This is a genomic window from Halomonas cibimaris (assembly GCF_055379665.1).
Genome location: NZ_AP043828.1, coordinates 1,203,696 through 1,258,329 on the forward strand (window position 1 = coordinate 1,203,696; position 54,634 = coordinate 1,258,329).

The 54,634-nt window shown below is 63.2% G+C and carries 59 protein-coding genes, 4 tRNA genes and 1 pseudogene (2 of these 64 only partly in view); 46 read left to right on the forward strand and 18 right to left on the reverse strand.

Annotation, left to right across the window (positions count from 1 at the left end; all coding sequences use genetic code 11):
- The 4 genes in view from ACZ415_RS05530 to ACZ415_RS05545 are tightly spaced (at most 6 nt apart) and all read right to left on the reverse strand, a layout consistent with a single transcriptional unit that may run on beyond the window.
- Positions 1-51, reverse strand: the 5' end (the start) of a protein-coding gene (locus ACZ415_RS05530) for a heavy metal translocating P-type ATPase (protein WP_344704865.1). 2,124 nt of this gene lie to the left of the window's left edge; 51 of the gene's 2,175 nt are visible here — the first part of the coding sequence; the start codon lies at positions 49-51; its stop codon lies off the left edge, out of view.
- On the reverse strand, positions 52-630 hold the full coding sequence (locus ACZ415_RS05535) for a c-type cytochrome (protein ID WP_344704866.1): 579 nt from the start codon (positions 628-630) through the stop codon (positions 52-54).
- 6 nt (positions 631-636) lie between these two features.
- Positions 637-1,245 carry a cbb3-type cytochrome c oxidase subunit II gene (locus ACZ415_RS05540; protein WP_344704867.1) on the reverse strand — a complete coding sequence of 203 codons (609 nt, stop codon included), beginning with the start codon at positions 1,243-1,245 and terminating at the stop codon, positions 637-639.
- Positions 1,242-2,858, reverse strand: coding sequence for a cbb3-type cytochrome c oxidase subunit I (locus ACZ415_RS05545; RefSeq protein ID WP_344704868.1), 1,617 nt, complete (start codon positions 2,856-2,858; stop codon positions 1,242-1,244). The genes ACZ415_RS05540 and ACZ415_RS05545 overlap by 4 nt, the downstream gene beginning before the upstream one ends.
- A gap of 293 nt (positions 2,859-3,151) precedes the next feature.
- On the opposite strand from ACZ415_RS05545, the gene ACZ415_RS05550 reads away from it, so the two are divergent.
- The 3 genes from ACZ415_RS05550 (at position 3,152) to ACZ415_RS05560 (ending at position 5,713) form a co-directional block, all read left to right on the forward strand.
- Complete coding sequence (locus tag ACZ415_RS05550; RefSeq protein ID WP_344704869.1) at positions 3,152-3,979, forward strand: LysR family transcriptional regulator; 828 nt, start codon at positions 3,152-3,154, stop codon at positions 3,977-3,979.
- Positions 3,980-4,091: 112 nt separating this feature from the next.
- The gene (locus ACZ415_RS05555) at positions 4,092-4,982 is read left to right on the forward strand and encodes a sugar nucleotide-binding protein (protein ID WP_344704870.1); all 891 of its coding nucleotides are present in this window, start codon (positions 4,092-4,094) and stop codon (positions 4,980-4,982) included.
- Positions 4,979-5,713, forward strand: a complete 735-nt coding sequence (locus tag ACZ415_RS05560) for a lysophospholipid acyltransferase family protein (RefSeq protein WP_344704871.1) — start codon at positions 4,979-4,981, stop codon at positions 5,711-5,713. The genes ACZ415_RS05555 and ACZ415_RS05560 overlap by 4 nt, the downstream gene beginning before the upstream one ends.
- A gap of 146 nt (positions 5,714-5,859) precedes the next feature.
- Here the strand turns inward: ACZ415_RS05560 and fabB are convergent, their stop codons facing one another.
- Positions 5,860-7,077 carry a beta-ketoacyl-ACP synthase I gene (gene fabB / locus ACZ415_RS05565; protein ID WP_344704872.1) on the reverse strand — a complete coding sequence of 406 codons (1,218 nt, stop codon included), beginning with the start codon at positions 7,075-7,077 and terminating at the stop codon, positions 5,860-5,862.
- A gap of 12 nt (positions 7,078-7,089) precedes the next feature.
- Positions 7,090-7,605: a 3-hydroxyacyl-[acyl-carrier-protein] dehydratase FabA gene (fabA, locus tag ACZ415_RS05570; protein ID WP_344704873.1), complete on the reverse strand. Its 516-nt coding sequence runs from the start codon at positions 7,603-7,605 to the stop codon at positions 7,090-7,092.
- A 338-nt stretch (positions 7,606-7,943) separates the two neighbouring features.
- Here fabA and ACZ415_RS05575 point away from each other — a divergent pair, with 338 nt between their 5' ends.
- Entirely contained in the window at positions 7,944-9,845 is a 1,902-nt protein-coding gene (locus ACZ415_RS05575; protein WP_344704874.1) for a putative bifunctional diguanylate cyclase/phosphodiesterase, read from the forward strand.
- Here ACZ415_RS05575 and ACZ415_RS05580 read toward each other — a convergent pair.
- From ACZ415_RS05580 to ACZ415_RS05620, 9 genes and pseudogenes are all read right to left on the reverse strand, one after another.
- Positions 9,824-10,342 (reverse strand): annotated as a pseudogene (locus ACZ415_RS05580) (DUF2878 family protein); the annotation flags it as partial. The gene ACZ415_RS05575 and the pseudogene ACZ415_RS05580 sit on opposite strands and share 22 nt — an antisense overlap.
- The gene (locus tag ACZ415_RS05585; protein ID WP_344704875.1) at positions 10,225-11,493 is read right to left on the reverse strand and encodes a cyclopropane-fatty-acyl-phospholipid synthase family protein; all 1,269 of its coding nucleotides are present in this window, start codon (positions 11,491-11,493) and stop codon (positions 10,225-10,227) included. The pseudogene ACZ415_RS05580 and the gene ACZ415_RS05585, both read right to left, overlap by 118 nt.
- Complete coding sequence (locus ACZ415_RS05590; RefSeq protein ID WP_344704876.1) at positions 11,490-12,299, reverse strand: DUF1365 domain-containing protein; 810 nt, start codon at positions 12,297-12,299, stop codon at positions 11,490-11,492. The genes ACZ415_RS05585 and ACZ415_RS05590 overlap by 4 nt, the downstream gene beginning before the upstream one ends.
- Complete coding sequence (locus tag ACZ415_RS05595; RefSeq protein ID WP_344704877.1) at positions 12,296-13,657, reverse strand: NAD(P)/FAD-dependent oxidoreductase; 1,362 nt, start codon at positions 13,655-13,657, stop codon at positions 12,296-12,298. Before ACZ415_RS05595 ends, ACZ415_RS05590 begins: the two co-directional genes overlap by 4 nt.
- A complete protein-coding gene (locus tag ACZ415_RS05600; protein WP_344704878.1) occupies positions 13,654-14,433 on the reverse strand; it encodes an SDR family NAD(P)-dependent oxidoreductase in 780 nt (259 codons plus the stop codon). Before ACZ415_RS05600 ends, ACZ415_RS05595 begins: the two co-directional genes overlap by 4 nt.
- Positions 14,434-14,458: 25 nt before the next feature.
- A complete protein-coding gene (locus ACZ415_RS05605) occupies positions 14,459-14,893 on the reverse strand; it encodes a nuclear transport factor 2 family protein (protein ID WP_344704879.1) in 435 nt (144 codons plus the stop codon).
- Between the two features lie 71 nt (positions 14,894-14,964).
- Positions 14,965-16,377, reverse strand: a complete 1,413-nt coding sequence (phrB, locus tag ACZ415_RS05610; RefSeq protein ID WP_344704880.1) for a deoxyribodipyrimidine photo-lyase — start codon at positions 16,375-16,377, stop codon at positions 14,965-14,967.
- 43 nt (positions 16,378-16,420) lie between these two features.
- On the reverse strand, positions 16,421-17,314 hold the full coding sequence (locus ACZ415_RS05615) for a MerR family transcriptional regulator (RefSeq protein ID WP_344704881.1): 894 nt from the start codon (positions 17,312-17,314) through the stop codon (positions 16,421-16,423).
- Positions 17,315-17,430: 116 nt separating this feature from the next.
- Positions 17,431-18,492: an NAD(P)/FAD-dependent oxidoreductase gene (locus ACZ415_RS05620; RefSeq protein ID WP_344704882.1), complete on the reverse strand. Its 1,062-nt coding sequence runs from the start codon at positions 18,490-18,492 to the stop codon at positions 17,431-17,433.
- A 231-nt stretch (positions 18,493-18,723) separates the two neighbouring features.
- Here ACZ415_RS05620 and ACZ415_RS05625 point away from each other — a divergent pair, with 231 nt between their 5' ends.
- On the forward strand, positions 18,724-19,650 hold the full coding sequence (locus ACZ415_RS05625) for a TIGR01777 family oxidoreductase (RefSeq protein WP_344704883.1): 927 nt from the start codon (positions 18,724-18,726) through the stop codon (positions 19,648-19,650).
- An 8-nt stretch (positions 19,651-19,658) separates the two neighbouring features.
- Here the strand turns inward: ACZ415_RS05625 and rapA are convergent, their stop codons facing one another.
- Both rapA and ACZ415_RS05635 read right to left on the reverse strand, forming a co-directional pair.
- A complete protein-coding gene (gene rapA, locus ACZ415_RS05630) occupies positions 19,659-22,619 on the reverse strand; it encodes an RNA polymerase-associated protein RapA (RefSeq protein ID WP_344704884.1) in 2,961 nt (986 codons plus the stop codon).
- A gap of 116 nt (positions 22,620-22,735) precedes the next feature.
- A complete protein-coding gene (locus ACZ415_RS05635; RefSeq protein WP_344704885.1) occupies positions 22,736-23,347 on the reverse strand; it encodes a TlpA family protein disulfide reductase in 612 nt (203 codons plus the stop codon).
- Between the two features lie 77 nt (positions 23,348-23,424).
- Here ACZ415_RS05635 and ACZ415_RS05640 point away from each other — a divergent pair, with 77 nt between their 5' ends.
- A complete protein-coding gene (locus tag ACZ415_RS05640) occupies positions 23,425-23,655 on the forward strand; it encodes a hypothetical protein (protein ID WP_344704886.1) in 231 nt (76 codons plus the stop codon).
- Positions 23,656-23,717: 62 nt separating this feature from the next.
- Here the strand turns inward: ACZ415_RS05640 and typA are convergent, their stop codons facing one another.
- Positions 23,718-25,547, reverse strand: coding sequence for a translational GTPase TypA (typA, locus tag ACZ415_RS05645; protein WP_344704887.1), 1,830 nt, complete (start codon positions 25,545-25,547; stop codon positions 23,718-23,720).
- Between the two features lie 175 nt (positions 25,548-25,722).
- Between typA and ACZ415_RS05650 the strand changes: the two genes are divergently transcribed.
- The 40 genes from ACZ415_RS05650 to secY all read left to right on the forward strand — a co-directional run.
- Positions 25,723-26,709: a biotin--[acetyl-CoA-carboxylase] ligase gene (locus tag ACZ415_RS05650; RefSeq protein WP_344704888.1), complete on the forward strand. Its 987-nt coding sequence runs from the start codon at positions 25,723-25,725 to the stop codon at positions 26,707-26,709.
- Positions 26,706-27,545 carry a type III pantothenate kinase gene (locus ACZ415_RS05655; RefSeq protein WP_344704889.1) on the forward strand — a complete coding sequence of 280 codons (840 nt, stop codon included), beginning with the start codon at positions 26,706-26,708 and terminating at the stop codon, positions 27,543-27,545. The genes ACZ415_RS05650 and ACZ415_RS05655 overlap by 4 nt, the downstream gene beginning before the upstream one ends.
- Positions 27,546-27,684: 139 nt before the next feature.
- Positions 27,685-27,768, forward strand: a tRNA-Tyr gene (locus ACZ415_RS05660).
- 88 nt (positions 27,769-27,856) lie between these two features.
- Positions 27,857-27,930 (forward strand) — tRNA-Gly (locus ACZ415_RS05665).
- 22 nt (positions 27,931-27,952) lie between these two features.
- Positions 27,953-28,027, forward strand: a tRNA-Thr gene (locus ACZ415_RS05670).
- 158 nt (positions 28,028-28,185) lie between these two features.
- A tRNA-Trp gene (locus tag ACZ415_RS05675) sits at positions 28,186-28,261 on the forward strand.
- Between the two features lie 72 nt (positions 28,262-28,333).
- The gene (gene secE / locus ACZ415_RS05680) at positions 28,334-28,717 is read left to right on the forward strand and encodes a preprotein translocase subunit SecE (RefSeq protein WP_344704890.1); all 384 of its coding nucleotides are present in this window, start codon (positions 28,334-28,336) and stop codon (positions 28,715-28,717) included.
- 8 nt (positions 28,718-28,725) lie between these two features.
- Positions 28,726-29,259 (forward strand): transcription termination/antitermination protein NusG, encoded by a 534-nt coding sequence (nusG, locus tag ACZ415_RS05685; protein WP_344704891.1) that lies wholly within the window; start codon positions 28,726-28,728, stop codon positions 29,257-29,259.
- 176 nt (positions 29,260-29,435) lie between these two features.
- Positions 29,436-29,867 carry a 50S ribosomal protein L11 gene (gene rplK, locus ACZ415_RS05690; protein WP_344704892.1) on the forward strand — a complete coding sequence of 144 codons (432 nt, stop codon included), beginning with the start codon at positions 29,436-29,438 and terminating at the stop codon, positions 29,865-29,867.
- 2 nt (positions 29,868-29,869) lie between these two features.
- On the forward strand, positions 29,870-30,562 hold the full coding sequence (gene rplA, locus ACZ415_RS05695; RefSeq protein WP_344704893.1) for a 50S ribosomal protein L1: 693 nt from the start codon (positions 29,870-29,872) through the stop codon (positions 30,560-30,562).
- Between the two features lie 293 nt (positions 30,563-30,855).
- Positions 30,856-31,356 (forward strand): 50S ribosomal protein L10, encoded by a 501-nt coding sequence (rplJ, locus tag ACZ415_RS05700; protein ID WP_344704894.1) that lies wholly within the window; start codon positions 30,856-30,858, stop codon positions 31,354-31,356.
- A gap of 106 nt (positions 31,357-31,462) precedes the next feature.
- Positions 31,463-31,834, forward strand: a complete 372-nt coding sequence (gene rplL / locus ACZ415_RS05705; protein ID WP_344704895.1) for a 50S ribosomal protein L7/L12 — start codon at positions 31,463-31,465, stop codon at positions 31,832-31,834.
- Between the two features lie 310 nt (positions 31,835-32,144).
- Positions 32,145-36,224 (forward strand): DNA-directed RNA polymerase subunit beta, encoded by a 4,080-nt coding sequence (gene rpoB / locus ACZ415_RS05710; protein WP_344704896.1) that lies wholly within the window; start codon positions 32,145-32,147, stop codon positions 36,222-36,224.
- Between the two features lie 9 nt (positions 36,225-36,233).
- A complete protein-coding gene (gene rpoC / locus ACZ415_RS05715; protein ID WP_344704897.1) occupies positions 36,234-40,448 on the forward strand; it encodes a DNA-directed RNA polymerase subunit beta' in 4,215 nt (1,404 codons plus the stop codon).
- Positions 40,449-40,605: 157 nt separating this feature from the next.
- The gene (gene rpsL, locus ACZ415_RS05720; RefSeq protein WP_344704898.1) at positions 40,606-40,980 is read left to right on the forward strand and encodes a 30S ribosomal protein S12; all 375 of its coding nucleotides are present in this window, start codon (positions 40,606-40,608) and stop codon (positions 40,978-40,980) included.
- A gap of 158 nt (positions 40,981-41,138) precedes the next feature.
- Complete coding sequence (gene rpsG / locus ACZ415_RS05725; RefSeq protein WP_344704899.1) at positions 41,139-41,609, forward strand: 30S ribosomal protein S7; 471 nt, start codon at positions 41,139-41,141, stop codon at positions 41,607-41,609.
- A 131-nt stretch (positions 41,610-41,740) separates the two neighbouring features.
- Positions 41,741-43,864, forward strand: a complete 2,124-nt coding sequence (fusA, locus tag ACZ415_RS05730) for an elongation factor G (protein WP_344704900.1) — start codon at positions 41,741-41,743, stop codon at positions 43,862-43,864.
- A gap of 29 nt (positions 43,865-43,893) precedes the next feature.
- Positions 43,894-45,087, forward strand: coding sequence for an elongation factor Tu (gene tuf, locus ACZ415_RS05735; RefSeq protein ID WP_344704901.1), 1,194 nt, complete (start codon positions 43,894-43,896; stop codon positions 45,085-45,087).
- A 158-nt stretch (positions 45,088-45,245) separates the two neighbouring features.
- Positions 45,246-45,557, forward strand: coding sequence for a 30S ribosomal protein S10 (gene rpsJ / locus ACZ415_RS05740; RefSeq protein ID WP_344704902.1), 312 nt, complete (start codon positions 45,246-45,248; stop codon positions 45,555-45,557).
- A 160-nt stretch (positions 45,558-45,717) separates the two neighbouring features.
- Complete coding sequence (rplC, locus tag ACZ415_RS05745; protein WP_344704903.1) at positions 45,718-46,356, forward strand: 50S ribosomal protein L3; 639 nt, start codon at positions 45,718-45,720, stop codon at positions 46,354-46,356.
- Positions 46,357-46,370: 14 nt separating this feature from the next.
- On the forward strand, positions 46,371-46,976 hold the full coding sequence (gene rplD, locus ACZ415_RS05750) for a 50S ribosomal protein L4 (protein ID WP_344704904.1): 606 nt from the start codon (positions 46,371-46,373) through the stop codon (positions 46,974-46,976).
- A complete protein-coding gene (gene rplW, locus ACZ415_RS05755; protein ID WP_344704905.1) occupies positions 46,973-47,269 on the forward strand; it encodes a 50S ribosomal protein L23 in 297 nt (98 codons plus the stop codon). The genes rplD and rplW overlap by 4 nt, the downstream gene beginning before the upstream one ends.
- Before the next feature lie 17 nt (positions 47,270-47,286).
- Positions 47,287-48,117 (forward strand): 50S ribosomal protein L2, encoded by an 831-nt coding sequence (gene rplB, locus ACZ415_RS05760; protein ID WP_344704906.1) that lies wholly within the window; start codon positions 47,287-47,289, stop codon positions 48,115-48,117.
- 33 nt (positions 48,118-48,150) lie between these two features.
- Positions 48,151-48,426, forward strand: coding sequence for a 30S ribosomal protein S19 (rpsS, locus tag ACZ415_RS05765; protein WP_344704907.1), 276 nt, complete (start codon positions 48,151-48,153; stop codon positions 48,424-48,426).
- Between the two features lie 17 nt (positions 48,427-48,443).
- Positions 48,444-48,776 (forward strand): 50S ribosomal protein L22, encoded by a 333-nt coding sequence (gene rplV / locus ACZ415_RS05770; RefSeq protein ID WP_344704908.1) that lies wholly within the window; start codon positions 48,444-48,446, stop codon positions 48,774-48,776.
- Positions 48,777-48,787: 11 nt separating this feature from the next.
- Complete coding sequence (rpsC, locus tag ACZ415_RS05775; protein WP_344704909.1) at positions 48,788-49,486, forward strand: 30S ribosomal protein S3; 699 nt, start codon at positions 48,788-48,790, stop codon at positions 49,484-49,486.
- A gap of 15 nt (positions 49,487-49,501) precedes the next feature.
- On the forward strand, positions 49,502-49,915 hold the full coding sequence (rplP, locus tag ACZ415_RS05780; protein WP_344704910.1) for a 50S ribosomal protein L16: 414 nt from the start codon (positions 49,502-49,504) through the stop codon (positions 49,913-49,915).
- Positions 49,915-50,106 (forward strand): 50S ribosomal protein L29, encoded by a 192-nt coding sequence (gene rpmC / locus ACZ415_RS05785; RefSeq protein WP_017429482.1) that lies wholly within the window; start codon positions 49,915-49,917, stop codon positions 50,104-50,106. Before rplP ends, rpmC begins: the two co-directional genes overlap by 1 nt.
- Before the next feature lies 1 nt (position 50,107).
- Positions 50,108-50,368 (forward strand): 30S ribosomal protein S17, encoded by a 261-nt coding sequence (rpsQ, locus tag ACZ415_RS05790; RefSeq protein ID WP_344704940.1) that lies wholly within the window; start codon positions 50,108-50,110, stop codon positions 50,366-50,368.
- Between the two features lie 51 nt (positions 50,369-50,419).
- Positions 50,420-50,791, forward strand: coding sequence for a 50S ribosomal protein L14 (gene rplN, locus ACZ415_RS05795; RefSeq protein ID WP_344704911.1), 372 nt, complete (start codon positions 50,420-50,422; stop codon positions 50,789-50,791).
- Between the two features lie 14 nt (positions 50,792-50,805).
- Positions 50,806-51,120, forward strand: a complete 315-nt coding sequence (gene rplX, locus ACZ415_RS05800) for a 50S ribosomal protein L24 (protein WP_344704912.1) — start codon at positions 50,806-50,808, stop codon at positions 51,118-51,120.
- 15 nt (positions 51,121-51,135) lie between these two features.
- Positions 51,136-51,675, forward strand: a complete 540-nt coding sequence (gene rplE / locus ACZ415_RS05805; RefSeq protein ID WP_344704913.1) for a 50S ribosomal protein L5 — start codon at positions 51,136-51,138, stop codon at positions 51,673-51,675.
- A gap of 10 nt (positions 51,676-51,685) precedes the next feature.
- Positions 51,686-51,991, forward strand: a complete 306-nt coding sequence (gene rpsN / locus ACZ415_RS05810) for a 30S ribosomal protein S14 (RefSeq protein ID WP_344704914.1) — start codon at positions 51,686-51,688, stop codon at positions 51,989-51,991.
- Positions 51,992-52,024: 33 nt separating this feature from the next.
- Positions 52,025-52,417 carry a 30S ribosomal protein S8 gene (rpsH, locus tag ACZ415_RS05815; protein WP_344704915.1) on the forward strand — a complete coding sequence of 131 codons (393 nt, stop codon included), beginning with the start codon at positions 52,025-52,027 and terminating at the stop codon, positions 52,415-52,417.
- 9 nt (positions 52,418-52,426) lie between these two features.
- Positions 52,427-52,960: a 50S ribosomal protein L6 gene (gene rplF / locus ACZ415_RS05820; protein ID WP_344704916.1), complete on the forward strand. Its 534-nt coding sequence runs from the start codon at positions 52,427-52,429 to the stop codon at positions 52,958-52,960.
- Positions 52,961-52,969: 9 nt separating this feature from the next.
- Positions 52,970-53,320, forward strand: coding sequence for a 50S ribosomal protein L18 (rplR, locus tag ACZ415_RS05825; RefSeq protein ID WP_344704917.1), 351 nt, complete (start codon positions 52,970-52,972; stop codon positions 53,318-53,320).
- A gap of 11 nt (positions 53,321-53,331) precedes the next feature.
- Positions 53,332-53,832 (forward strand): 30S ribosomal protein S5, encoded by a 501-nt coding sequence (gene rpsE / locus ACZ415_RS05830; RefSeq protein WP_344704918.1) that lies wholly within the window; start codon positions 53,332-53,334, stop codon positions 53,830-53,832.
- Positions 53,833-53,838: 6 nt separating this feature from the next.
- Positions 53,839-54,021, forward strand: coding sequence for a 50S ribosomal protein L30 (gene rpmD, locus ACZ415_RS05835; RefSeq protein WP_344704919.1), 183 nt, complete (start codon positions 53,839-53,841; stop codon positions 54,019-54,021).
- A gap of 3 nt (positions 54,022-54,024) precedes the next feature.
- Positions 54,025-54,459 carry a 50S ribosomal protein L15 gene (gene rplO, locus ACZ415_RS05840; protein WP_344704920.1) on the forward strand — a complete coding sequence of 145 codons (435 nt, stop codon included), beginning with the start codon at positions 54,025-54,027 and terminating at the stop codon, positions 54,457-54,459.
- Positions 54,460-54,634: the beginning of a preprotein translocase subunit SecY gene (secY, locus tag ACZ415_RS05845; protein WP_344704921.1), read on the forward strand. Its footprint extends 1,157 nt past the window's final position; 175 of the gene's 1,332 nt are visible here — the first part of the coding sequence; its start codon is at positions 54,460-54,462; the stop codon falls past the right edge of the window.

The following is a 54,634-nucleotide window of genomic DNA, read 5'->3' on the forward strand; positions in this document are numbered from 1 at the left end:
TACCACCAGCACGTCTTCGCGCAGCGGGGTGCCGCCGGAGGTGCCGGCCATTTACGGCGCCTCGAAGGTATCGCGCAGCTCGTCCGGTGACCAGGCGCCGCGCTCGCCGTACTCCTCGGCGTGGGCGTCGACCTGCTCGGCCTTGATGGCCGCGGCGTCGTTGCCCCAGGCCTGGCGCACGTGGCTGAGCACCGCGGCTATTTCGGCGCTGCTGAGCTGGCCGCCAAACGCCGGCATAACGCCGTTATAGGTGGTGCCCTGAACCTCGATCTCGCCCTGCAGGCCGTCGTGGACGATGGCGACGGGAATATCGGGGTCGCCCAGCAGCCACGCGCTTTCGGCAAGCGGCGGGAAAGAGCCGGGCACGCCCTGGCCGTTGGCCTGGTGGCACGAGGCGCAGCGGGCGCTGAAGATAGCACCGCCGTCGATATCGTCACCGGCTGCGGGGGCTTCTACCACCGAGCGGCTGTCGCCGCCGAGCATGGGTTTGCCGATCTGCCAGGCATAGTAGCCCACGGCCCACACCAGCAGCACGGCGATCCATGCGATGACCGGCCTGGGAACCGGGCGGCGGCCTTCTTCCGGTTCGGGATGTTCGCGGTGCTGGGCATTGTAGTCGTGACGCTTCATGACACCTTACTCCTGGGCTTCTTCGGCGGGTTGCGGCAGAGTCGGCGCCGGGTAGGTATGGTCCAGCGACTTGAGATAGGCCACCAGCGCCAGCGCGTCGTCGGTGGCCACCACCTGGCCGGTTTCCGGGCCAAAGGGCTCGGGAATCGTCAGCACCCGCTCGTCGTCATCGGCGGACGGCACCTTGCGGAACATGAAGCGATACGGCGGCATGATGCTGCCTTCCACCACCGCGCGCGGGTTGTACAGGTGCAGCAGGTGCCAGTCTTCGCTTGGCTGGCGCGCGCCGATGTTGAACAGATCCGGCCCGGTGCGCATGGTGCCCATCAGGTGCGGCTGGTCGTGGGCGTAGTCGCCGGGCACGGCAGGCCGCCCCCAGCCGCGATCCTTGTCGCCCGGGGCAAAGCTTGGGTCGCGCGGCTGCTGGCTGTGGCAGTACACGCAGCCGTTGGCGATGTAGAGCTCGCGGCCGCGCTGCTCCTGGTCGGTATAGGGTTCAAGATCCGGCGGTACCTGCTCGGTGGACATCTGAAGGTAGGGCAGCACCACCAGCGTGAGCATGGCCAGCAGCAAAATCAGTGCCGCGCCGGCCATTATCGCGAGAGCACGTTTCATGGCGAGGCCTCCTGGCGAGTAGAGCGGAACAGCGTAGGCTGATAGCGGCGTTCACCGTGACGGCGCAGCATGGCGATAAAGTGTACGGCAAACACCAGATGGCCAAGCGTCATCAGCGCCCCGCCCAGGGTGCGTGCTTCCAGATACGGAATCGTCATGCGCACAATGTCCATAAACGGCATATCGGCATCCAGCAGCGCCAGGCCTTCCTTCCAGCCGCCGACGGTCAGCGACACCACGTAGATGAAAATGCCCGCGGCGACCAGCCAGAAGTGCACGCTGATCATGCGCTTCCAGGGCCATTCCCAGTCCATCAGGCGCGGCATGATGAAATACACCGCGCCGAACAGAATAAAGCTTAAAAAGGCGTACATGCCCAGGTGCGCGTGGGCCACGGTGTAGTGGGTGAAGTGGGTGATGACGTTGACGCTGCGCAGCGCCTCCATGGAGCCCTGCAGCGAAGCGACGGTATACATCAGCGCGCCGATCCACACAAAGCGCAGGGTGGGCGAGTCCTTCAGCCGGCCGAAGTGGCCCCACATGGTGCCGTGGTGGTTGATCGCCACGGTGATGACCGGCACCGACATCATCACGCTGTGCACGATGGAAAGGGTCACCAGCCAAGTGGGTACCGGCCCGCCGACCAGATGGTGAATGCCCACCTGGCTGTAGAACAGCGCCAAAGACCAGAAACCCAAAAGCGACAGCTGGTAGGAAATGATCGGCCGGCCGAGGATCTTGGGAATCATGTAGTAGGCAATGCCGATGCCGATGGGCGTGACCCAAAGCCCCAGCACGTTATGCGCAAACCACCAGTTGACCGTGGCGCCGGACGCGCCGGGAAAGGCAAACGGCAGGTTGGCGATCAAAAACAGAAACGGAAACCACACCAGCGCCGCCATCAGATACCAGCTGGTGACGTAGAGGTGGTCGACCTTGCGCCTGGCCGCCGTCAGCACCAGCGGAACGGCGCACAGCGCCCCGCCGATCACGAACAAAATATCGATCTGCCAGGGAAATTCCAGCCATTCCTCGCCGTCGGAAAGCCCCAGATTGATGGCGAGCAGCCCCATGACCAGGCCGATGTTCCAGATCACGCTGCCGGTGATCGCGTAGCGCCCGCCCACCAGCGAGGTGCGAAACAGCCGCGGCAGCAAAAACAGCGCCACGCCGATGCCCGCCATGGACGACCAGCCGTAGACCACGGCGTTCAGATGCATGGGCCGCACCCGGCCAAACGTCAGCCACTGCGTGTTGGCGAGAAACTCCGGCATGTGCATCTTGGTCGACGACAAAAGCCCGTAGAGCGAGCCGATAACCAGCCAGAACACCGCCGAGCCGATCCACGCAAGGGCAGCGCTGCGCGACGACTGGTCGGCCTGCCGGCGGATCTGCACGGCTTTTGCGTTCGCCGGCATGTCCCCGTCCAGGGTGTCGGCGATATCCCGGGCGGGGTCCTCGCCGTGGCCGACTTCGCCGGGCGGAAAGATGGTCTCGGCGGCTTTTTTGCCGTGGCTGAACTGGCCGGTAGCGATCGACCAGATCAGCAGCAAAAGGCCCACCGTGGACACCAGAAAGGTAACGATCAGCAAAACAGCAATCGTGGGCGTCATATCAGAGCTCCTGGGGCAGTGCCGGTGTCAGGGGCGTAAGGTGGTGGATAAGGCATGGCGCGGGTTGAGAGCTCCTGTGTGTAGAGTAGCGAAATACAAGCCGACGCGGCTGCGACGAGGCGCCGGGCGCTTTGTCCTCAGGCTAGGCGCTGCAGGCAGCGCTGTCAGGCCTTTAGCGAGCACAGGGCTTTCCAGCATAGTCACCGCCGCCGGCGGCGTATAATGAAAAGTGTCGGGCCGTTGTATCAACTGTGTTGATAGATCGGCAAAAGACACGCAATAGAGAGGCGCGAATGGAAATCACGCTTGCCAGAACTTTTCTGGAAATTCTGCGCCGCGGCAGTTTCAGCGACGCTGCCGCGGCGCTGCACGTCACCCAGACCACGGTAACGGCGCGGATCAACAGGCTGGAGCAGACGCTGGGCTGCCGGCTGCTGCGCCGCGACCGCGGCGGCATTGCCATGACCGGCGACGGCGAGCGCTTTGCCGACCACGCCGCGCAGCTGGTGCAGGTGTGGGAGACGCTGCAGCGCGAACTGCCCCTGCCCCGGGGGATCGACCGGGTGGTAACCCTGGGCGGCGAGGCGAGCCTGTGGCATCCCTTGCTGGCCCGCTGGCTGGAGCAAATGCGCAAGCGCTATCCGCAGCTGGCGGTGCGGATTCAGGTAGGCGAGCGCCGGGCCCTGCAGCAGCAGCTGGCCAGCGGCGGGCTGGACGCTGTGCTGGTGCACCAGGCCGATTACTGGCCGGGCATGCAGATTACGCTGGTGGAGGAAGACCGGCTGGTCATGGTGCAGGCGCCGGGCGCCGGCGACGATGATCCGTACCTGTACGTGGACTGGGGCGAGGTGTTTCGCCGCGAGCACGACGCCGTGCTGCCCTGGCTGGCAAGCCCGGTGGTGATGCTCAATCTCGGGCCGCTGGCGCTGGACTACCTGCTGGCCAACGCCGGCAGCGGCTACTTTCGCCTGAGCGCGGTGCAGGGCTATGTCGACAGCGGCCGGCTTGAGCGCGTCGCGCAGATGCCGGAGTTTGCCTATCCGGTATATCTGGTGCAGCCCCGCGAACGGTTTTTCCCCCACCTGGAGGCCGCGCTGGCGCTGCTGCACGAGCGGGGCTGAGCGGCTCGGGCTGCTTTTGCCGCCGCTGGGTATCCGGTAAAGTAGCAGGCCTTTAGCGGGCCTGCGTGGGCGCCCGCGGCCGATGGCGCGAACGAATAACGGAGAGGCTGTTGTGAAGCTGTTGATTTTGGATGCCGGGCACTGCCTGAGCCTGGCGCTGGCGCGCGAAGCGGGCCGGCGCCTTGATACCCGGCTGGTCATTGAGGCCGCCTCTTGGGTCAGCCCCGAGCGGCTTGACCAGATCGCCCCGGATGCGGTGATCGTGCCGCCGCTTTCAAGCCCGCTTAGCCTGGCACCGGCAGAGGTCACCGCGCACGCCGGCGCCGTGGAAGCCTGCCTGGATGCCTGCCTTTCCCGGGACGTGGCGCTGGTCTGGTGCGTTTCCGATCAGCTCTACGAGGCCGGCTATAACGAACCCATCGACGAACATCTGGTGCCCGAGCCTCGGGATGCCAGCCTGCGCCGGCTGGTGCAGACCGGGGACCGCATCCGCGCGGAATACCACCGCCACCTGATTGTGCGGCTGGGGCCGCTTTTTGCGCTGGAAGGCAGCCACGCCTGGCTGGGCCAGCTCATCGACAGCCTGGTCGCCGGTGACAGCGTGCGCGCCGCTGAAGACGTGATTTTCTGTCCCACCTCGGCGGATGCCGTGGCGCTTGCGCTGATCGGCATGCTGCAGCAGCTGGGCTGCGGCGTTCGTACCTGGGGGGCGTATCATCTGGCGGGGACCGAGCCGGTCAGCGCGTTCGGCTTTACCTCGGTAGTGCGCACCCAGCTGGCCACGCACCTGGAAGGCCGCGGCGAGGCGCTGACGCTGGGCGAAGTCAAGGCGCTCAACCACCATCACGATGCCAAGCTGCATCGGGTGCTTAACTGCCGGCGAGTGCTGGAAGTGTTCGGCGTGCACCAAAAACCCTGGCGGCTGGAGGTGGAGCGCATGCTGGACGCCTGGTGTTTGACCCGGGATGAGCCGGGCGCTGACGGCCAGGGAGGCACCGCGTGATCAACGTACTGCGCAGCGTCGTTTTCTACGTCGGCTATTTTTCCGCGATGCTGGTCTGCGGCGTGCTGCTGCTGCCCGTCGCGCCGTTTCTGCCCCTGGCCGGGCGCTACCGGCTGCTCAACCTTTACAACCATTTTTTGATTCGCTGGTTTCGGCTGGCCTGCGGGGTACGCTACGACATTCGTGGCCGCGAGCACCTGCCACGGGGCGCCTGTGTGATCCAGGCCAACCACCAGTGCGAATGGGAAACCGTGTTTCTTCAGGTGATGATGCCGCCGGTGTGCACGGTGCTTAAACGCGAGCTTTTGAACATTCCCATCTTTGGCTGGGGGCTGCGGCTGCTGCGACCGATCAGCCTGGACCGCTCGCGCCCCTCCCGGGCGCTGAAGCAGGTGCTGACCCAGGGCGTGGCGCGGCTGCAAAGCGGGCTTTCGGTATTGATCTTTCCCGAGGGTACCCGGGTAGATCCCGGCGTGCGCCGGCGCTATAACAAAAGCGGCACGGTAATCGCCTGCCGCGCCGGGGTGCCGGTGCTGCCGGTGGCGCACAACGCCGGCGAGCGCTGGCCCGGGCGCCACTGGGTCAAGCATCCTGGCGTGCTGCGGGTGCGTATCGGCGCGCCTATCGAGACGGCGGGCAAGACGCCGGACGCGGTGCTGGCCGAGGTGGAAGCCTGGATCGAAGGGCAGCTTGAAGAAATTTCCGAGGTGCCGCGCCCGCCAAAACCGTAGAAGCAGCTTGCCATCGTACGGCGATGTAGCCACGCAGCGGGGCGAGCATAAAACGTACCGCGGCGAGCATAAAAAACGGCACCTGCCAAAGCGGGTGCCGTTTTTTTGGGCGCGTGCCTGAGTCGTGAGTGACCCCGGGCGGCCGGCTAGTCGGCCATACGCTGGAACACCAGGCAGGCGTTGGTGCCGCCAAAGCCGAAGCTGTTGGACAGCACCCGCGCCAGGCGCACGCCGTCGCGGCGCTGGGTGACGATGTCAAAGCCGTCGGCCTGTTCGTCGAGATGGTCAACGTTGGCCGAGGCCGCGACGAATTCATGCTCCATCATCAAAAGCGAATAGATCGCCTCCTGCACGCCGGTGGCGCCCAGCGAGTGGCCGGTCAGCGACTTGGTCGAGCTCATCGCCGGGGGCGTATCGCCAAACACCTCGCGCACGGCCTTGAGCTCGGCGACATCGCCCACCGGCGTGGAGGTGCCGTGGGTGTTGATGTAGTCGATGTTGCCGTCCACCGTCGCCATGGCCTGGCGCATGCAGCGGGTGGCCCCCTCACCGGACGGCGCGACCATATCATAGCCGTCAGAAGTGGCGCCGTAGCCTACCAGCTCGCCGTAGATTTTCGCCCCGCGGGCGCGGGCGTGCTCCAGCTCTTCGAGTACGAGCATGCCGCCGCCGCCGGCGATGACAAAGCCGTCCCGGCCCTGATCGTAGGCGCGCGACGCTTTCTCCGGGGTATCGTTGTAGCGGGTGGAGAGCGCGCCCATGGCGTCAAACAGACACGACAGCGTCCAGTGCTCTTCCTCGCCGCCGCCGGCAAACACCACGTCCTGCTTGCCCAGCTGGATCTGCTCCATGGCGTTGCCGATGCAGTGAGCCGAGGTCGCACAGGCCGACGAAATCGAATAGTTGACCCCTTTGATGGCGAAGGGCGTGGCCAGACAGGCCGACACCGTGCTGCCCATGGTGCGGGTGACGCGGTAGGGGCCCACGCGACGCAGCCCTTTCTCGCGCAGCACGTCGGCGGCTTCCACCTGGTTGGCGCTGGAGGCGCCGCCGGAGCCGGCGATCAGCCCGGTGCGTTCGTGGGAGACCTGCTCGGGGGAAAGGCCCGAATCCTCGATGGCCTGGGCCATGGAGACATAGGCGTAGGCCGCCGCGTCGCCCATAAAGCGGCGCAGCTTGCGGTCAATAAGCGCTTCCAGGTCAATATCGACGCTGCCGGCGACGTGGCTGCGAAACCCGAGATCGGCATAGTCCTGCTTGAAACGTATGCCGCTTCGCCCGCTTTTCAGCGCATCCAACACCTGTTGCTGATTGTTGCCTAAGCACGACACGATGCCCAGGCCGGTGACTACCACTCGTCGCATGGGAGCCTCCTGTTAAAAGTTCGCGGTGGAGGTGAATAGGCCAACGCGCAAGTCATTAGCCTGGTATATATCGCGCCCGTCAACGGCCACGGTGCCGTCGGCCATGCCCAGAATCAGGCGCCGCGTGATCACGCGCTTGACGTTGATACGATAGGTGACGCGCTGGGCATCGGGCAGAATCTGGCCGGAAAACTTGACCTCGCCGCAGCCAAGCGCCCGGCCGCGCCCGGGATGACCCAGCCAGCCCAGATAAAAGCCGACCAGCTGCCACATGGCGTCGAGCCCCAGACAGCCGGGCATCACCGGATCACCGGGGAAGTGACAGTCAAAAAACCACAGATCGGGGCTGATATCCAGCTCGGCAATCAGCTCGCCTTTGTCGTATTCGCCGCCGCTCTCGCTGATATGGGTAATGCGGTCGAGCATGAGCATATTGGGTGCCGGCAGCTGGGCGTTGCCCGGGCCAAACAGCTCGCCGCGCGAGCAGGCCAGCAGTTCATCGCGATCAAAAGAGTGTTGCTTGGTCACTGAATCGTTCCGAGTATCGAAATGGTTGTAGGCCGTGTGCGGCTACCCGTGCCGAGGCGAGGCGCCGGGACGCGACCTGCAAGGCCTGCCTAGTCTACTTCCCGAAACCGCCGAATGCACGCGCGCCCGGGGCAGAGACGCGCCGGCAAGGCCAGGCATTTGCCGCCTGAACGGCGGTTGGGGGATTTTTCATGTCAAACAAATGCATTTTTTAGCACAATAGCTGGCATCATGGCGCGGACGGCGGCGGGCGCTTTTTTTACCGTTCGCTGCTTTGCTTTACGCCAGCTTACCGCTCTGCCTTACTTATCTCTCTGCATCAGGAGCGCCAACGTATCATGTGGCCCCTTGTCTCTCTCAACCGTCCGCTGGTCTGGGCGGCGCTGATGGCCCTGCCGGCCTGCATCTGGATACCCGATGCTACGCTGCGCATGGTGGCTACAAGCGCTGTGGCGCTGGGCATGGGCGATGCCTGGCGCCAGGTGCTCAAGCAGCGTGAGCAAGCTCGTCTGGCCCAGGATGCCGTGAGCCTTGCCGGCGAAGCCGTGGTCGTAAGCGATGCCCGCAACCGCGTGCAGGCGGTGAATCCGGCGTTTACCCAGATTACCGGCTACACCGCGGGAGAAGTCGTGGGGCGCAAGCTGGAAATGCTGTCGTCCACGCGCCACGACAAGGCCTTTTATCGCCGGTTTTGGCAGACGCTGCTGACCACCGGGTGCTGGGAGGGCGAAATGTGGAGCCGGCGCAAAAGCGGCGACGAGTGCCCGGAATGGGTCAAGATCCGGGCAATGACCGATCGCCGCGGCGAGGTCAGCCATTTCATCGGTCTGTACACCGATATTTCGGCCCAGAAAGCCCGGGAAAACGACCTGCGCCGCATCGGCTTTGAAGACCCGCTGACCGGGCTGCCCAACCGCCGGCGCCTGCATGATCTGATGGCGTCGCGCATACGCCACCTGCGCGCCGGCGAGAGCCTGGATATGGCGCTGATTGATATCGACGGCTTCAAAAGCATCAACGACAGCTTTGGCGTAGAGCAGGGGGACCGCCTGCTGGGGCGCTTTGCCCATCGCCTGTCCCGTCAGGCGGCCGGCAGCGTTACCGGGCGGCTGGGCGGCGACGAATTTCTGGTGATCCGCACGACCACGTTTGACGATCACAACGCTTGGGTGGCAGGGCTGCGTGAGCACATGGGGCGCCCCTTTGAGGTGCAGCAGCAGTCGCTGCGCCTGGGGCTGACCATCGGCAGCTGTCGCGCCCCGGAAGACGGCAGGGATTCCGGCGTGCTGTTCCAGCGGCTGGAATCGGCGCTCTACAGCGCCAAGCGCCAGGGGCGCAACCACAGCCTGCGCTTTCGCCCGGCGCTGGACCAGCAGGCCAACCCCCGGCTGGCGCTGGTCAGCGATTTGCGCGAAGCGCTGGTAGCCGGTGACCAGCTGGAGCTTCATTACCAAACCCAGCATCACCCGGCCACCGGCGCGCTCACCGGCATGGAGGCGCTGCTGCGCTGGCGCCACCCCCGGGACGGCATGATTTCCCCGGGGGAGTTCATTCCTCTGGCCGAACGCCACGGGCTGATGGCCGAGCTGGGCGCCTGGGTGGTGGAAAACGCCTGTGCCCAGCAGGCCCGCTGGCAGCATACCGCCATGCCGGCCACTACAATATGGATCAACATTTCGGCGCTGCAGCTGTTTCAGGGCGATCTGGAAAGCCAGCTGGCCGGCTGCTTGAAGCGCTACCGGCTTCAGGCCTCGCAGATCGGCCTGGAGCTGACCGAGTCCGTGCTGCTCGACGAGCGCGCCGGCGACATGGTGCCAAGGCTTGAAACCCTGCGCGAGCGGGGCGCGCCGCTGGCCGTCGACGACTTCGGCACCGGCTATTCATCGCTTGGCTATCTCAAGCACCTGCCGGTGGACAAGGTCAAGCTGGACCGCGCGTTTATCCGCGAGCTGCCGGAAAGCCGCGCCGACGCCGCCATCGTCACCGCGGTGCTGGCCATGGCCGAGGGCATGGCGCTTGACGTGGTGGCCGAGGGCGTAGAAACCGAGGCCCAGCGGCAGTTTCTGGTGGATGCCGGCTGCCGGTCGGTGCAGGGTTTTTATTTTGCCCGGCCGCTGCCGGCAGCCGAGCTGGAAGCCCGGTGGGCGGCAAGCCCCCCGAATACAAGCGCCCACGCCAGCGCCTCGGCCGGCAGCAGCCAGGGGGCCAGGGTGACGTCCGCCAGCACGCTGCCGCCGTAGTAGGAAAGCGCCCCGCCCGTAGCGCCCAGCAGCGGCGCAAGCCACGGAAGATGCCACAGCCAGCCCAGCGAATGGTGCACCAGCGTGGCAAAAAGCGGCCATAGCATCCAAAGCCACAGCGGCAAAGGCAGCCAGGCAGGCGTGGGGTCGGCAAAAATAAAGCCGCCGGCAAGCGCAAAGCCGCCGTCCACCGCCAGCCCCAGTGCGGCAAAGCCGGCCAGCAGCCGCCCCTCCCCGGCGCCGGCCACCCGCCACAGATGCCCGCCCACCACCAGCGCCCCTGCGGCCAGCGCCACCTGCGAGCCGCCGAGCACGCAGGCCAGCCAGCCGGCCTCGAACGCCAGCGCGTTGAGCGCCAGCCGGCGCAGCCGTCGCCCGTTCACGATGCGCCGCTGTGGGAAACCGGGCGGGCACCGGGCTTGGCCAGCAGCAGCTGGCAGGTACCGATGGAGCGTTCGAGAAAGCCGCCTTCGCAGTAGCAAAGATAGTAGCGCCACATGCGGATAAAGCGCTCGTCGTAGCCCAGCTCGCGCACCTGCTCCAGGCTGGCGTCAAAGCGGTGGCGCCATTCGCGCAGGGTGCGGGCGTAGTGCCGACCGATTTCCTCCAGCCCCACCACGTTGAGCGTGGTCTTGCGCGCCAGGCTGTCGATCATGGCCCGGTGCGAGGGCAGAAAGCCGCCGGGAAAGATATAGCGTTTGATGAAATCCATCTCGCGCTTGGCCGCGTCAAAGCGCTGATCGCGGATGGTGATGGCCTGCAGCATGGCCTGGCCGTCGAGGGCAAGCAGGCCGTCGATTTTGGCCAGATACGTATCCAGATACTGATGGCCCACAGCCTCGATCATCTCCACCGAAATAATGCGATCATAGGTGCCGGTGAGGTCACGGTAGTCTTTTTTAAGCAGGGTGATGCGCTCGCCCAGGCCCTCTTCCTCGATGCGTCTGGCGGTGTGGTCGTGCTGCTCGGTGGAAATCGTGGTGGTTGTGACCCGGCAGCCGCGGGTTTTGGCGGCGTGGATGGCAAGCCCGCCCCAGCCGGTGCCGATTTCCAGCAGGTGGTGGTCGGGCGCTACGCCAAGCTTGTCGAGCATCAGGTCGAGCTTGTAGGTAGACGCCTCTTCCAGGCTGGCGTCTGCGGTAGGGAAGACCGCGCTTGAATACATCCAGTGGCGGCGATCAAGAAAGGTGGCAAACAGATCGTTGCCGATGTCGTAGTGGGCGGCAATGTTGCGCCGGGCGCCTTCGGCGCTGTTGCGCTGCAGGCGATAGGCGCCGGCCAGCAGCCAGCGGGCAAGGCGCGCGCTGCCGTTTTCCATGCGCGCGTTGACCGCTTCCAGATTGACGGCGAACAGGCGCACCAGCGTTACCAGATCGTCGGTATCCCAGTCGCCGTCCATGTACGCCTCGCCGGCGCCGACGGTGCCGCCCAGCGCCATGCGCTGCCAGGCCCGGGGGTGGCGAATGATGACCGTGGCCTCCAGCGGGCCGCCCTGGCCCAGACAGCGGCGGGTATCGTTTTCCACCAGGGCAATGGTGCCGCCGGTGAAGCGATCGAGCTGGGCGAGCAGGCGTGGCCTGAGCCAGCGCGCGAGGCGATGGCGGGGGGCGGCCTGACGAGAGGCGGGCAGTGAGTTGGCGCTCGTCATGGCGGTGTCTCCCGATGGTTTTTCGAATCGTTAGGGCCTGGATGGTCGTGAATCGCCACGCCCTTGCGCCACAGCTTGAGCGCCTGAAGGTGAATGCCGGCAAGGGTTTTCAGGCTCATGCCCGGCCGGCGGGCCAGGGTGCGCACCAGCGCTCCCCGGGTTGCCGGCGTGCCTTCAAGCGTTAGCGTGGCGTCAAAGTGGCAGCGCTCAGCGCCGCCGTCGCCGTCGGCGGCGTGGTTTTCCATGTGCATCAGCAGCTGCTCGCCCGGCACGTTGAAGCGCCAGCGATAGCGCATGTCCATGGGATTGAACGGTGATACGTGCATGTGCTTGGCAAAGCGTGCCGCGTGGGTATGGCGCGCCGGATCGACCGCGGCGGCGTAGGTAGTGCGCTCGCGCCAGGGCATGTTGGTGACCTCGCCGAGTATCGCCGCCAGGCGATCGTCACGGTCAAAGGCGTAGTAAAACGTGATCGGATTAAATACCGCTCCCAGCACCCGCAGCTGAGTCAGCATGCAGATGCGCCCGTCCGGCGCGCCGCCCAGCTCGTCGGTCAGCCGCTTGCGCACGGCGTCTTTCAGCGGCATGGCCGCCGGGCCGAGATAGTCCTCTCGGCGAAACCGCGCCGGCGCAGGGCGGCGGGCGCTAAAGCCCGGCACGCCGTTAAAAAGCTCCGGCAGCTCGTCCAGATCCAGCCACATCATCCATACCTGATAGCTGAATGCGTGGGTTTTGGGCACAAAGCGGCGGTGGCGCAGGGTGCCGCAATACACGCGTGAGCGCGGTGAGTCGGTGCGCGGGTTCATCCCGTGTCTCCCGGCCCGGCGTCGGGCAGCAGGTGGTGGGCCGGCGTCGCTGTGGGCGGCTCGGGCGGCGGTGCGGGCTCGTCGCAGCCAAGTTTTTGCGCCACGCGCAGCGCGCTCCACACGCCGTCTTCGTGAAAGCCGTTGCGCCAGTAGGCGCCGCAAAAATGGGTACGGCCGTGGTTTTCCGCCGCCCCGCAGATATCCGCGTGGCGCGCCTGAGCGGTTTGGCCGGCCAGGGTGAAGCGCGGGTGGGCGTAGGTGAAGCGCCGTAGAATTTTGGCCGGATCGATGCTCTGGCCGTCGTTGAGCGTCACGCAGAAGGTGGTGTCGGTCTCAAGGCGCTGGAGAATGTTCATGTTATAGGTCACCGAGACGGCGTCGCCGGCGTCGCGGCTGTCCAGCCGGTAGTTCCAGCTCGCCCAGGCGCGGCGGCGGCGGGGCAGAAGCGCGGTATCGGTGTGCAGCACCACCTCGTTGTCCTGATAGGGCATGGCACCGAGCACCTCGCGCTCGGCAGGGGTGGCGTCAGACCCTAGTATCTTCAGCGTCTGGTCGGCATGGCAGGCCAGCACCACGCGGTCAAAGCGCTCGGTGCCCCCGGCGGTGGTCACGTCGACGCCGGTGGCATCCCGAGTGACGGCGGTGACCGGCGCGTTCAGGCGGATGCGCTCGGCGTAGGGCGCGGTCAGCGCGGGGATGTAGGCCCGCGAGCCGCCGGCCACGGTGTACCACTGGGGCCGGTTGGCGATGTTCAACAGCCCGTGGTTGCGAAAAAAGCGTACGAAAAACGCCAGCGGAAAGCCGCGCAGATCGTCAAGGCTGGCCGACCAGATGGCCGCGCCCATGGGCAGCAGGTAGCGACGCTGGAACGCCTCGCCGTAGCCTTGGCGGTCAAGATACTCGCCAAGGGTCAAACCGTGCGTCAGGCGGTTTTTTTCCAGATCCCGGGTGGCCTGGCGGTTAAAGCGCACGATATCGCCCAGCAGCCGGTAGAAGCTCGGCGAGGCGAGGTTACGCCGCTGAGCAAACAGCGAGCCCAGCGTATGGCCGTTGTATTCGAAGTCTCGGGCGGTTTCGTGCACCGAAAAGCTCATTTCGGTGGGCTGGGCCGCCACGCCCAGGGTTTCCAGCAGGCGGATAAAGTGCGGATAGGTCCAGTCGTTGAACACGATAAAGCCGGTGTCCACGGCGTGGCGCTCGCCGGCCGCCTCGACATCGACGGTGGCAGTGTGTCCGCCAAGCCGCGGCCCGGCTTCAAACAGCGTCACTGCATGGCGGGCAGACAAATAAAAGCCCGCGGCCATGCCGCTGACGCCGCTGCCGATCACGGCAATGCGCTGGGTGCCGGGTGCTGTCATGTCTGGCTCTCCCGTACCAGCCGCTTGCCGATGGCAAAACGCAGCGTCAGCGGCAAAATGCCCAGCAGCTTGACGATAAAGGTAAAGCGCCTGGGAAAGTGGATGTCCTTGCGGCCTTTGTAAAGCCCTTTCAGGATGGCGTCTGCCGCCTGCTCAGTGCGGATTTGCATGGGCATGGGAAAGTCGTTTTGTGCGGTGAGCGGGGTTTTGACAAAGCCCGGATGGATAACGCTTACGCCGATTTTCTCCGGCGCCAGGTCAAGGCGCAACGATTCCATGAAATAGCTCAGTGCGGCCTTGGAGGCGCCGTAGGCCTCGGCCCGGGGCAGGGCGAGATAGGCCGAGGCGCTGGAAGTAACGGCAAGCCGGGCCGGGCGGCCTTCCCGGCGCGCGGCGCGCACAAGCGGCAGCGCGGCTTCCACGCAGTACAGCGTGCCGTACAGATTGGCGGTAAGCACGCGCTCGACCAGGGCCATGTCGAAATCGCCGGCGTCGAGGTATTCGCAGGTGCCGGCGTTGAACACGGCCAGATCCAGCCCGCCAAGCTCGGCCTGTATCTGCCGGCCGGCGCTTTGTACGGCGCCGCGGTCGCTGATATCCAGCGGCAGGGCAACGGCGTTTGTATGGCCTTGGCACAGCGCGGCAAGCCGGTCTTCGCGGCGGGCGCTGAGCACCACGCGGTGGCCTTCACGCAACAGCCGCCGGGCCAGCGTCTCGCCGATGCCCGAGGTCGCGCCGGTCAGCCAGATGCGTTGCGGGGTGTTCCAGGTGCGCATGCGTTCTCCTGTTGGCGCTGCTGTGCTAGCGGCTGGCGCGGTGTTTCAGCCAGCGAACGGCGCGGCCCAGCAGCGGTACCTGTTCGTAGAGCATGGCGCCGGCATCGAAATAGTCGCGGTGTCTGGCCACCCGGCCGTCGGCGGCAAACTGCAGCCGGGTGCAGCCGTCAACGCTGATCTCGCGCCCGCGGTTGAGCTTGGGGTGGGCAAACGTCATCGTCCAGCTGACAAAGGCCGTATCGCCGTGGCGGTGTTTGTCGTGGTAGTCAAAACGGCAGCGGCTGACGTTTGCGTACATGCCGGCAAAGTAGGCCTCCAGCGCCTTGGCACCCTCGATGCGGTGCAGCGGATCAATGAACACGACGTCAGGAGTATATACGTCGTACAGCTTGCTTGTACAATTTTTGTCGAGTTTGTCGAAAAAGGCGCAGAACGCCTCCAGCGCCGCGTTCTGGGACATGGCGGTCTCTCTGCTATGGGTAAGTCGCGTTCCGGTTTTGTAAAAGGCCGGCTGTGCCGGGCCAGGCTCGGTCAGCCCAGCGCCTTGAACGCCTCCAGCGCGCGCTTGCGAGCTGCCTTGTGCTCCACTACAGGGGCAGGGTATTTCAGGCGCGCGCGCTCGGCGGCGGGCGGGTCGTGCCGCGCACGGGGCGCAAGGGAGGCAAGCTCAGGCACCCAGCGGGCGATGAATTCGGTGTCCGGATCGAAGCGAGTGGACTGGGTGGTAGGGTTGAAAATACGAAAGTACGGCACCGCATCGGTGCCGGTAGACGCCGCCCACTGCCAGCCGCCGTTGTTGGCGCAGAATTCGCCGTCGATCAGGTGGCGCATGAAAAACGCCTCGCCGCGGCGCCAGTCGATGAGCAGATGCTTGGCGAGAAACATCGCTGTGACCATGCGCAGGCGGTTGTGCATCCAGCCGGTGGCCACCAGCTGGCGCATGGCGGCGTCCACCAGCGGGTAGCCGGTGCGCCCTTCGCACCAGGCGGCGAAGCCTGCGTCGTCGTTGCGCCACTCAAGGGCCCGGGTGCTTGCCTTGAACGGCTGACGGCGGCAAACCCGGGGAAAGCCCGCCGCCACGTGGCGGTAGAATTCGCGCCAGATCAGCTCGTTGACCCAGGCGGCAAGTCCGGCGTCGCCCTCGGCCAGCCGGCCGTCGTTTTCCGACATCACCGCGTTCATGCACTGGCGCCAGGACACCATCCCCAGCGCCAGATAGGGCGAAAGCGCGCTGGTGCCGCGCACCCCGGGAAAGTCCCGCTGGCTCTGGTAGTGACGGCCGCGAAAGCGCAGAAAGCGCGCCAGATGGTCGGCGGCGGCGTCTTCCCCGGCGGGCCACTGGCGGCCGTCAACGGGCTCGTCTTCCAGAGGAATGTCCAGCGCAGGCTGCGCCTCGGCGGGCACGTCCAGCGGCGCCTGTGCGGCCGGGGCGTCGTCAAGGGCCAGGCGCTCGGCGCTGATGTGGCGGTGCCAGGCCTTGGCAAACGGGGTAAAAACGCCGTAGTAGTCGCCCTTGCCGGTCAACAGCTCGCCCGGGGCGAATGCCACAGCGTCGTGATAGCCGTGGCAGGCACGCCCCGCGTCGTTGAACGCCGTCTGGACGGCGGCGTCCCGGCGCTGTTCGTTGAGCGCGTACTCGCAGTTGAAGTGCAGCGCGGCGGCGTCGTATTCCTCGGCGATGGCGGCAAGCGCCCGCGGGGCATCGTTGAAGCGGGGAACCAGGCGCTGCAGCAGGGGAATGTTAAGGCCGTGTAGCGCCTCGCGCAGTGCTTCGACGCCGCGGCGCAAAAAATCGATCTGGTTGGCGCCGTGGCCGTGGGCCTGCCACTGGGCCGGGCTGTGCAGGAACACAGCGATCACCGGGCCCCGGGCGGCGGCCGCCGCCAGTGCGCGATTGTCGTGAATGCGAAGGTCGCTGCGAAACCATACCAGCTGCAAGGCCATGTCGGGCTCCCGGGCTTTGATGGGGGAAAAGACGGGGCGCCGTCTACAAAACGCCGGATTCGCGCAGCAGCGGGCGCAGCTTTGCCACGGCCCGCGGCAGGTCATCACCCAGCAGATAAAGACGGCTGTCGTGAGGTGCTTCGTGCGCCGGCCCGCACAGGGCTATCGGCACGTCCGGGGTCTCGTCGGGCAGGGAAAGAGCCTCGCTTGGCACCTCGCCGCCGGCAAAGAGCACCAGGGCGGCGTGCAGCCGCGTTACCGCCCGGGGCAGAGCGTCCAGCGCTATGCCGGAATCAAACAGCTGCACCCGGTAGCCTTGCTCGCTTGCCAGCAGGGCCGCCAGCAGCATCCACAGCGGGCCGGGCTCGCCCGGGCGCGGCATCAGCAGCACCAGCGGCCCGCGAGTGGCCTGGTTGGCATAGTGCAGGCGAATGCTCACCTGGCTGCGCAGCAAAGCTTCCAGCGTGCGGCGGGCGGCAACGTCGGGGGTTTGCTGCCATTCGTCTTCCAGCGCGTTGATGACCGGCTGCCAGAGCTCGTTGACCGCGGTGGTCAGCGGATAGAGCGCCAGACTCTGGTGATAAAGCGCCTCCAGGCGCTGGACGTTCAGCGCCTGCACCAAAGTGATCAGCTGATGGCGCTGGCTGTCCCAGTCGTCGCTGGCTGGCGCCGGCGTTTCCACGGCCTCCGGCTGATCGAGCAGATCCGCCACCTGGCTGACCGGCACGCCGCGGTTGAGCCATTGCAGAATGCGCTCGATGCGCGTGATGTCATCCTGGGCGTAAAGGCGGTGGCCCTTGGGCGTGCGCTGGGGCTTTATCAAGCCGTAGCGGCGCTCCCAGGCGCGCAGGGTGACCGAGTTCACACCCGTTAGCCGGGAAACCTCCCGGATGGGATACAGCGGAGTGTCGGGTGGATGGGTCGCCTGGTTGCTCATGGGCGCCTGTGCCTCTTGGATGCCGTGGTGAAAACGTGATCGATATGCGATGCCGGCGGCGTATGCCGGGTATTTGGCGTGTATTATACACACCGCTGTTGTACAACTTGTGAGCGCTAATCACAACCCGTGAGGCCCTGGCCAAGCCGCTGCCCCAGCCGATGGCCGGAAAGCCAGGCGTCTTCTACCCGCCCGCCGCGCAGGCTGTCGCCGCACAGCGCCAGGCCGGCCGCACCGATGATAAAGCCGTTTTCGGGCCTGAAAGCGCCACCGTCGGCCGGCTGGGAATAGCGCCAGCGGTGGGCGCCGTGCTCCACCAGCGCCGGCAGCGGCTGGCCGGAAAACAGCGTGGCCAGCGCGTCGAGCAGAACGTCGGCCACCTGCGCCGGCGCGTCTTCCAGATGTGCCTCGCTCCAGTCGCTGTGGGCCAGCAGGGTCACGCTTTCCGGCTGGCGGTCGCGGCCGGGTTTGCGCTGGTTGCGCGATACCAGGCGCAGCGCCGGGTGTTCGGCGTGGGCCTGCTGCCAGTTTGCATCCACGCCCTGCGGGGTGGGCAGCGGCGCGTCGAAAATGGCCCATCCTGCCCAGCAGGCGCGCTGTGCAAGGTGCCGGCAGCGCTCGCCAAGGACGTTATCCCAGGGCTGTACCAGCGGCTCGGCCTGGGGCGGCGGCACGGCGATGACCACCTGTGTATAAGGCCCGAAAATATCGCCCTGCTCGCTTTGCAGCCGCAGGGCACCGGGGGCGCCGTCAATGGCGCGAATGCGGGTGGCAGGGTGCAGCGCCGCGCCGGCCTGCTCGACCTGATCGGCCAGATAGCGGGTAATGGCGCTCATGCGCGGTGCGCCGCAAAAGCGTTCGCGGCCGTCGTGGATACGCTGCCAGCCGCCGGGCCCGGCGCGCCAGGCGCTGTCCGGCCAGCCCGCCGCGCAGCCGGCGTGTCGCCAGGTGTCGAGCGCGGCGATAAAAGCCGGGTCTCGGGCGGTAAACGCCTGGGCGCCGAGATCGACAACGGCGTCGGGCCGGTGGCGGCTGGACATGCGCCCGCCGGGGCCTCGGGCCTTGTCAAAAAGCGTCACGGCAAGGCCGGCATCCGTCAGCGCTTGCGCGCAGGCGAGCCCGGCAATGCCGGCGCCGATAACGGCGATGTGAGCAACAGGCGGCGAGGCGAGCGTCATGGCGATATCCTAAGCGAGCGGGTCGCAGTAAAAGGGGGCAATGCGCAATGGTGAAAGCGCGGCGGTGATACATTGGCTGTAATATGTTCGCTGTATTGTACATAGTTAGTACAGCGGGTGTGTGGTTTCGTCAAAGTGTATGCCACTCTGGTGCGCGAGGTGCGGCCAGCCGTCTGTGGGCGTGTGCTGCACGCGCGCAACAAAAAGCCTGTCATGAAAAAGGAGTCTGCCATGCGTGTACTGATTACCGGAGGGAGCGGTTTTGTCGGCCGGCGCCTGTGCGAGCGCCTGGCTCGCCAGGGCCATGCGCTGCAGGTGGTGTCGCGTTCGCCGGAGAAAGCTCGGACGCTGTTGCCCGAGGGCTGCGACGTGCGTGACAGCGCGGTGGCCTTTGCCGATACGCCGCCGGATGCGCTGGTCAATCTGGCCGGCGAATCGATCGCTGCCAAGCGCTGGAGCGAGGCGCAAAAGCGCGAGATGATCGACTCGCGCCTGCGCGCCACCGGCGATCTCGTGGCGCTGTGCAAGGCCCTGCGCGAGGCCGGGGAGGCGCTGCCCGGGGTGCTGGTGTCGGCCTCGGCCATGGGCTACTACGGCGAGCAAAAGGAAGACGGCGAGGGCGATACCGCGGTCACCGAGGACACCCCGCCCCGCGACGAGTTCGCCCACCGGCTGTGCGCGCGCTGGGAAGCCGCCGCCGGCGAGGTGGAAGCGCTCGGGGTGCGCACGGCGATTGTGCGCATCGGGCTGGTGCTCGGCGAAGGCGGCGGCAGCCTGGAGAAGATGCTGCCGCCGTTCAAGTGGGGGCTGGGCGGGCGCTTCGGCAGCGGCCGGCAGTTCATGCCGTGGATTCACCGGGATGACCTGGTCGCGGCGATATGCTTTCTGCTGGAGCGCGACTCCGCCAGCGGTGCGTTCAACGCCAGTGCCCCGCATCCGGTGACCAACGCGGAGTTTACCCGGACGCTGGCGAACACCCTCAACCGCCCGGCGGTGCTGCCGGTACCCGCCTTTGTGCTCAAGGCGGGGCTGGGGGAAATGGCCCGGCTGCTGCTCACCGGGGCGGACATGCGCCCGGCGCGCTTGCAGCAGGCAGGCTTTGGTTTTCGCTATAAAACCCTGGACCGGGCGCTGGAAGCGATTCTCGCGCCGGGCTGAAAAGCCTCTTAGCCGCCGGCATCCACGGTGATGATGACCCGCACGGCGTCCAGGCGCAGGCGGGTGGCTTCGATGGCCTCGCCCAGCGCGGCACGCTCCTCGCCGAGTGCGGCAAGCTCGGCGTCGCGCACGGCGGGGTTGTGTTCGGCCAGCGCGTTCAGCCGGGCCAGTTCGCCGTCGAGCTGGGCGCGCATGCGCGCTTCGGCGGCCTCGACAATGCTTGGCAGCTCGCGCTCGGCTTCGCTTTCCCCCTGTTCGAGCAGGCCGCGCAGCTTGTCGTGATGCTCTTTGATCAGCTCCCGGGCCAGGGATTTGTTGACCTTTTGCAGGTTTTTGCCCAGGCCGGTAAACGAGATGTTATCGCTTAAGTTGGCGCCGGATTCGTCGAGCAGTACGCGCACCGCGGTAGGCGGCAAAAAACGATTCAGATGCAGGCGTTTGGGGGCCGGGCAGTGAGTGCGAAAAATAAGCTCGACCATCAGCCGGCCGCCGGGAATCGACGGATGGCCAAGCAGCGCCAGCGCGCTGTTGCCCATGGTGCCGTCAACGATGCGGCCCATCATTTCCCGCAGCAGCGGGTGCTCCCAGGAAAGCCGCTGAACGTCATCCCGGGCAAGGGCCTGGTCGCGCCGGTAGGTGGCGGTAAAGCCGTCTTCGCCCCGGGTCAGCCCGGGCAGGCCGTCGAGCATCTGCGGGCTTGGCTTGATGTGCATCAGGCCGTTGCCCAGTTCGCGGCTGTCGACGCCGAAAATGTCCAGCGCGCGCTCCACATAGCGCGGCAGGGCGCGATCGCCGTCGAGTTCGCGCACGCCGTCGATGACGGCTTCAGCGCGCGCCGGGCGGCAGGCGTTGAGCTCCAGCAGGCGGTTGCGTCCGGCGTCGCGTTCGGCAAGCTTGGCGGTAAAAAGCGCGTGGGTCTCGTCGATAATGGCGTCGAGTTCGTCGTCGTCGAGCAGGGCATCGGCCAGGGCGTCGCCAAAGGCATCAAACAGCGCGCTGCCTACGCCGTGGGGCGCGCTGAAGGCGTCCATGCCTTCATGGTACCAGCGCATCAGCCGGGCAGCGGGGCTGTTTTCAAACTGGGGCACGTGCAGCTCAATGGCGTGGCGCTGGCCGATGCGGTCGAGCCGGCCGATGCGCTGTTCCAGCTGGTCCGGGTGCTGGGGCATGTCGAACATTACCAGGTGGCGGCAGAACTGGAAGTTGCGCCCTTCCGAGCCGATTTCCGAGCACACCAGCACCTGGCAGCCGTCTTCTTCATCGGCGAAGGCGGCGGCGGCCCGGTCGCGTTCGATCAGCGAAAGCCCCTCGTGAAACACCGGCGCGTGGTAGCCGCCCAGGGTGCGCAGCCCTTCGGCCAGGCCTTCGGCGGTTTCCCGGTGGTGGGCGATAACCAGCACTTTCTCGCCGGCAAAGCCTGCTTCGCTATCGTCGCTTAGCCGTTCTAAAAGCCAGCGAACCCTAGGGTCGATGTGCCACCAGGGCTCGGCGTTGAGCGGGTCGCTTGAGAGCTCGCGGTACATGGCGTCGGGGTAGATGAGCACGTCCGGGTGGTCCATGCCGGTTTCGATCAAAAGCTCATCAAGGTAGTCCTCGTCGCGTTCGACGCGGCGCAGCACCCGGCGGTAGGCCGAAGGCAGCTCAAGCGAGGTAACGTGCAGGTGACGCTCGGGGAAGCCGCCGACGTGGCGACGGCTGTTGCGAAACATCACCCGGCCGGTGCCGTGGCGGTCGAGCAGCGCCTCGCGCAGGCGCGCCCGAATGTTGTCGCGCTGCTCGGCGTCGGCTTCAGGGTTGGCAAGCGTTGCCAGCAGCGCACGGCTTTCGGCGTCGTCGATTACGCCGGCGACCCGCTCCCGGGCGCTGTCGCTTTCGCCCACCGCGTCCAGCGCCTCGATGGCGGCGGCCACCTCGGCGTAGTGGCGCTCTTCTTCGCGGAAGCGCTCCAGGGTGTGGTAGCGCTCGGGGTCGAGCAGGCGCAGCCGGGCAAAGTGGCTGGCAATGCCCATCTGCTCCGGCGTGGCGGTGAGCAGCAAAAGGGCATCAATCTCGCCGGAAAGCGCCTCCACGCACTGATAGCCCGGCCCGCTGGTGCCGTCTTCGCGCCAGTCCAGGTGGTGGGCTTCGTCGACGATGAGCAGGTCAAAGCGGGCCTTGAGCGCTTGGTGCTGGCGCGCAGGGTTGGCAAACAGCCAGCGCTGGCTTGCCAGAATGATCTGGCCGCTGTCGAAGGGGTTGTCGCCCACGGCGTCGCTTTCCAGCGCGGTGCTCTGGTTTTCGTCGAGCAGGGTGACGTTGAGCGCAAAACGGCGCAGAAGCTCTACCAGCCATTGATGCGTAAGGCTGTCAGGGACCAGAATCAGCGCGCGCTCGGCGCGGCCGGTGAGCAGCAGGCGGTGCAGAATCAGCCCGGCTTCGATGGTCTTGCCCAGGCCCACTTCGTCGGCCAGCAGCACCCGGGGGGCGTGGCGGCGGGCGACTTCGTCGGCGATGTAGAGCTGGTGGGCGATCAGCTCGATGCGCGGGCCGGCAAAGCCCAGCGCTGGGTGCTTTTCGGTGCGCTGGTAGTGGTGCAGGGTGCGAAAGCGCAGGTCGAACCAGTCGTTGCGGTCGACCTGGCCTGTGAGTACCCGGTCCCGGGCCTGGTCAAACTGCATGGTATCGGCAAGCTTGGTTTCGGGCAGCTCGCAGGCGTTGCCGTCGCCGTCCGTGCCCTGGTAGATGATCAGCCCCCGGTGCTCGCGGCTGGCATCCACGGTCATCTGCCAGCCTTCGGCGGCGGTCACGCGGTCGCCGGCGCCGAAGGCAACCCGGGTCAGCGGGGCCTGGCGGGTGTTGTAGGTACGGGTTTCCTGACTGGCGGGGAACAGGATGGTGACGCTTCTGGCATCGCAGCTGAGTACGGTGCCAAGCCCGAGTTCGGCTTCGCCGTCGCTGATCCAGCGCTGGCCGGGAGAAAAGTCGCTCATGGTGCCTCGGAGGATGCGGTCAATCGGGAAAACGCCGCCGGCGGGGAGGCAGCGGCGTCTCAAAGGCGGGCGATTCTAACGCAAAGCGGCGGGCGGATTAAGGTGCGCTGGCGGGTTTAGCGGCTCGGCACGTTCAGCCAGCCCTCCAGGGCGGCTTGGCCCAGCGGGCCGGCGCGGTGCTGCTGCACTCGGCCGTGGGCGTCAACCAGCAGGGTAAACGGCAGCTGCCGGGTGTTGAACGCTGCCATCAGCCGCTGCTGGGGGTCGCGTAGCACGCGGTTGAAAGGCAGCGCTCGGCGTGCGGCGAGGGTATCCACATGGCGTATGGTCACCAGCAGATCGTCGCCCTGGTTGACGCTGACAATGCGCACGTTGTTGTCGCGCTGAAGCGCTGTGAATGCCGCCGTCATCCGGCGACACGGCGGACACTCGGCGGCCCACAGATGAATGATAACGGGGGCGCCGTCAGGCAGCGTCGCCAGCGCCACGGCGCTGCCGTCGAGCTTTTCCAGAGTGATGGCGGGCAGCCGGCCGGGTGCGGCGTCTGTGCCAAGAAACAGCAGGGCTGCAAACCCCAGCCCCAGGGCGGTGAGCGTTGGCAAAGGCGCGATCGCCGCTCGGCAGCGGTGCCGGCACAGGGCATGGCCCAGCACGCCGGCCAGCAGGGCCAGCCCGCCGGCAACGGCGTACAGGCGGGGCAGCGGCGTCAGCAGTGCGTTGGCGTCCATGCGAGGTGTCCGAAAAGCCGTGGGGAAACGGGTACAATGGCGACTTTATCACGGGATAACCACAAGCGGAGGTGCGAATGGCGCAGCCAACCTATGATCCTTTGCGGGCGCTGGCGATCGCCACCCAGGCGGCAGGGCTGACTGCGATCATTGTGCTGGAAACCGTGCTGGGTGATGCCGCGCGCCCCTGGCAGGGGGCCGCCCTGGGGCTGATGCTGGCCGCGGCGCTGGGCATTGCCGCGGTGCGGTTTTATCGGCGCAAGCGTGCCCAGCGCCGGCGCGATCGCCGCCGGATGACAGATGAATAAAAAAACGGCCCGCCAAAGGGCGGGCCGTTTCCGACGCGGCGAGCGGCACAGGCCGCAGGGCGTTACTTGCTCTTGTTGGCGCGCTTGCGCTCGTTTTCGGTGAGGTGCTTTTTGCGCAGGCGCAGGTGGTTGGGCGTGATTTCCACCAGCTCGTCGTCGTCGAGAAACTCGATGGCCTGCTCCAGGGTGAAGCGTACCGGCGGCACCAGGTCGAGGCTTTCGTCAGCGCCTGCAGAGCGCATGTTGTCGAGCTTTTTGGCCTTGGTGGGATTGACGGTCATGTCGTCGGCGCGGTTGTTGATGCCGACCAGCATGCCTTCATACACCTCGGTGCCGTGCTCAACGATGAGCTTGCCGCGATCCTGCAGGGCATAGAGCGCATAGGCCAGCGCCTTGCCGGTGGCCATGGAGACCAGCACGCCGTTGCGCCGCTCGGTGGCGGCGTCCGGGCGCAGCGGGCCGTAGTGGTCAAAGCGGCTGGTGAGAATGCCGGTGCCTGACGTCAGCGTCATGAACTGGCCGCGAAAGCCGATCAGCCCGCGCGCGGGGATGATGAAGTCTACCCGTACGCGGCCCTTGCCGTCGGGGTGCATGTTGGTCATCTCGCCCTTGCGGTAGCCCAGCTCCTCCATGATGGCGCCCTGGTGCTGCTCTTCGCAGTCGATGATGACTTCTTCGTAGGGTTCCTGCTGCTCGCCGTCGATTTCACGAATGATGACTTCCGGGCGGCCTACGGCAATCTCGAAGCCTTCCCGGCGCATGGCCTCCAGCAGCACCGACAGGTGCAGCTCGCCGCGACCGGAGACGGTAAACTTTTCCGGGCTGTCGCCTTCTTCCACGCGCAGGGCCACGTTGTGGATCAGCTCCTGTTCCAGGCGATCCTTGATGTTGCGGCTGGTGACGTATTTGCCGTCCTTGCCGGCAAACGGCGAGTCGTTGACCTGAAAGGTCATCGACACCGTGGGCTCGTCGACGGTCAGCGCGGGCAGCGCCTCGGCGGCGGCCGGGTCGCACAGCGTATCGGAAATCGCCAGGTTATCGATGCCGGTGATGCAGATAATATCGCCGGCGGTGGCCTCGTCGGTTTGTACCCGCTCAAGGCCCATGTGGGTCATCACCTGGCCGACCTTGCCGCGGCGCGCCTTGCCTTCCTTGGAGATCACGGTGATCTGCTGGTTGGGCTTGACGCTGCCGCGGGTGATGCGCCCAAGGCCGATGACGCCGACGTAGCTTGAATAGTCCAGCGCCGAGATCTGCATTTGGAAGGGGCCGTCAACTTCAACCTTCGGCGGCTCGACGATGTCGACGATGGACTGAAACATCGGCGTCATGTCATCGGCCAGCTCATCGGGGTCCGGGCCGGCAATGCCGTTGAGCGCTGAGCAATAGATAATCGGAAAATCGAGCTGATCTTCAGTGGCGCCGAGGTTGTCGAACAGATCAAAGATCTGGTCGATCACCCAGTCCGGGCGCGCGCCGGGGCGGTCGATCTTGTTGACCACCACAATGGGTTTCAGGCCCTGGTCAAACGCTTTCTGGGTGACAAAACGGGTCTGCGGCATGGGCCCATCCACGGCGTCGACCAGCAGCAGCACCGAGTCGACCATGGACATCACGCGCTCGACTTCGCCGCCGAAGTCGGCGTGGCCGGGGGTGTCGACGATGTTGATGTGATAGCCGGTGCCGGCCTCGTTTTGCCACTGGATGGCGGTGTTCTTGGCCAGGATGGTGATGCCACGCTCTTTTTCCTGGTCGTTGGAGTCCATCACCCGCTCTTGGCTTTCGGCCTTGCGGTCCAGCGTGCCGGACTGGCTCAAGAGTTTGTCCACCAGGGTGGTTTTACCGTGGTCAACGTGGGCGATGATGGCGATGTTGCGAAGATTCTCGATCACGAAGCGATCCTGCTTGAAAATATAGGCCGGCATTATACGGGCTGGCGGCGCTTGACGGCTAGCGTTGTCTTTCCTGCAGGGGCGATCGATCAAGATGGCCTGCCGAGCGCCGGACGCTTTTCGCCGCTGTACGCCATCCGGTAAGATGGCCGTTTTCCCGGGGCAGGGCAGAGACATGACCATCGGCAACCTGATGCGTTTGTTAAGCGACGGCGAGGTGCATTCCGGCGAGCAGCTGGGGGAGGCGCTCGGGATTTCCCGGGCGGCGATATGGAAGCAGCTGAAAAAGCTTGAGGCCTTCGGCGTTGAAGTGCGCGCCGTCAAAGGGCGCGGCTATCAGCTAGCCCAGTCGCTGACGCCGCTGGACGGCGCCCGAATCGTGTCGCGCTTGCCGGCCGACGCCCGGCGCCGGTTGGCTCGGCTTTTTGTCGAGGATACGCTGCCGTCGAGCAATGAATACCTGCGCCGGCGGTTTTCCCAGGGCGCCGGCCACGGTGAGGTGTGCCTGGTAGAGCAGCAAACTGCCGGACGCGGCCGGCGCGGCCGGGTTTGGCTGACGCCCTGGGGGCAAAGCCTGATGCTCTCGGTGGGCTGGCGCTTTGACGGCGGCGTGGCCACGCTTGAGGGCCTTAGCCTGGCAGTCGGCGTGGCGGTGTCGCAGGTGCTGGAGCGCTACGGCGCCCGCCCGCAGCTGAAATGGCCCAACGATATTTTGCTTTATGCGCCGGACGGCTCGCTTGCCAAGCTGGCCGGTATCCTGGTCGAGGTGACCGGCGATGCGGCCGGACCGTGCGATGCGGTGATCGGCATCGGGCTGAATCTGGCGCTGCCCGATCCCCTGCGTGAAACCATCGGCCAGCCGGCGGCGGTGCTGGCGGATACCTGCCCGGACCTTGACCGCAACGCCTTGGCCGCCGACGTTGTGGACGCCCTGCTGGCGCTGCTGGCCGAGTTCGAAGCCCGAGGGTTTGCCGCCTGGCAGGCCGAATGGAACCGGCGCCACGCCTACGCCGGCTACCCGGTCAGCGTATCGGTAGGCCATACGTCGCGTCACGCGGTGGCCGGTGACGTCGACGCTGCCGGCAATCTTTGGATAAAAGAAGAGGGTGGCGGTGAGCGCCGGCTGGCCGGCGGCGAAATCAGCGTGCGCGGTCGCCTATGATTCTGGATCTGGATATCGGCAATACGCTGTCGAAGTGGCGGCTAAAAGAAGTCGAAAGCAGCGAGATCCGCTCTCGCGGGGCGGTATGGACCCGTGAAGAGTGGCGCCCCGGGGCGGATATCCCCGATCTTGACGTCGTCGAGGCGGTGCGTATTTCAAGCGTTGCCCGTCGCGAGGTGCTGGAAGAGACCGTGGCGCTGCTGCGCCGGTGCGTGCCGCGCGTTTATGTTGCCCGCTCCACCCGGCAGGCGCTGGGCGTGACCAACGGCTACGATCAGCCGTGGCAGCTGGGGGTGGATCGCTGGCTGGGGGCGCTTGCCGGCTACCAGCTGGCCGGCGGCTGCTGCGCGGTAGACTGCGGCAGCGCGATCACCGTGGACTTTGTGCTGCCCGGCGGTAGCCACGTAGGGGGCTATATCGTTCCCGGCCTGCGGCTGATGAAAGAAAGCCTCAAGCTGGGCACGCGCAACGTTGCCATTGACCCGGAAGGCGAAGCCGATACGCTGCTGACGCCCGGACGTTCGACGGTGGATGCGGTCAATCACGGCATTTATATGGCCGCGACCAGTGCGGTGCAGCGTATCTATAGCGAGGTGTGCGATCAGTACGGCGTAGCGCTGCCGCTTTTGTTGACCGGAGGCGATGCCCGAGTGGTATCCCGCGGGATGCCGGCGGCGCACGTAGTGTGGCCGGATATGGTGTATGGCGGACTTGAGATCTGCTTTCCGCTGACGCGCGCCGAACGGGCGGGGCGCATGTCGGGCGCGCCAAGCGCCCCCCAGGCGCCGGCGCTGGAAAAAGTTCGAGCAGGGCTTGCATTCACTTCGCTGCTTTGACAGAATGCAGCGCGTTCCAGGGCAGAAGGCAGATGCCGACTGTCGTGCCAGATGCTTGAGCCTCAATCAATGAGGCGATAATAGAAAGCATTGTGGCTTGACAGCGTTCTGGAAGGCGGTAAAATGCGCCGCCAGCGATGGAGGGGTTCCCGAGTGGCCAAAGGGAGCAGACTGTAAATCTGCCGCGAAAGCTTCGAAGGTTCGAATCCTTCTCCCTCCACCAGTTTTCATGACTGGCAGCCACAAGTTGCCAAGCGGGCAGCAGCACGAACGCCGCAACTGCGCGATCCATTCGAGCAGGCATGGTTCAAGCGGGCATAGTTCAATGGTAGAACCTCAGCCTTCCAAGCTGATGATGCGGGTTCGATCCCCGCTGCCCGCTCCAGTGCGTATCTGTTGTACGTTTTGCTCATGTAGCTCAGGGGTAGAGCACACCCTTGGTAAGGGTGAGGTCGACGGTTCAATTCCGTCCATGAGCTCCATATTGCAAAAAGGCGAGCCAGGCTCGCTTTTTTTGTCTTCGTCGCCTGGCGTGGTTCAGGCAGCGAAGAAGGCAAGGGTTGTCAAGCGGGAATTTGTCCGCTAGTATGACGGCCGCTGCTGTCAGGCATCGCAACGGTGCAGGCGGCAGTAACGATACAGGCCAGTGGCTCAATTGGCAGAGCAGCGGTCTCCAAAACCGCAGGTTGGGGGTTCGAGTCCCTCCTGGCCTGCCAGCTTTCCCCAAGTTGGCGTGCCTTTCCTGATTTTCCTTATCGTTTGCCGCACTCCCGAGGAGTCTCGTTTTTATGAAGCCTAATTCTGTAAAACATGGCGCCGAGGTTCAGCAGTCGCGCCATGACGGGCTCAAATGGGCGGCAGTGGTCGCGCTGTTGGCAGTGGCAGTGATAGCCAACACCTATTTTGCCGGCATCGGCCTTTTGTACCGCGTGCTGGGTGTCGTTGCTTTTTGCCTGATGGCCGGCGGCGTAGCGCTGACGACGGCCAAGGGCCGCAGCCTGGTAACGCTGGCACGCGAATCCAAGAAAGAAATACAGCGCGTGGTCTGGCCGACTCGGCCAGAAACCGTGCAAACAACCGCAATTGTGCTGGTCGCCGTTATGGTGGTTGGCCTGCTGCTGTGGTTAATTGACACGCTTCTCGGCTGGGCGATGTCCGGCGTGATCGGTTAGGAGTTTTCATGTCCAAGCGTTGGTACGTCGTTCACGCATATTCCGGTTTTGAAAAGCACGTCATGCGCTCGCTCACCGAGCGTGTAAAACTTTACGACGCCGAAGATCAGTTTGGCGAGATTCTCGTGCCTACCGAAGAAGTCGTCGAAATGCGCGACGGCAAGCGCCGTAAGAGCGAGCGCAAGTTCTATCCCGGCTATGTGCTGGTCGAGATGGAAATGACCGACAACACCTGGCATCTGGTGAATGAGACGCCGCGCGTCATGGGCTTTATCGGCGGTACCAAGGAAAACCCCGCGCCGATCACCACCCGCGAAGCCGAGTCGATTCTGCGCCGGGTCAAGGACGGCACCGATAAGCCGCGGCCCAAGACCATGTTCGAGCCCGGCCAGTCCGTGCGCGTCACCGACGGGCCGTTTGCCGATTTCAACGGCGTGGTGGAAGAGGTCAACTACGAAAAAAGCCGTTTGCAGGTCAGCGTGCTGATTTTCGGCCGCGCCACGCCGGTCGAGCTTGAATTCGCCCAGGTCGAAAAAGAGTAAATTAAAAAAGAGCAGGTCAACAGCGCGTTGATTGAAAACGCGTCGGTCGAAAAAGAGCAGAGCGGTCAAAAAGCGGGCCGGACGCGATCGAACAGAGTAAACGTGCAGACCGCCTTTGAAAGGCGGTTTGCTGTCACCGGGAAGCCGCAAGGCGCGATACCCATCTGGAGTACAACATGGCCAAGAAAGTACAGGCTTATATCAAGCTGCAGGTTGCTGCAGGTAAAGCCAATCCGAGTCCGCCCGTGGGCCCCGCGCTGGGTCAGCACGGCGTTAACATCATGGAGTTTTGCAAGTCGTTCAACGCCGAGACGCAAGACATTGAGCTTGGCCTGCCGACGCCTGTGGTGATTACCGTCTACACCGACCGCAGCTTTACGTTTGTCACCAAAACGCCGCCTGCCGCTGTGCTGCTGAAAAAAGCCGCAGGCGTCAAGTCCGGCTCCGGTGAGCCGAACAAGGCCAAGGTTGGCAGCGTGACCCGCGAGCAGCTTGAAGAAATTGCTCAGACCAAAGAGCCGGATCTGACAGCGGCGGATCTTGACGCCGCGGTACGCACCATTGCCGGTAGCGCCCGCAGCATGGGTCTTAACGTGGAGGGTCTGTAATCATGGCTAAGCTAACCAAGCGCGCACAGCGGATTCGCGACAAGGTCGACGCCAACAAGACCTACTCCCTTGACGAGGCGGTGGCGCTGCTCGCCGAGCTCTCTACCGTGAACTTCAAAGAGTCTGTGGATGTCGCCGTCAACCTGGGCGTAGATCCGCGTAAATCCGACCAGGTCGTTCGCGGTGCCACCGTGATGCCCAACGGTACCGGCAAGGACGTGCGCGTCGCCGTCTTCACTCAGGGCGCCAACGAGCAGGCAGCGAAAGACGCCGGTGCCGACATCGTGGGTATGGACGACCTGGCCGCTGAAGTGAAAAAGGGCAATCTCGACTTTGACGTGGTGATTGCCTCGCCCGACGCGATGCGTGTCGTTGGCCAGCTGGGTCAGATTCTCGGCCCGCGCGGGCTGATGCCGAACCCGAAAGTCGGTACGGTAACGCCGGACGTGGCCACCGCGGTCAAGAACGCCAAGGCCGGCCAGGTGCGCTTTCGTACCGATAAAAACGGTATTATTCACACAACGCTGGGCAAGGCCGACTTCGACGCGGCCGCTATCAAGGGCAACCTTGAAGCGCTGGTCGCTGACCTCAAGCGTCTCAAGCCGAGCACCTCCAAGGGCGTTTATTTCAAGAAAATGACCCTGTCCAGCACCATGGGGCCGGGCCTGACCATCGACCATACGTCGCTGGTATAGGGCTTGCTCCTGATAAAAACTTTGCGGTCTCCGTGCCAGGCGCGGTGCACCGTCAAAGACCGCAGGTGCCGCTGTTTGCCGCGGCAGGCAGTGGCTTAATGCGTAGCGCCTGCGCAGATGGTGTTGCCGCCAGTCAGTAAGACATCGAGCGAGCGTTGCAAACCGCTCGCTATGAAAACAGGATGTCGCGTTGCGCTTTCTGGTGAGCACCATCCCAAGGCTTCCCGCCTGCGGGTGGGAAGAGATGGTAACTCGGAAGCCCGTCGGGTTTCCGGCACGAAGGAGTGATGACTGTGCCACTAGCACTTGAAGGCAAGAAAGCGATTGTTGCCGAAGTCAGTGAAGCGGCCAAGGACGCACTCTCCGTCGTTGTTGCCGATTCTCGTGGCGTTGCGGTCGACAAGATGACCGACCTGCGCAAGCAGGCCCGCGAGAATGGCGTGCAGATCCGTGTTGTGCGCAACACGCTGGCACGCCGCGCCCTGACAGGCACCCAGTGGGAATGCCTGAACGAGACGTTTGTCGGTCCGACGCTGCTGGCGTTTTCCAACGAGCACCCCGGCGCTGCCGCGCGGCTGTTCAAGGAATTCACCAAAAGCGCACCGGACTTCGAAGTCAAGGCGCTGGCCTACGAAGGTGAGTTCATCCCGGCTGCCGATATTGACCGTCTGGCAACCCTGCCGACCTACGACGAGGCAATTGCCCAGTTGATGTCGGTGATGAAAGAAGCCTCTGCTGGCAAGCTGGTTCGTACCCTGGATGCGCTGCGCGTCCAGAAAGAAGAAGCGGCGTAAGCCCCTTTTTGCAATGGCAGCGGGGTGAAAGCCGTCGCTGCACGAGCCAGGCAAACACTTTTGGGTTTCGCTTGGGCGAGACCACCGCAACGTTAGGAAAGAAATCATGGCACTTAGCAAAGACGATATCATCAACGCCGTCGCCGACATGTCCGTCATGGAAGTCGCCGAGCTGATCGAGGCGATGGAAGAGAAATTCGGCGTGACCGCAGCGGCCGCTGTCGTTGCCGGCCCGGGCGGCGGTGAAGCCGAAGCCGAAGAAGAGCAGACCGAGTTTGACCTGGTGCTGACAGGCGCCGGCGCCAAGAAGGTCAACGTGATCAAGGCGGTTCGTGAGATCACAGGGCTTGGCCTGAAGGAAGCCAAGGGTGCCGTTGACGGCGCGCCGGCGACCATCAAGGAAGCGATGTCCAAGGAAGACGCTGAAGAAGCGAAGACCAAGCTGGAAGAAGCTGGCGCCTCCGTCGAGCTCAAGTGATTTTGATGCCGGCGGCTTTACGCGCTGCGTAAGCTTCCGCGGCTGGCGGCGGGGTTATCCCGCTGCCGGCCTTTTTCTGTTGCTGTCATACTGCCATAATGCAGCGTTTCGCCGATGTTCGGCCGCGAACGGCAGGCCAGGCATCCGTGGCGTCAAGGCGCGGCAGCAGAAATGCGTTGAATAACGCAACGACATACAGAATTTTTGACGGCGAGCTACCCGACAAGGAGCTTGCTGTCTGCGTCTGAAACGCCCGCGGGGCAGATGACCACGCATCGGCCACCCATGGTGAACAAGCTGGGGAATACAGATGGCTTACTCATACACTGAGAAAAAACGCATCCGCAAGGATTTCGGCAAACTGCCCCAAGTGATGGATGTGCCTTACTTGCTGGCCATCCAGCTGGATTCCTACTACGACTTTCTCCAGCAGGATCGTTCGCCCGACGAGCGCTTCGAAGTCGGCCTGCACGCGGCGTTCAAGTCCGTGTTTCCGATCGAGAGCTTCTCTGGTAACGCGGCACTGGAATATGTCAGCTATCGTTTCGGCACGCCGGCGTTCGATGTCAAGGAATGCCAGCTGCGTGGCGTAACCTACTCCGCTCCGCTGCGCGTCAAGGTTCGCTTGATCATCTATGATCGCGACTCTTCGAACAAGGCCATCAAGGATATCAAGGAGCAGGAAGTCTACATGGGGGAAATCCCCCTGATGACCGAAAACGGTACCTTTGTCATCAACGGCACCGAGCGCGTCATTGTCTCCCAGCTCCACCGCAGCCCGGGCGTGTTCTTTGACCACGACAAGGGCAAGAGCCATTCCTCCGGCAAGCTTTTGTACTCCGCCCGGGTGATTCCGTACCGCGGCTCCTGGCTTGATTTCGAGTTCGATCCCAAGGACAACGTCTTTGTGCGCATCGACCGTCGCCGCAAGCTGCCGGCGTCTGTGCTGATGCGCGCACTGGGCATGAGCGCTGAGGAAATTCTCGCTGAATTCTTTGATACCAGCGTGTTTCACATCGAGAAAAACGGCTTCTTTGTGGAGCTGGTGCCCACGCGCCTGCGCGGTGAGACCGCCACCTTCGACATCAAGGACGGCGACGGCAATATCATCGTCGAAGAAGGCCGCCGGGTCACCCAAAAGCACATCCGCCAGCTGGAAAAAGCCGGGCTCAAGCGCCTCGAAGTGCCCATGGAGTACCTGTGCGGCAAGGTACTGGCGAAAGATCAGATCGACGCCAAAACCGGCGAGCTGATTTGCCCGTGCAACACCGAAATTACCCCGGAGCTGCTGGAGCAGCTCGGCCAGGGCGGCATCACCCGGATCGAAACGCTTTACACCAACGATCTGGACTGCGGCTCGTTCATCTCCGACACCCTGAAGCTGGACACCACCGGCTCGCGTCTGGAAGCGCTGGTGGAAATCTATCGCATGATGCGCCCCGGCGAGCCGCCCACCAAGGAAGCCGCCGAGACGCTGTTCCACAATTTGTTCTTCAGTGAGGACCGCTACGATCTGTCCGGCGTTGGCCGCATGAAGTTCAACCGCCGCCTGCGTCGGGAATCCGACACCGGCTCCGGCGTGCTCAATCGCGACGATATTCTTGATGTGCTGCGCGAGATGATCAGCATCCGCAACGGCTTTGGCGACGTCGACGACATCGACCACCTGGGCAACCGCCGCATCCGCTGCGTCGGCGAAATGGCCGAAAACCAGTTCCGCGTAGGCCTGGTGCGGGTTGAGCGCGCGGTGCGCGAGCGCCTGTCCATGGCCGAAAGCGAAGGGTTGATGCCTCAGGATCTGATCAACGCCAAGCCGGTGGCGGCGGCGGTGAAGGAGTTCTTCGGCTCCAGTCAGCTGTCGCAGTTCATGGACCAGAACAACCCGCTGTCCGAGGTGACTCACAAGCGTCGGGTTTCCGCGCTCGGGCCGGGCGGGTTGACCCGTGAACGTGCCGGTTTCGAGGTGCGCGACGTTCACGCCACGCACTACGGCCGGCTGTGTCCGATCGAGACGCCGGAAGGGCCCAACATCGGCCTGATCAACTCGCTGGCCACCTACAGCCACACCAACAGCTACGGCTTCCTTGAGACGCCGTACCGCAAGGTCGTGGACTGCCAGGTGACCGACGAGGTGGTTCACCTTTCGGCCATTGAGGAAGGCGACTACGTGATCGCCCAGGCCTCCGCCGCGGTGGACGAAAACGGCCGGCTGAACGACGACCTGGTCCAGGCGCGCCACCGGGGGGAAACCACCTTCATGCGCCCGGAGCAGATCACCCTGATGGACGTCTCGCCGCGCCAGGTGGTCTCCGTGGCGGCGGCCCTGATTCCGTTTCTTGAGCACGACGACGCCAACCGCGCCCTGATGGGGGCGAACATGCAGCGCCAGGCCGTGCCCACCCTGCGCGCCGACAAGCCGCTTGTCGGCACCGGCATGGAGCGCTTCGTCGCCCGGGATTCCGGCGTGTGCGAAGTGGCACGCCGCGGCGGCGTCATCGACTCTGTCGACGCCCGTCGCGTGGTGGTCCGGGTCAACGAGGATGAAATCATCGGCGGTGAAGCCGGCGTGGACATCTACAACCTGACCAAGTACGTGCGCTCCAACCAGAACACCTGCATGAACCAGCGTCCCATCGTGCAAACGGGCGATCACGTCGCCGCGGGCGACATCCTCGCCGACGGCCCGTCCGTGGATATGGGCGATCTGGCGCTGGGCCAGAACATGCGCATGGCGTTCATGCCGTGGAACGGCTACAACTTTGAGGACTCCATCCTCATCTCCGAGCGCGTGGCCCAGGAAGATCGCTTCACCACGATTCACATCCAGGAGCTGACGTGCGTTTCGCGCGACACCAAGCTGGGGCCGGAAGAGATCACCTCGGACATCCCCAACGTCGGCGAGTCGGCGCTGGGCAAGCTGGATGAAGCCGGCGTGGTGTATATCGGCGCCGAGGTCGGCCCGGGCGATATCCTGGTCGGCAAGGTCACGCCCAAGGGCGAAACACAGCTGACCCCGGAAGAAAAACTGCTGCGTGCGATTTTCGGTGAGAAGGCAAGCGATGTGAAAGACACCTCGCTGCGCGCCCCGACCGGCATGAACGGCACCGTTATCGACGTGCAGGTATTTACCCGTGACGGCGTGGAAAAAGACGCCCGGGCGCTTTCCATCGAGGAAATGCAGCTCGACGAAGTGCGCCGCGACCTGCAGGAAACCTACCGCATCGCCGAAGACGCCACTTTCGAGCGTCTGAAGCGTACCCTGACGGGCCAGACCGTCAACGGCGGCCCAGAGCTTGCCAAGGGCGACGTGCTTGACGAGGCGTACCTGGATGCGCTGCCGCGTCAGCAGTGGTTCAAGCTGCGCATGCAGGACGAAACCCACAACGAGCTTCTGGCCCAGGCCGACGAGCAGCTGGAAAATCGCCGCAAGGAAATGGACGAGCGCTTTGAAGACAAAAAGCGCAAGCTCACCCAGGGCGACGATCTGGCGCCGGGCGTGCTCAAGATCGTCAAGATCTACATGGCAGTGAAGCGTCGCATTCAGCCCGGCGACAAAATGGCCGGCCGTCACGGTAACAAGGGCGTGATTTCCGAAATCATGCCGGTCGAAGACATGCCGTTTGACGACCAGGGCGAGCCTGTAGACGTAGTGCTCAACCCGCTGGGCGTGCCCTCGCGGATGAACGTGGGCCAGATTCTGGAAACCCACCTGGGCATGGCCGCTCGCGGGCTCGGGGTCAAGATTGATCACATGCTGCGCGATGCCCGCCAGACCCAGGTCGCTGAAATCCGCGACTTTCTGGGGCAGGTGTACAACACTGAAAGCACGCTCAAGGTTGAGGATCTCTCCCAGCTCGACGACGACGAAGTCATCGCCCTGGCGAAAAACCTCAAGGACGGCGTGCCCATGGCCACCGCGGTGTTTGACGGTGCCGAAGAGCCCGAGATCAAACACCTGCTGCGTCTGGCCGACCTGCCGGACTCCGGCCAGCTGACGCTGTACGACGGCCGCACCGGCGAGCGCTTCGATCGCCCGGTCACCGTGGGCTACATGTACATCCTCAAGCTCAACCACCTGGTTGATGACAAGATGCACGCCCGCTCTACCGGCTCCTACTCGCTGGTCACCCAGCAGCCGCTGGGCGGCAAGGCGCAGTTCGGCGGCCAGCGCTTCGGCGAGATGGAGGTCTGGGCCCTTGAGGCGTACGGCGCGGCGTACACGCTGCAGGAAATGCTCACCGTCAAGTCGGACGACGTCGAGGGGCGCACCAAGATGTACAAAAACATCGTCGACGGCGACCACACCATGCAGGCAGGCATGCCGGAATCCTTCAACGTGCTGGTGAAGGAAATCCGCTCGCTGGGCATCGATATCGAGTTAGAGAGCTAGGAGCCCCCAATGAAAGATTTGGTGAAAGTCCTCAAATCGCAATCACAGTCCGAAGAGTTCGACGCCATCAAGATTACCCTGGCGTCGCCGGACATGATTCGCTCCTGGTCCTTCGGTGAGGTGAAAAAGCCCGAGACCATCAACTATCGTACGTTCAAGCCGGAACGGGATGGTCTGTTCTGCGCCAAGATCTTTGGCCCGGTGAAGGATTACGAGTGCCTGTGCGGCAAGTACAAGCGCATGAAGCACCGCGGCATTATCTGCGAGAAGTGCGGCGTTGAAGTCACCAAAGCGGCCGTGCGCCGCGACCGCATGGGCCACATCGAGCTGGCCTCGCCGGTGGCGCACATCTGGTTTTTGAAATCACTGCCCTCGCGTATCGGCATGTTCCTGGACATGACCCTGCGCGACATCGAGCGGGTGCTGTACTTCGAGTCGTTTGTGGTGATTGATCCGGGCATGACCACGCTTGAGCGCGGCCAGCTGCTCAACGACGAGCAGTACTTCGAGGCGCTGGAAGAGTTCGGCGACGACTTCGACGCGCGCATGGGCGCCGAAGCCGTCCAGGAGCTGCTCAAGGACATCGATCTGGAAGAAGAGATCAACCAGCTGCGCGAAGAGATTCCGCAGACCAACTCGGAAACCAAGATCAAAAAGCTGTCCAAGCGCCTGAAGCTTTTGGAAGCCTTTTACTACTCCGGCAACGCCCCGGCGTGGATGGTCATGGAAGTGCTGCCGGTGCTGCCGCCGGATCTGCGTCCGCTGGTACCGCTGGACGGCGGCCGCTTTGCGACCTCGGATCTCAACGATCTGTACCGCCGGGTGATCAACCGCAACAACCGCCTGAAGCGCCTGCTGGATCTCAGCGCGCCGGACATCATCGTGCGCAACGAGAAGCGCATGCTGCAGGAAGCCGTGGATGCGCTGTTGGACAACGGCCGCCGCGGCCGGGCGATCACCGGCTCCAACAAGCGCCCGCTGAAATCGCTGGCCGACATGATCAAGGGCAAGCAGGGGCGTTTTCGCCAGAACCTGCTGGGCAAGCGCGTGGACTACTCCGGCCGCTCGGTGATCACCGTGGGCCCGACCCTGCGCCTGCACCAGTGCGGTCTGCCCAAGAAGATGGCGCTGGAGCTGTTCAAGCCGTTTATCTACTCCAAGCTGCAGTCGCTGGGCTACGCCTCAACGATCAAGGCCGCCAAGAAGATGGTCGAGCGTGAGACGGCGGAAGTGTGGGACATCCTCGCCGACGTCATTCGCGAGCACCCGGTGCTGCTTAACCGCGCGCCGACCCTGCACCGCCTGGGTATCCAGGCGTTTGAGCCGCTGCTCATCGAAGGCAAGGCGATTCAGCTGCACCCGCTGGTGTGCGCGGCCTACAACGCCGACTTCGACGGCGACCAGATGGCCGTGCACGTGCCGCTGACGCTGGAAGCCCAGCTGGAAGCCCGGGCGCTGATGATGGCCACCAACAACGTGCTCTCACCGGCCAACGGCGAGCCGATCATCGTGCCGTCCCAGGACGTGGTGCTGGGTCTTTATTACATGACCCGGGAAAAGATCAACGACCGCGGCGAAGGCATGATCTTTGCCGATCTCAACGAGGTCGAGCGCGCTTTCGGCACCCAGTCGGTGGCGCTGCACGCGCGCATCAAGGTGCGCCTGGACGACGTCGAGATCAACGAGGAAACCGGCGAGTATTCCACCCATCGGTGCATCAAGGACACCACCGTGGGCCGGGCGCTGCTGTTTCGCATCCTGCCTGAGGGTGTGCCCTTCGAGCTGATCGATCAGCCCATGAAGAAAAAGGCGATTTCCGCGCTGATCAACGAGGTCTATCGCCGCTCCGGGCTCAAGCCCACGGTCATCTTCGCCGACCAGCTGATGTACACCGGCTTTCGCATGGCGACCTGGTCCGGGGCATCCATCGGCGTCAACGACTTCGTTATTCCCGATGCCAAGGCGGAAATCGTGGCCGGCGCCGAAGATGAGGTCAAGGAAATCGAAGACCAGTTCTCTTCAGGGCTGGTGACCGCCGGCGAGAAGTACAACAAGGTCATCGATATCTGGGCCCGGGCCAACGACCAGGTGGCCAAGGCGATGATGACCGGTATCTCCAAGGAAAACGTGATCGACCGCGACGGCAACGAGGTCGAGCAGGACTCGTTCAACAGCGTGTTCATCATGGCCGACTCCGGCGCCCGGGGCAGCGCGGCCCAGATTCGCCAGCTGGCGGGCATGCGCGGCCTGATGGCCAAGCCGGACGGTTCGATCATCGAAACGCCGATCATCGCCAACTTCCGTGAGGGGCTGAACGTACTGCAGTACTTCATCTCCACCCACGGCGCGCGTAAGGGCTTGGCGGATACGGCGCTGAAGACTGCCAACTCCGGCTACCTGACCCGCCGCCTGGTCGACGTGGCGCAGGATCTGGTCATTACCCAGGCCGACTGCGGCACTGAAAACGGCCTGACGCTGCACCCGATCATCGAAGGCGGCGATATTATTGTGCCGCTGTCCCAGCGCGTGCTGGGCCGTGTGGTGGCGCGGGACGTAGTGGATCCGCGCACCGACGAGGTGCTGATTGCGCGCAATACGCTGCTGGACGAAGCCTGGTGTGCGGCGCTGGAAACCATGGGCGTCGATGAGATCGTGGTGCGCTCCACCATCAGCTGTGACACCAGCCACGGCGTTTGCTCGGCCTGTTACGGCCGCGATCTGGCCCGCGGTCACCAGGTCAACGTCGGTGAATCGGTCGGCGTCATCGCCGCCCAGTCCATCGGTGAGCCGGGTACTCAGCTGACCATGCGGACCTTCCACATCGGCGGCGCCGCCTCGCGGGCCTCGGCCATCGACAGCGTCCAGGTCAAGCACGGCGGCAGCGTGCGTCTGCACAACATCAAGCACGTCGAGCGCGGCGACGGTAAGCTGGTAGTGGTATCGCGCTCCAGTGCGCTGGCCGTCGCCGACGATCACGGCCGCGAGCGCGAATACTACAAGCTGCCTTACGGTGCGGTGCTTGACGTGCGTGACGGTGACCACGTCGCGCCGGGACAGGCCGTGGCCAAGTGGGATCCGCACACCCACCCGATCGTGGCCGAAATGGAAGGCCAGGCGCAGTTCGTCGACCTTGACGAAGGCGTCACCATGCACCGTACGGTGGATGAGATGACCGGCCTGTCGTCCATTGAAGTTATCGAATCGGCGTCCCGCCCGGTTTCGGGGCGCGACAAGCGGCCGATGATCATGCTCAAAGACGACGCCGGCGAATACGTGGTGATTGCCGGTTCCAACACGCCGGTACAGTACCCGCTGCCCGGCAAGTCGGTGATCTCCGTGGACGACGGCGCCCACATCGGCGTGGGTGAAGTGGTCGCACGTATTCCGGTAGAAGCGTCCGGTAACAAGGACATCACCGGCGGTCTGCCGCGGGTGGCGGATCTGTTCGAAGCGCGCAAGCCCAAGGAATCGGCGATTCTCGCCGAGATCAGCGGCATGATCAGCTTTGGCAAGGAAACCAAGGGCAAGCGCCGCCTGACGATCACCCCGGAAGACGGCGATCCGTTCGAGATGCTGATTCCCAAATGGCGCCAGATTGCAGTGTTTGAAGGCGAAACCGTGGAGAAAGGCGAAGTCATCTCCGACGGCCCGAGCAACCCGCACGATATTTTGCGTCTGCTTGGCGTGACCGATCTGGCCAAGTACATCACCGCCGAAGTGCAGGATGTCTACCGGCTGCAGGGCGTGGGCATCAACGACAAGCACATCGAAGTGATCGTGCGTCAGATGCTGCGCAAGGTGGAAATCACCGACGCCGGCGACTCGGATTTCATCACCGGCGATCAGGCGGAGCTTGTGCGCGTGCTCGAACAGAATGCCCGTCTTGAGCAGGAAGGCAAGTTCCCGGCCAAGTATCAGCGCCTGCTGCTGGGCATCACCAAGGCGAGCCTTGCCACCGAGTCGTTCATTTCGGCGGCGTCGTTCCAGGAAACCACCCGCGTGCTGACCGAAGCGGCGGTGACCGGCAAGCGCGACTACCTGCGCGGGCTGAAGGAAAACGTGGTGGTGGGCCGTTTGATTCCGGCCGGCACCGGGCTTACCCACCACGCCGAACGCCGTCGCCGTCGCGACGACGAAGAGCGGTTGTTCAATCCGTCGGCAACCGAGGTCGAACAAGAGCTTGGCGCCCAGCTGACCGCGCTGGATGACGACGACGAGCTCTAACCCGGGCATCGAGCCGGCGCGGCGTCAGACGGGTAACCGCCCGTAGTGCTTGACGCCGCGCTGGCCGAGCCCTTAGAATGCGCAGCCTTTAACAGTGGGGCGGGTGCGCCCGAAACCGCTGCTAAAGCAAGGCAACCATTGGAGTCAGCTACTTACTATGGCAACGATTAATCAGCTAGTGCGCAAGCCGCGCAAGCGCGCCGTCAAGAAAAATGACGTGCCGGCGCTGCAGGCCTGCCCGCAAAAGCGCGGCGTTTGCACCCGCGTCTACACCACCACCCCGAAAAAGCCCAACTCGGCCCTGCGTAAGGTGTGCCGTGTGCGCCTGACCAACGGCTTTGAAGTGGCGTCTTATATCGGCGGTGAAGGCCACAACCTGCAAGAGCACTCCGTGGTACTGATCCGCGGCGGCCGGGTCAAGGACTTGCCGGGTGTGCGCTATCATACCGTTCGCGGCGCGCTGGATACCTCCGGCGTACAGAACCGTCGCCAGGGCCGTTCCAAGTACGGTACCAAGCGTCCGAAGTCCTGATATAGCGCGATACGAGCGTTAGTCGGCGGCGGCGCTGCCGGTTGAAACATATTTGCAAACGGTCTGATAAGAGTAAGGTCGGGCGGTGCTGTAAACGGCAAACAGCGTGCAGCACGAGTTCCGGGTTTACCTGAAGGATCCTTGATAGAGGGCTTATCATGCCTAGAAGGAAGATTGTAGCGAAGCGCGAGATCCTGCCGGATCCCAAGTTCAAAAGCGAGCGCCTCGCCAAGTTCATGAACCACCTGATGATCAGCGGCAAGAAGTCCGTAGCTGAGCGTATCGTCTATGGTGCGTTGGACAAGGTTGCCGAGCGTAATAAAGACGAGCCGCTGGATACCTTCGAAAAAGCGCTGGAAGCCATCCAGCCCATGGTCGAAGTCAAGTCGCGCCGCGTTGGCGGTGCGACCTATCAGGTGCCGGTAGAAGTTCGTCCGTCGCGTCGTAGTGCGCTGGCCATGCGCTGGCTGGCCGACGCGGCGCGTCGTCGCGGTGAGAAAACCATGGTGCAGCGTCTGGCCGGTGAAATTCTGGACGCCGCCGATGGCAAGGGCTCCGCTGTTAAAAAGCGTGAAGACGTGCACCGCATGGCAGAAGCCAACAAGGCCTTCTCTCACTTCCGCTTTTAATTGCGGCGCTGAGCGAAACGCACCGGTTTCGCGTTTTGAAGGCAAAGCCGCCGCTGCAGGGCGGCGGTCACCTGCCTTAAGGCGTCGCTAGCTGGACCCACGAGCATTGCCAACAAACGGGAGTTTCCACCGTGGCACGCAAGACTCCACTAAATCGCTATCGTAACCTGGGCATCGTCGCCCACGTCGATGCCGGTAAAACCACCACCACTGAACGCGTGCTGTTTTACACCGGTATCAACCACAAGCTGGGGGAGACCCACGAGGGCGCCTCGACGACTGACTGGATGTCTCAGGAGCAAGAGCGTGGTATCACCATCACCTCGGCTGCTGTCACGACGTTCTGGAAAGGCATGAGCCATCAGTTCGACGAGCACCGCATCAACATCATCGACACCCCCGGGCACGTCGACTTCACCATCGAAGTCGAGCGTTCACTGCGCGTGCTGGACGGCGCGGTTGTGGTGCTTTGCGGCAGCTCCGGCGTACAGCCGCAGACGGAAACCGTCTGGCGTCAGGCCGACAAGTACGAAGTGCCGCGCCTGGTGTTTGTCAACAAGATGGACCGCACCGGCGCTGACTTTTTCAACGTGGTCGACCAGCTGAGCACGCGCTTGAACGCCAATGCCGTGCCGATCCAGATCAACTGGGGCACCGAGGAAGACTTCAAGGGCGTCATCGATCTTATCGAGATGAAGGCGATCCTCTGGAGCCAGGACAATTTCGGCGCCTCCTATGAGCTGCTGGACATCCCGGCCGAGCTTCAGGAAACCGCCGAAAAATATCGCGAGCAGATGGTGGAATCCGCCGCCGAGGCGTCCGAAGAGCTGATGGACAAATACCTTGAAGAAGGTGAGCTGTCCAACGCTGAAATCAAGGCCGGTCTGCGCCGCCGCACCCTGGACAACGAGATCGTGCTGGTTACCTGCGGCTCGGCGTTCAAGAACAAAGGCGTTCAGGCCGTGCTCGACTCGGTTGTTGAATACCTGCCGTCGCCCACCGAGGTCAAGGCCATCGAAGGTGAGCTTGACGACAAAAACGGTACCGTCGCCACGCGTGAAGCCGACGACAAGGCACCGTTTGCCGCACTGGCGTTCAAGATCGCTACCGACCCGTTCGTGGGTACGCTGACCTTCATTCGCGTCTATTCCGGCGTGCTGAATTCCGGCGACAGCGTCTATAATTCCGTGCGCGACAAAAAAGAGCGTATCGGCCGTCTGGTACAGATGCACGCCAACTCCCGCGAAGAAATCAAGGAAGTGCGCGCCGGCGATATCGCCGCCTGTATCGGTCTGAAAGACGTGACCACCGGCGATACGCTGTGCGATATCAACGACAAGATCATCCTTGAGCGCATGGAGTTTCCGGACCCGGTTATTTCGGTCGCCGTAGAGCCGAAGTCCAAGGCCGACCAGGAAAAGATGGGTACCGCGCTTGGCAAGCTGGCCCAGGAAGATCCGTCCTTCCAGGTGAAAACCGACGAAGAGACCGGCCAGACCATTATCTCGGGAATGGGTGAGCTGCACCTGGACATCATCGTTGACCGCATGCGTCGCGAGTTCAAGGTCGAGGCGAATATCGGCAAGCCGCAGGTGGCTTACCGCGAAACCATCCGCGGCAACGTCGAACAGGAAGGCAAGTTCGTTCGCCAGTCCGGCGGTCGCGGCCAGTACGGCCACGTCGTCATGCGCATTGAGCCCCTTACCTACGAAGAAAAGGGCGAAGGCGACGACGAGATTTTCTTCAAGTTCAACTCCGAAATCGTTGGCGGCGTCGTGCCCAAAGAGTACGTACCCGCCGTCGAAAAAGGGGCCTATGAGCAGCTGCAAAACGGCGTTATCGCGGGCTATCCGATGATTGACGTCAAGGTCACGCTGTTAGATGGTTCCTACCATGACGTGGACTCCAACGAGACCGCGTTCAAGATTGCCTCTTCCATGGCAGTCAAAGAAGGTGCCAAAAAGGCCAAGGCCGTGCTGCTGGAACCGGTGATGAAGGTCGAGGTCGTGACCCCCGAGGAGTTCATGGGTGACGTCATGGGCGACCTGAACCGTCGTCGCGGTCTGGTGCAGGGCATGGATGACACAACCGCTGGTAAAGTCATCCGCGCCACGGTGCCGCTGGGCGAGATGTTCGGTTATGCAACCGATCTGCGCTCTCAGACCCAGGGCCGTGCAAGCTACTCCATGGAGTTTGCCCAGTACGACGAGGCGCCCTCCAGCATCGTAGAAGCCGTCATCAACCAAAACGGTTAACCGTTAGCTAACGTAAAGAGGTTATAGCAGTGGCTAAGGAAAAATTCGAACGTTCCAAACCGCATATCAACGTCGGTACCATCGGTCACGTTGACCACGGCAAGACCACGCTGACAGCAGCGCTGACTCGCGTTTCCGCCGAAGTATTCGGCGGCGACTGGAGCGAGTTCGCAGCGATCGACAACGCGCCGGAAGAGCGCGAGCGCGGTATTACGATCGCGACGTCCCACGTCGAGTACCAGTCGGAAGATCGCCACTACGCGCACGTTGACTGCCCGGGGCACGCCGACTACGTCAAGAACATGATCACCGGTGCGGCCCAGATGGACGGCGCCATTCTGGTCTGTTCTGCCGCCGACGGCCCCATGCCGCAAACCCGCGAGCACATCCTGCTGTCTCGCCAGGTTGGCGTACCGTACATCGTCGTGTTCCTGAACAAGGCCGACATGGTCGACGACGAAGAGCTCCTTGAGCTGGTCGAAATGGAAGTTCGCGAGCTGCTCAGCGAATACGACTTCCCGGGTGACGACACCCCGATCATCACCGGCTCCGCGCTGATGGCGCTGGAAGGCAAGGACGACAACGGCATGGGCACCACCGCCGTTGCCAACCTGATCAAGGCACTCGACGAGTACATTCCGGAGCCGGAACGTGCCATCGACCAGCCGTTCCTGATGCCCATCGAGGACGTCTTCTCGATCTCTGGCCGCGGTACCGTGGTCACCGGTCGCGTTGAGCGCGGCATCATCAAGGCCGGTGAAGAAGTTGAAATCGTGGGCATGAAGGACACCACGAAGACAACCGTTACCGGCGTGGAAATGTTCCGCAAGCTGCTCGACGAAGGTCGTGCCGGCGAAAACGTCGGTGCGCTGCTGCGCGGCACCAAGCGTGACGACGTTGAACGCGGCCAGGTACTGGCGAAGACCGGCACCATCACCCCGCACACCGAGTTCGAAGCCGAAGTGTACGTGCTGTCCAAGGAAGAAGGCGGTCGTCACACGCCGTTCTTCAAGGGCTACCGTCCGCAGTTCTACTTCCGTACCACCGACATCACCGGTACCTGTGAACTGCCGGAAGGCGTTGAGATGGTTATGCCGGGTGACAACGTCAAGATGACCGTCAGCCTGATTGCCCCGGTCGCCATGGATGACGGCCTGCGCTTCGCGATCCGCGAAGGCGGCCGCACCGTGGGTGCCGGCGTCGTCGCCAAGATCATCAAGTAAGCCGAGCCTTCACAGGTTCAGGGGGCTCAAGTAGAGCCCCCTTTCTTCGCACTGGCGAGAAGTGTTTGACACCTCCCGTCTGCGTGCCTATAATGCGCATCCTTTGAATGCGTGGGTAGACGGCTCGCGCCGTCGACATCCATTGGAGTTTAGGGCAAATGCAGAACCAGAAGATTCGCATTCGGCTGAAAGCGTTCGACCATCGCCTGATTGACCAGTCCACTGCGGAAATCGTTGATACCGCCAAGCGTACTGGTGCCCAGGTTCGCGGTCCGATTCCGCTGCCGACCAATCGCGAGCGCTATACCGTATTGACTTCGCCGCACGTCAACAAGGACGCGCGCGACCAGTACGAGATTCGTACGCACAAACGCGTGCTCGATATCGTCGAGCCGACCGAAAAGACCGTCGATGCGCTGATGAAGCTCGACCTCGCCGCCGGCGTCGACGTGCAAATCAAGCTCGACTAACTACACTAGACACTCGCGGCCCAGCGCTCACCCTGTCTTTCTGCGTTACCGGTGAGCAGCAGCCGCCGCGCCGTGAGGCGCCATACAATGTGCTAGTGGAATGCTCTGGAAAGGGCAGCCATAGCGGGTGATAGCCCCGTACACTATAGGAGAACTGAGAATGACTATCGGTTTGGTCGGTAAGAAGACCGGGATGACCCGTGTCTTCACCGAAGACGGCGCCTCAGTGCCCGTAACCGTTATTGAGGTTGATCCTAACCGCGTCACGCGCGTCAAGTCGGTTGAATCCGACGGCTACGCAGCGGTTCAGGTAACAGCCGGCTCCCGCAAAGCCAAGCATCTCACCCGCGCGCAAGCTGGACAGTTTGCCAAAGCCGGTGTAGAAGCTGGCCGCTCGCTGATGGAGTTTCGCCTGGCAGAAGGCGAAGAAGCTCCGCAAGTCGGCGGCGAACTCACCGTATCCCTCTTCGAAGCTGGTCAGCTCATCGACGTGACCGGTACCTCCAAGGGTAAAGGTTTCCAGGGCGGCGTTAAGCGCTGGAACTTCAGCACCCAAGATGCTACCCACGGCAACTCGCTGGCGCACCGTGCGCCGGGCTCCATCGGCATGTGCCAGACCCCGGGTCGCGTATTCAAAGGCAAGAAAATGGCCGGACAGATGGGCAACGCCCGCTGCACCGTGCAAAGCCTTGAAGTCGTCCGCGTCGACGCCGAGCGCAATCTGCTGCTGATCAAGGGCGCCGTTCCGGGAGCTACCGGCAGCGACGTTATCGTACGCAGCGCCGTGAAAGCAGGCTGAAGAGGATAATACCGATGAATCTGAATCTTGCTGCAGGCGCGGGTACCGTCGAAGTAGCCGACGCCACCTTTGGCAAAGACTTCAACGAGGCGCTGGTTCACCAGGTTGTCACGGCGTATCTCGCCGGCGGCCGCCAGGGCACTCGTGCACAGAAGAACCGTTCTGACGTGCGTGGCGGCGGCAAGAAGCCGTGGCGCCAGAAGGGCACCGGTCGCGCACGCGCCGGCACCATCCGCTCGCCGATCTGGCGTGCCGGCGGTACTACCTTTGCGGCGCGTCCCCAGGACCACGCTCAGAAGGTGAACCGCAAGATGTATCGCGCCGCGATGCGTTCCATCCTGTCTGAACTTGTACGCCAGGAGCGCCTGGTCGTAGTGGAAGAGTTCGCTGTCGATGCGCCCAAGACCAAGCAGGTCGCCGCCAAGCTTAAAGAGCTTGATCTGGAGAAAGCGCTGATCGTCACCGAAGACGTCGATGAGAAGCTTTATCTGGCCGCGCGCAACCTCCCCCACGTAGATGTGGTAGACGTTGCAGCCGCTGACCCGGTGAGCCTGGTCGCTTTTGACAAGGTCCTGGTCACCGTCTCCGCCCTGCGTAAATTCGAGGAGAAGCTGGCATGAACCAGGAACGCGTATTCAAGGTTCTGCTTGGGCCGCACGTGACCGAAAAGGCCGCGATGGCAGCAGAGCGCAATCAGTACGTTTTCAAGGTGGCGAGCGACGCTACCAAGCCCGAGATCAAAAAGGCTGTGGAAGCCGTTTTCGGCAAGAAAGTCGAAAGCGTTCAAGCATTGAACGTCAAGGGCAAAACCAAGCGTACGGCACACGGCGTTGGCATGCGTAAAGGGTATCGCAAGGCGTATGTAACCCTGGCTGCGGGCGAAACGCTCGAAGACTTCGCTGGCGCCGAATAAGGGCAGGAGTACGGACAATGGCAATCGTCAAGACCAAACCCACATCCTCCGGTCGTCGCCACGTCATCAAGGTCGTGAGCGAAACGCTGCACAAGGGCCGCGCCTATGCGCCGCTTCTGGAAAAGCAGTCCAAGACCGGCGGTCGTAACAACAACGGTCGTATCACCAGCCGTCACATTGGTGGTGGCCACCGTCACCACTACCGGCTGATCGACTTCAAGCGCACCAAGGATGGCGTTCCCGCCACCGTTGAGCGCATTGAATACGATCCGAACCGCAGCGCGCACATTGCGCTGTTGAAGTATGCCGACGGTGAGCGCCGTTACATCATTGCACCGCGCGGCGTAAGCGCCGGTGACGTGCTGGAATCCGGTGTCAACGCGCCCATCAAGAAAGGCAATGCCTTGCCGCTGCGCAACATTCCGCTGGGTTCCACCGTTCACGGTGTCGAGCTCAAGCCGGGTAAAGGCGCACAGATGGCTCGCAGTGCCGGCACCAGCGCTCAGCTGGTTGCCCGCGAAGGCAACTACGTCACGCTGCGTCTTCGCTCCGGCGAAACGCGCAAGGTGCTGGCCGAATGCCGTGCGACCCTGGGGCAAGTGAGCAACTCCGAGCACAGCCTGCGTCAACTTGGCAAGGCCGGTGCGAAGCGCTGGCGGGGCGTGCGTCCGTCCGTTCGCGGCGTGGCGATGAACCCCATCGATCACCCGCACGGCGGTGGTGAAGGTCGCTCAAGCGGCGGTCGTCACCCGGTTACTCCCTGGGGCGTGCCGACGAAGGGGTACAAAACCCGCAAGAACAAGCGCACCGATGCGCTGATCGTTCGTCGCCGCAAGGCCCGGAAGTAATATCCCACGCCAAGACATCAAGAGGTAACGGCTGTGCCACGTTCACTAAAGAAAGGTCCCTTCATTGACCTTCATCTTTTGAAGAAGGTCGAGACTGCAGCGGAGAAGAACGATCGCAAACCGATCAAGACCTGGTCGCGTCGTTCGATGGTCATGCCCAACATGGTAGGCCTGACCATTGCAGTCCATAACGGTCGCCAACACGTCCCGGTGCACGTCTCCGAGGAAATGGTTGGTCACAAACTGGGCGAGTTCGCCGCCACCCGTCTTTATCGCGGGCATGCAGCGGACAAAAAAGCCAAACGGTAAGCCAGAGAGGATTAGAGATGGAAGTCACAGCTAAGCTGCGTGGCGCTCGGTTATCCGCCCAAAAGGCCCGTTTGGTGGCTGACCAGGTGCGCGATAAACCGGTCGCCGAGGCACTCGACCTGCTGGCCTTCTCGCCGAAGAAAGCGGCTACGCTGGTCAAGAAAGTGCTGCAGTCCGCCATTGCAAACGCGGAAGAAAATAACGGCATGGATATCGACGAGCTGCGTGTCTCGACCATCTGCGTCGATGAGGGCATGACGCTCAAGCGTATCAAGCCGCGCGCCAAGGGCAGCGCGGATCGTATCTTGAAGCGCACCTGCCACATCACCGTCAAGGTAGCCGAGAAGTAGGAGTCGACCAGATGGGTCAGAAAGTCAATCCAACGGGCATTCGACTGGGCATTGTCAAAGACCATGCTTCTGTCTGGTATGCCGAGCGCGGCGCCTATGCCGATAAGCTCAACAACGATCTCGAAGTGCGTAGCTTTCTGGAAGAGCGCCTGAAAAACGCCTCTGTCAGCAATGTGTACATCGAGCGTCCGGCGAATAACGCCCGCATCACCATTCACACGGCCCGTCCGGGCATTGTGATCGGCAAAAAAGGCGAAGACGTTGACCGTCTGCGCCGCGATCTTGCCCAGCTGATGGGCGTGCCGGTGCATGTGAACATCGAAGAGGTTCGCAAGCCGGAGCTGGATGCCAAGCTGGTCGCGGCCAACGTTGCCGGTCAGCTTGAGCGTCGGGTGATGTTCCGTCGTGCGATGAAGCGTGCGGTGCAGAACTCCATGCGTCTGGGTGCCGGCGGTATCAAGATTCAGCTGTCAGGTCGCCTGGGTGGTGCGGAAATCGCACGGACCGAATGGTACCGCGAAGGTCGCGTGCCGCTGCACACGCTGCGCGCGGATATCGACTTCGCCACGTACGAAGCTCAAACCACCTACGGCATCATCGGTGTCAAAGTGTGGATCTTCAAAGGCGAAATCCTCGGCGGTATCGAGGAAGTACGTGCCAAGGCCAAGCAGTCGGCCGGCAACGCGCCCAAGAAGAAAGGTTCCAGGTAAGGGGAGAGCGAGTCGATGTTACAACCCAAGCGTTTAAAATTTCGCAAGGTGCAAAAAGGCCGTAACCGTGGCCTGGCGCATCGCGGGAGCCGGATCAGCTTCGGGGAATACGGTCTGAAGTCCACCGGTCGCGGCCGCGTTACCGCGCGCCAGATCGAGGCCGGCCGCCGTGCGATCACACGTCACGTCAAGCGTGGCGGCAAGATCTGGATCCGCGTATTCCCGGACAAACCGATTTCCAAAAAGCCGCTCGAAGTTCGTATGGGTAAAGGGAAAGGCTCTGTCGAGTACTGGGTTGCCCAGATCCAGCCGGGTCGGGTGCTGTACGAGATTGAAGGCGTTTCTGAAGAGCTCGCGCGTGAAGCGTTCGATCTCGCCGCGCAGAAAATGCCGGTATCCACCACCTTTGCGAAACGGACGGTGATGTGATGAAAGCCCAAGAAATTCGAGAAAAATCCGCCGGAGAACTCAAGGACCAGCTGCTTGAGCTCCTCCGCGAGCAGTTTAACCTGCGCATGCAGAAGGCCACCGGCCAGCTGAGCCAGACTCATCTGCTCAAGCAGGTCCGTCGGGACATTGCCCGCGTGAAGACTGTGCTCAACGAGAAGGCAGGTGACTGAGATGGCCGAAGAAAAGAAAACGCGTACGCTCACCGGCAAGGTGGTGAGCGACAAGATGGACAAGTCCATCGTTGTCATGATCGAGCGCCGTGAGCGCCACCCGATCTACGGAAAATACCTTAAGCGCTCCACTAAGCTGCACGCCCACGACGAAACGAACCAGGCCAAGGCCGGCGACACGGTGTCCATTGAGGAATGTCGTCCGCTGTCCAAGAAAAAGTCTTGGGCACTGATCGAAGTGGTCGAGCAGGCCAAAGGTTAATTTCCTGCGGCTGTTTCACCAGTGCAGTCAGGTTAGGTTCGGAGAAAACCGATGATTCAGACTCAGACAATGCTGGATGTCGCTGACAACAGCGGAGCGCGCCGGGTGCAGTGCATCAAGGTGCTGGGCGGTTCGCATCGCCGCTACGCCCGCGTCGGTGACATCATCAAAATCTCAGTGCGTGAAGCGATCCCGCGCGGCAAGGTCAAAAAGGGCCAGGTCATGAAAGCGGTCGTGGTGCGTACCAAAAGCGGCGTCCGTCGTCCCGACGGTTCGCTGATCCGTTTCGATGGAAATGCGGCGGTTCTGTTGCAAAACACCAACGAACAGCCGGTCGGCACGCGTATTTTCGGGCCGGTCACTCGTGAGCTGCGCAACGAAAAGTTCATGAAGATCATTTCCTTGGCGCCTGAAGTGCTGTAAGGAGCGAGGCGGATATGCAAAAGATCAAACGTGACGATGAAGTCATCGTCCTCGCCGGAAAGGACAAGGGCAAGCGCGGCACCGTCAAGCGAGTACTGGAAAATCGCTTTGTGGTGTCCGGTGTGAACATGATCAAGCGTCACACCAAGCCAAATCCCATGGCGGGAAATCAGGGCGGTATCGTCGAGCGCGAGGCTCCGATTCACGCGTCCAACGTAGCCATCTTCAATTCGGAGACCGGTAAGGCGGATCGCGTCGGCTTCCAGGTGAAGGAAGACGGTACCAAGGTACGTATCTACAAGTCGACGCAGACGCAGATCGATGCCTAACGTGTCGGGGTAAACATGGCCAACTTGAAAGAACGTTATCAAAACGAAGTCGTAGCCAAGCTCCAGGAGGAGTTCAGCTACGCCAACGTAATGCAGGTGCCCCGGATCACGAAAGTGACCTTGAACATGGGCATCGGGGATGCGGTCAGCGATAAAAAGCTGATCGACAACGCCATCGGCGATCTGGAAAAGCTTTCCGGGCAAAAGCCGCTGGTAACCAAGGCACGCAAGTCCGTTGCAGGCTTTAAAGTGCGTGAAGGCTGGCCGATCGGTATCAAGGTCACGCTGCGCGCTGAGCGCATGTGGGACTTTCTGGACCGTCTGGTAAACATTGCGATTCCGCGCGTGCGTGACTTCCGCGGTCTCAACCCGAAGTCGTTTGACGGTCGTGGCAACTACTCCATGGGGGTGCGTGAGCAGATCATCTTCCCGGAGATCGAGTATGATAAAATCGATCGCATTCGGGGGATGGACGTCACCATCACCACTACCGCCAACACGGACGAGGAAGGCCGCGCGCTGCTGCGTGCAATGCACTTCCCGTTCAAGAAATAAGGTTGGGATCATGGCAAAGAAAAGCATGGTAGAGCGTGAGCTAAAGCGCGCCAAGCTGGTCGAGAAATACGCGGCCAAGCGCGCCGAGCTCAAGGCGATCACCACCGACGTGAACGCTTCTGACGAAGAGCGCTTCGACGCGCAGCTCAAGCTGCAGCAACTGCCGCGGGACTCAAGCCCGGTACGCCAGCGCAACCGCTGCCGCGTCACCGGTCGTCCTCACGGTGTTTACCAAAAGTTCGGCCTTGGCCGTAACAAGCTGCGTGAAGCCGCCATGCGTGGCAACGTCCCGGGACTCAAAAAGTCCAGCTGGTAAAAGCCACGTAGCATCATCAGGAGCGCACATTAAATGAGCATGCAAGATACTCTGGCGGATATGTTTACCCGTATCCGCAATGCGCAGATGGCCACCAAGGAGACGGTAACGCTGCCGTCCTCCAAGCTTAAGGTTGAAGTGGCCCGCGTGCTGAAAGAAGAGGGCTACATCGCCGATTACGCGGTGGCTGGCGACAGCAAGCCCGAACTGACCGTGTCCCTCAAGTACTTTGAGGGCAAGCCGGTTATCGACCACATCCAGCGGGCTTCCAAGCCGTCTCTGCGCCAGTACAAGGGCAAGAGCACGCTGCCCAAGGTCGCCGACGGTCTGGGTATCGCGATCGTCACTACCTCCAGCGGAGTGATGACCGATCGCGCCGCGCGCCAGGCGGGTGTCGGTGGTGAAGTCATCTGCACCGTATTCTAGGAGGCTGGAATGTCCCGCATAGCGAAATATCCGGTTACACTACCCGCCGGCGTTGAGGTTAGCATTGATGCCGACCAGCTGACCGCCAAAGGCAGTCAGGGCACGCTTTCCATGGTCATCCACGCAGATGTGGTCATTGGCCGGGAAGAAGACGGCAAGCTGACCTTCGCTCCGAGCGAATCAGCCAAGAGCTGGGCCATGGCCGGCACCACCCGCGCACTGGTACAAAACCTGGTGACGGGTGTCTCCGAGGGCTTTAGCAAGACCCTCGAAATTGTAGGCGTCGGTTATCGTGCCCAAGTAAAGGGCCAGACGCTCAACCTTTCACTGGGCTTCTCGCACCCGGTCGACTATGAACTGCCTGACGGGGTTACGGCGGAAACGCCGAAAAACACCGTGATCGTGCTGAAAAGCGCGGACAAGCAGAAGCTCGGCCACGCGGCTGCAGAGATTCGCGCGTTCCGTCCGCCCGAGCCGTACAAGGGCAAGGGCGTGCGCTACGCCGACGAGCAGGTGCGTCGCAAAGAAGCCAAGAAGAAGTAAGGCAGGGTTATGAACGCGAAGAAAGAATCCCGTCTCCGTCGTGCCCGCCGCGCTCGCGCCAAGATCCGCGAGCTAGGCGCGTTCCGCCTGTGCGTCAACCGTACCCCGCGCCACATCTATGCGCAGGTTATCTCGCCGGATGGTGGCAAAGTGCTGGCTAGCGCATCAACGCTGGACAAGGCGCTGCGCGAGGGGGCGACCGGCAACGTTGAGGCGGCCACGAAAGTCGGCTCGCTGATCGCCGAGCGCGCAAAGCAGGCAGGCATCACCCAGGTAGCCTTTGATCGTGCCGGTTTCAAGTTTCACGGCCGTGTCAAGGCGCTGGCCGACGCCGCTCGTGAAGGCGGCCTGGAATTCTAAAGGGTTTTACGATGGCGAAGAACGAACAGCAAAACGGTGATCTGCAAGAAAAACTTGTGCAGATCAACCGTGTCGCCAAGGTGGTTAAGGGGGGTCGTGTTTTCGGCTTTACCGCCCTGACCGTCGTCGGCGATGGCAACGGCCGTATCGGTTTTGGTCGCGGCAAGGCGCGTGAAGTGCCGGTCGCAATCCAGAAAGCGATGGATCAGGCGCGTCGCAACATGGTCAAGGTCAGCCTCGCTGGCCACACGCTGCAGTACCCGGTCAAGGCCCGTCACGGCGCCTCCAAGGTATACATGCAGCCGGCAAGTGAAGGTACCGGCATCATCGCCGGCGGTGCCATGCGCGCCGTGCTGGAAATTGCCGGTGTACAAGACGTACTGGCCAAGTGTTACGGCTCCACCAACCCGGTCAACGTAGTGCGCGCGACGGTCAACGGCCTCGCCGGCATGCGCTCGCCGGACGATGTGGCAGCCAAGCGTGGCCTGTCAGTCGAAGCGATCACGGGGTAATTCAACATGGCAGCTTTGATCAAGGTTACCCAGGTCCGTAGTACTATCGGCGTTTTGACCCGGCACAAGGCCACCATGACCGGCCTGGGCCTGCGCCGTATCGGTCATACGGTTGAGCTGGAAGACACCCCCGCCGTTCGCGGCATGATCCACAAGGTCAACTACCTTGTGCGTGTAGAGGGAGAGTAATCCATGAAACTTAACACCCTGAGCCCTGCAGAGGGCTCCAAGCACGCCGAAAAGCGTGTTGGCCGAGGCATCGGCTCCGGTCTGGGCAAGACCGGTGGCCGTGGCCATAAAGGCCTCAAATCGCGCAGCGGCGGCAGCGTCAAGCCAGGGTTTGAAGGCGGTCAGATGCCGCTGCAGCGTCGTCTGCCGAAGTTTGGCTTTACCTCGGCCAAGTCGCTGGTCTCGGAAGAGGTCCGCCTGGCCGAGCTTGCCAAGGTGGCCGGTGACGATGTCACGATGGAAACCCTGAAGCAGGCTAACGTGCTGAAGGATGCCACGCGTCACGCGAAGGTTGTCCTTTCCGGCGAACTGAACAAGGCGGTTACGGTTCGCGGTCTCAAGGTCACCAAGGGTGCCCGGGCCGCAATCGAAGCCGCCGGCGGCAAGGTAGAGGACTAAATGGCCAAGTCAGGAAATATGCCGGCGACGGGTAGCGGACTGAGTGAACTCTGGGCGCGTTTGCGCTTTGTGCTTCTCGCCATCGTGGTGTATCGCATCGGTGCCCACATCCCCGTTCCCGGTATCAATCCTGACCAGCTTGCTGCCTTGTTCAGGGAGCAGCAGGGCACCATCC

Coding starts and splice junctions, on each gene's coding strand:
- ACZ415_RS05595 (WP_344704877.1), bottom strand. CDS start 13,657: ATGACAGCACCCGGCACCCAGCGCATTGCCGTGATCGGCAGCGGCGTC.
- secE (WP_344704890.1), top strand. CDS start 28,334: ATGAAGCCTAATTCTGTAAAACATGGCGCCGAGGTTCAGCAGTCGCGC.
- rplN (WP_344704911.1), top strand. CDS start 50,420: ATGATTCAGACTCAGACAATGCTGGATGTCGCTGACAACAGCGGAGCG.
- ACZ415_RS05550 (WP_344704869.1), top strand. CDS start 3,152: ATGGAAATCACGCTTGCCAGAACTTTTCTGGAAATTCTGCGCCGCGGC.
- rpoC (WP_344704897.1), top strand. CDS start 36,234: ATGAAAGATTTGGTGAAAGTCCTCAAATCGCAATCACAGTCCGAAGAG.
- rplE (WP_344704913.1), top strand. CDS start 51,136: ATGGCCAACTTGAAAGAACGTTATCAAAACGAAGTCGTAGCCAAGCTC.
- ACZ415_RS05540 (WP_344704867.1), bottom strand. CDS start 1,245: ATGAAACGTGCTCTCGCGATAATGGCCGGCGCGGCACTGATTTTGCTG.
- rplC (WP_344704903.1), top strand. CDS start 45,718: ATGACTATCGGTTTGGTCGGTAAGAAGACCGGGATGACCCGTGTCTTC.
- rplK (WP_344704892.1), top strand. CDS start 29,436: ATGGCCAAGAAAGTACAGGCTTATATCAAGCTGCAGGTTGCTGCAGGT.
- rplO (WP_344704920.1), top strand. CDS start 54,025: ATGAAACTTAACACCCTGAGCCCTGCAGAGGGCTCCAAGCACGCCGAA.
- rpsE (WP_344704918.1), top strand. CDS start 53,332: ATGGCGAAGAACGAACAGCAAAACGGTGATCTGCAAGAAAAACTTGTG.
- rpsL (WP_344704898.1), top strand. CDS start 40,606: ATGGCAACGATTAATCAGCTAGTGCGCAAGCCGCGCAAGCGCGCCGTC.
- rpsQ (WP_344704940.1), top strand. CDS start 50,108: ATGGCCGAAGAAAAGAAAACGCGTACGCTCACCGGCAAGGTGGTGAGC.
- ACZ415_RS05575 (WP_344704874.1), top strand. CDS start 7,944: ATGTGGCCCCTTGTCTCTCTCAACCGTCCGCTGGTCTGGGCGGCGCTG.
- rpsC (WP_344704909.1), top strand. CDS start 48,788: ATGGGTCAGAAAGTCAATCCAACGGGCATTCGACTGGGCATTGTCAAA.
- rpmC (WP_017429482.1), top strand. CDS start 49,915: ATGAAAGCCCAAGAAATTCGAGAAAAATCCGCCGGAGAACTCAAGGAC.
- rplX (WP_344704912.1), top strand. CDS start 50,806: ATGCAAAAGATCAAACGTGACGATGAAGTCATCGTCCTCGCCGGAAAG.
- ACZ415_RS05650 (WP_344704888.1), top strand. CDS start 25,723: ATGACCATCGGCAACCTGATGCGTTTGTTAAGCGACGGCGAGGTGCAT.
- rplD (WP_344704904.1), top strand. CDS start 46,371: ATGAATCTGAATCTTGCTGCAGGCGCGGGTACCGTCGAAGTAGCCGAC.
- ACZ415_RS05625 (WP_344704883.1), top strand. CDS start 18,724: ATGCGTGTACTGATTACCGGAGGGAGCGGTTTTGTCGGCCGGCGCCTG.
- rpsG (WP_344704899.1), top strand. CDS start 41,139: ATGCCTAGAAGGAAGATTGTAGCGAAGCGCGAGATCCTGCCGGATCCC.
- rplR (WP_344704917.1), top strand. CDS start 52,970: ATGAACGCGAAGAAAGAATCCCGTCTCCGTCGTGCCCGCCGCGCTCGC.
- ACZ415_RS05535 (WP_344704866.1), bottom strand. CDS start 630: ATGAAGCGTCACGACTACAATGCCCAGCACCGCGAACATCCCGAACCG.
- rplF (WP_344704916.1), top strand. CDS start 52,427: ATGTCCCGCATAGCGAAATATCCGGTTACACTACCCGCCGGCGTTGAG.
- fabB (WP_344704872.1), bottom strand. CDS start 7,077: ATGCGACGAGTGGTAGTCACCGGCCTGGGCATCGTGTCGTGCTTAGGC.
- rpsH (WP_344704915.1), top strand. CDS start 52,025: ATGAGCATGCAAGATACTCTGGCGGATATGTTTACCCGTATCCGCAAT.
- rplW (WP_344704905.1), top strand. CDS start 46,973: ATGAACCAGGAACGCGTATTCAAGGTTCTGCTTGGGCCGCACGTGACC.
- ACZ415_RS05585 (WP_344704875.1), bottom strand. CDS start 11,493: ATGACGAGCGCCAACTCACTGCCCGCCTCTCGTCAGGCCGCCCCCCGC.
- ACZ415_RS05590 (WP_344704876.1), bottom strand. CDS start 12,299: ATGAACCCGCGCACCGACTCACCGCGCTCACGCGTGTATTGCGGCACC.
- ACZ415_RS05655 (WP_344704889.1), top strand. CDS start 26,706: ATGATTCTGGATCTGGATATCGGCAATACGCTGTCGAAGTGGCGGCTA.
- rplP (WP_344704910.1), top strand. CDS start 49,502: ATGTTACAACCCAAGCGTTTAAAATTTCGCAAGGTGCAAAAAGGCCGT.
- ACZ415_RS05615 (WP_344704881.1), bottom strand. CDS start 17,314: ATGAGCAACCAGGCGACCCATCCACCCGACACTCCGCTGTATCCCATC.
- nusG (WP_344704891.1), top strand. CDS start 28,726: ATGTCCAAGCGTTGGTACGTCGTTCACGCATATTCCGGTTTTGAAAAG.
- rpsN (WP_344704914.1), top strand. CDS start 51,686: ATGGCAAAGAAAAGCATGGTAGAGCGTGAGCTAAAGCGCGCCAAGCTG.
- rplA (WP_344704893.1), top strand. CDS start 29,870: ATGGCTAAGCTAACCAAGCGCGCACAGCGGATTCGCGACAAGGTCGAC.
- rpmD (WP_344704919.1), top strand. CDS start 53,839: ATGGCAGCTTTGATCAAGGTTACCCAGGTCCGTAGTACTATCGGCGTT.
- rplV (WP_344704908.1), top strand. CDS start 48,444: ATGGAAGTCACAGCTAAGCTGCGTGGCGCTCGGTTATCCGCCCAAAAG.
- ACZ415_RS05545 (WP_344704868.1), bottom strand. CDS start 2,858: ATGACGCCCACGATTGCTGTTTTGCTGATCGTTACCTTTCTGGTGTCC.
- rpoB (WP_344704896.1), top strand. CDS start 32,145: ATGGCTTACTCATACACTGAGAAAAAACGCATCCGCAAGGATTTCGGC.
- ACZ415_RS05600 (WP_344704878.1), bottom strand. CDS start 14,433: ATGCGCACCTGGAACACCCCGCAACGCATCTGGCTGACCGGCGCGACC.
- rpsJ (WP_344704902.1), top strand. CDS start 45,246: ATGCAGAACCAGAAGATTCGCATTCGGCTGAAAGCGTTCGACCATCGC.
- rplB (WP_344704906.1), top strand. CDS start 47,287: ATGGCAATCGTCAAGACCAAACCCACATCCTCCGGTCGTCGCCACGTC.
- rplL (WP_344704895.1), top strand. CDS start 31,463: ATGGCACTTAGCAAAGACGATATCATCAACGCCGTCGCCGACATGTCC.
- rapA (WP_344704884.1), bottom strand. CDS start 22,619: ATGAGCGACTTTTCTCCCGGCCAGCGCTGGATCAGCGACGGCGAAGCC.
- ACZ415_RS05605 (WP_344704879.1), bottom strand. CDS start 14,893: ATGTCCCAGAACGCGGCGCTGGAGGCGTTCTGCGCCTTTTTCGACAAA.
- ACZ415_RS05640 (WP_344704886.1), top strand. CDS start 23,425: ATGGCGCAGCCAACCTATGATCCTTTGCGGGCGCTGGCGATCGCCACC.
- phrB (WP_344704880.1), bottom strand. CDS start 16,377: ATGGCCTTGCAGCTGGTATGGTTTCGCAGCGACCTTCGCATTCACGAC.
- ACZ415_RS05635 (WP_344704885.1), bottom strand. CDS start 23,347: ATGGACGCCAACGCACTGCTGACGCCGCTGCCCCGCCTGTACGCCGTT.
- ACZ415_RS05620 (WP_344704882.1), bottom strand. CDS start 18,492: ATGACGCTCGCCTCGCCGCCTGTTGCTCACATCGCCGTTATCGGCGCC.